A 57,671-nucleotide genomic window follows, 5' to 3' on the forward strand; every position below is an offset into this window, starting at 1 on the left:
ACTTTCAGGCAATGATATGTATACCGGTTACCGGCTGCCTGTCAGGATGGGCCGGTAACCTTCTATTGTATTGCCCGTTGCCTGTCTGCCGGGAGGGATATACCAGGAAGTAAAAATATCTCCTCTCCGCTCCTTCATTCGTAATTCGCCATTCCTCATTCGTAATTCTCCTGCCCAACTTATATTTTCATACAATCTTCTGAGATCCGAACACTTTTCCCCCGGTATTCCTGGGGACCTTTGCAGTACATTAAATCTACCAGCATGAAAATTGTACTTACAGGATCTCTGGGGAATATCAGTAAACCACTCACGGAAATACTGGTGAAGGAAGGCCACGATGTTACCGTTATCAGTACAGATCCTGACAAACAGGGGCGGATACAGGCGATGGGCGCGCAGCCTGCCATTGGCAGCATCAGCGACCTTCCCTTTCTGATTAAAACCTTTACGGGCACGGATGTGGTTTATTGCATGAATCCGATAGACTTCACCGCACGGGACATGCATACCTGGAACCGCAACATGGATAATTTCAGCGAAGCCATCAGGGTAACCGGCGTAAAGCGTGCCATCGTACTCACCGGCTGGATAGCGCACCTGTTACGCTCCATCCATCCGGAGAAAAGATTTCAGGCACTTCCGGATACGGCTGTTACCTTTGTACGGCCAGGACCTTTCTACAGTAATTTCTATCATCTTAAAGACATGATCCGGCAGCAGCGTATGATTGTATCGAATTATGGCGGGGAAGATATGGTGGCTTTTGCAGCTCCTGAGGATATCGCCGCTGCCATTGCAGCTGAAATGAATACTCCCGCAGCAGCTGGCCTGCATGTACGGTATGTGGCCAGCGAAGAACTGACCTGCGCCCAGGCAGCGCAAATCATCGGTGAAGCCATTGGCATACCAGATCTCCGGTGGATAATACTTCCCCCCGGCCAGGTGCAGCAGGCCCTCGAAGCTACCGGCGTATCGCCCGAAGCGGCCGGATTATTGATAGAGATGCAGGAAAACATGCATAACGGAAAAGCCCAGCACGACTACTACCTGAACAGACCCGTATTAGGGAAACGGAAACTGCGGGATTTTGCCAGGGAGTATGCAGACTGGTACCATCAAAACTAAACAGCATGACCGGACACCTTCCCCTGAGAATAAAGAGCATCCAGGAATTCCTGCAGCTGAGAGGCCTGCCAGGCACCAGGCACCCGCTTATCAGCATCATCAATATCGCAGAGCTGAAAGAACAGCCCAGGCAGGTAGATATTCCGGTGACCACCGATTTATATTTCATCGGTATGAGCAGGTTTACACAGGTTTGCCTGAAGATGAAATACGGACAGCAGGAATACGATTTTGATAAAGGAGTGATGAAATTTATAGCCCCGGGGCGGATATTCGGTTTTAACACCGGTCACCCAGAAGAAATAAACCTGTCCGGATGGCTGCTGATACTGCATCCGGACTTCCTCTGGCATCATCCGCTGGCATCGAAGATAAAGCAATACGGCTTCTTTGACTATTCCGTCAATGAAGCCCTGTTCCTGTCTGACAGTGAGGAACAGACGATCTTCAGGTTGTTTGAAAATATAGCGCAGGAATACAATACGCACACAGATACCTTCAGCCAGGAAATTATCCTCTCCCTTATTGCATCCCTGCTGGGATATTCCGCACGCTTCTATCAACGCCAGTTCATTACACGTAAAATCATGCACCATGGCATCCTGCACCAGCTGGAATCCATACTGGAAAAGGCGTTTTCGCCGGAAGCGCTGGAAGCAAACGGCATCCCGACGGTAAAGGAGATATCCGGCCAGCTGAATATTTCTCCCAATTACCTGAGCAGTCTGCTCAAAACACTTACCGGCAACAGCACCCAGCAGCATATTCAGGAGAAGATAATAGAGAAGGCGAAGGAAAAACTTACCATGACAGATTTATCTGTCAGCGAAATCGCTTTCCTGCTGGGATTTGAATACCCCCAGTCTTTTTCCAAACTGTTCAGGTCCAGGACAAAAGTTTCCCCGCTGGAATTCAGAAAAGCCGGCAGATTTTAACCCGGCGTCCAATATATCCGTGCCTGTTATATACCCCTCCATTCCGCCCGCCATCTTATTCTGCAGGAAACATATAATTAATACTGACAGGATAAATTTTAACGGATCTCACGATTTACTCCATAAAAAAGTTGCTAATTTGCACCAGCATTATTTCCTGTTAAACAAACGCACTGTATATTGATTACTTAACCTGCCAGCTTTCATTTATCCGGAGCATACCTGTTGTAGCATCATCTTGCCATTTTAAAATAAATCTGATATCTATGAATTTTCGAGTTAAAAGTCTTTCTTTTCTCCTGTTATTGTTCGTTAGCGCCTTATCTGCCTCCGCCCAGACTTCCGGTACCTTTACCGTAGGCGGGGATCTTGACAAATTTTATCCGGTAATATTCGAAGATGGCGGCTGGAATACCAGCACGGCTTCAGAGTTGGAAATAGGCCGCTCTGCCGTACACCGCGATGCCCAGTGGAGAGGTTCCCTGATTGCTAAATTCCGGTATCATACTACAGCCTGGGGTAATTCATCAGAATTTATTGATGCGGATATCCGGCAATATAACAATGCCAGTGTCAGCCCCTACAGCATTTTTGTTGCAGGCTGGAAAGATGCTACCTATTCCAATAATAACCGTCAGATTATTATCTGGCTGCGTGGCAGTACCAGCTATGATTATACTTCCAGGTATCCTGTTACCCCGTCTATATTTGACGGCGTCAGCAAACCTTTACCCTACGCAGAGCCGGGTGGTCCGCAGCATACCTTTAAAACAGCGGTCGATAGTTACGTGAATGACCAGGGCAAATCTTACGGATCGGCATTCTTTACCAGCTATAAAAGATGGACCAGCAACTCCTGGGGGCAGGCCATTAAACTGAATGCCGGGCAAGCCATGGAATTTGACGCCGGCGCTACCAAATTCGGTATGGGCGCATCTTCCGGCACCATTTTCTATATATTTACCACCGGTGCTGATGATATGAGCCAACCGGCCACCTACCGGCTGACGATGAACCTTAACGGTGAAATGGGCATCGGGGTAACACCGGTAACAGGCGTTAAACTGGCGGTAGACGGCACTGTGGGCGCCCGCAAGGTAAAAGTATCACAAGGCAGCTGGTCCGATTTTGTTTTTCACGATGATTATAAATTACCTTCCCTGCAGGAGGTGGAAAAGTTTATCAAAATCAATAAACATCTCCCCGATATCCCTTCTGAAAAAGAAGTAACAGAAAATGGTCTGGACGTAGGTGAAATCAATAAAAAGCTGTTACAGAAAATAGAAGAACTGACCCTTCACCTGATCCGCATGGAAAAACGGATACAGGAGCTGGAAGCCGCGGGTAAATAATATAGAGCATTTACGGATTTTGGGATTTTGGGATTTTGAGATTTTAAATGCAGCGGAGATATTCGGGGAAATCTCCGCTGCATTTAAAATCTCAAAATCCCAAAATCCCAAAATCCGTAAATCTCTATCTTTGCCTCAATGAATTACCAGATTTTTGAACCGCATAGCGACCTGGCGGCACTCGTAGCATGTTACTGGACACTGGAAAGCCCGAAAGAAAAAACGCCGGAGAAAAACACCATCGTTCCGGATGGCACGATGAAAATGATTTTCCACTATGGCGACCTGTATAAACGATATACGGAGAACGGAGACAGTACCCTCCTGCCAAGATGCTTTGTAATCGGGCAACTGACCGGACCGCTGGAGGTAGAACCCACCGGAGAAACAGGTACCTTCTTCGTCCGGTTTCATCCATACGGCTTCCTGCCGTTTACTACCATTCCCCTGAAAGAAATGGAAAATACGGCTGTACCGCTGGATAAACTGTTCGGTAAAGCCGGAACAGCAATTGCACAAAAGATCTTAGCCGCAGCTTCCTCCGCTGAAAGAATAAAATTAATTGAAACATTTCTGTTAAAACGGCTGGCCCATACCCAGACCATTGACCATATTGTAAAATCAACGGTAGACACCATTCTGACGGCCAACGGACAGCTTTCCGTAGACGAACTTTCCAGGCAGACACATATCAACCGCCGGCAACTGGTACGTAAATTTTCTTCAGCCATCGGTTTAAGTCCGAAGCAACTGTCGAAAACCATCAGGCTGCAGGCCACCCTCAAAATGCTGCTGAACAACAAACCCGGCAGCCTTATTGCGCTGGCTTACGAAGGCGAATATTACGATCAGGCGCATTTTATCAAAGACTTCCGGGAATTTACCGGACTAACGCCCAAAGAATTTTACGGAGAACACCTGAAGATGTCGCTGATCTTCGACCAGGCAGAATAACATTGTCCCATTTTTACAATTTTATGCTTTCCGCACATCCTAACTTTGCTGCCGGACATAAAACATATGACAATGGAAAACATAATTACCTTCTTTGATATTCCTGCCGTAGATTTCAACCGGGCAGTCACTTTCTACAAATCCATCCTGGGCCTGGAAATCAATGAAACCGAAATGTATGGTACCAAAATGGGCTTCTTCCCCAGCGACGGCACCAATGTGTCCGGAGCAATTGTACAGGGCAACGATTACAAGCCTTCCGCCGATGGCGTAGTAGCCTACCTGAACGGCGGCAATGACCTGCAGACCGTATTGGATAAAGTAGCAGCAGGCAACGGGACCGTGATTGTTCCGAAAACACACATCAGCCCGGAAGTAGGATACATCGGCATGTTTATTGACACGGAGGGAAACAAAATGGCCGTTCATTCCATCAACTGATACCCATGAAAATATCCGTGCTGCATTTCCTGAAAGACCTGGAAAACAATAACAACCGGGAATGGTTCAATGACCACAAAAGCCGCTTCACCGATGCCCGTGAGGAGTTAATTCTGTTTGTGGAAGAACTGATAAAAGAGATTAGTGTCTTTGATGAAGAGATCGGCAAAGTAGACCCGGCGAAGTCCATCTTCCGGATATATCGCGACACCAGGTTTTCACAGAACAAAGATCCTTACAAAACCAATTTCGGTGCAAATATCGGCGTTAAAAATGCCGGGTACTACCTGCATATACAACCCGGACAATCCTTCCTGGCAGGTGGCATCTACATGCTGGAAAATGATAAACTGAAAGAACTCCGGAATGAGATTTCCTATAATGCGGACACCTTTCAGCAGATCATGAACGAAACATCCTTCCGCGGGTATTTCGGAGGGTTAAGTGAAGAAGAAAAACTGAAACGTGTTCCATTGGGTTTTGATAAGGAAGATCCGATGGCGGAATACCTGAAACTGAAACATTTTGTGGCTGTCCGCCCGGTTACGGATAAAGAACTGCTGGAAAAAGATGCTCCCGGAAAATTTGCAGCCATGTATAAATCACTGAAGCCGCTCAAGGATTTTCTGAACACGCCTTTCCGCTAAAGTACATGAACACCTGACGAAAGATAGCCTGAAGCCCCTGCTGTATTCACCATACAGCAGGGGCTTTTTCCATTTCCGTTTTTTACATATATTTAGATAACAAAGCCCTGCCAGGCGGTTATAAGTAAGCCCCCGCCAGCCAGGGAAAGAAATTACCTTTAGTCAATACGGCGACGCCATCCGCAACAGCCTGTCAAGTGTAGTGAATCAGCCGTTCATCTATCTTTCTTGTTACCGGCCGTTGTCAGCCGGATAACAAACGAACTTACCAGGACCGTAACAACAGCTAAATAAAAAATATACCGGTTATGAAAATAAAAGCATTTGCCATCATGGAGAAGAACGGGAAAGCGGTGCCGTTTGAGTATGAAAGAAATGTGGGAGCCAACGAGGTAAGGGTGAAAATTATTTACTGCGCTATGGCAAGGGGGGATGTCCAGTTTATCAGTGACCACTGGGGCGACACCAGATTTCCCTTTGTTCCGGGTCACGAAATTGTGGGAATTGTGGAGGAAACCGGCGCCCATGTAACGGCATTAAAGGTGGGCGACCAGGTGGGGGTTGGCTATCAGCTGGAAGCGTGCTTTGAATGCGATTACTGTAAAGCTGGCCTTGAGCAGTTTTGTCCGCAGCAAAAAGTAATCGCCGTACACAGTTACGGTGGCCTTGCCGGGCATATTGTGGTAGATTACCGGTTTGCCTTCCTGCTTCCGCCGGGGCTTCATCCCGTAAATGCAGTCCCGCTGCTGTCTGCCGGCCTTACGGTATATACCGGCATTATGCGGGCCCAGCTACCACCCCATGCAGTTGTCGGGGTACTGGGAGTAGGCGGCCTTGGCCAGCTGGCCATACAGTTCTTACATAAAATGGGGCATGAGGTATATGCCTTTTCCCATTCTCCTGAAAAGCAGGCGCTGATCCGGCAGCTGGGAGCTGAATACATAGCTGGTTCCGGCGCGGATGACAAGGCTGCCGTGAATAAGCCATTCGATTTTATTATCTCTACGCTAAGTGTACCATATGATCCGGATGTGTACCTGAAAATGCTCAGGCCCCAGGGAAAGTTGTGCCTGGTAGCTTCGCCGCAGCAAAAGCAACCGCTTTCGCTGGGCTTACTGTATGACTATGCACAACGGACCATTTATGGAAATTATGTAGGCAGCCGCAGGGACATGACAGCGATGCTTGATTTTGCGGCAACGCATCAGATTGAAAGTATGGTAGAGGTAATGCCCTATTCCCATGCAGATCAGGTGAATGAAGCCATTGATAAAGTAAGCAACGGGAAAGTCAATGTTCGTTTAATACTGGAAAACAAAGCATAACATGAATTCACAGGAAAAAATCTTAGCCTGTTACAACCAGGTGGCGGGCGACTATGCCGCTGACCGGTGGGACGAGTTATCAGGGAAACATTTTGACCGGATGCTGCTGAAGGAATTTGCAGCCGTCAATAAGGACAGGGGGCTGTGCGCCGACTTCGGCTGCGGGCCGGGGCAGACAACCAGGTTCCTGTATGACCATGGTCTTACAGACATCGTCGGGATTGACCTGTCTCCGGAAATGGTCAGCGCTGCCCGCGGGCTTTCGCCCGGAATAAAATTTGAGACCGGGAACCTGCTGGCAATCGCTTACCCGTCAGCAGCGCTCGGCAGCGCAGTTGCCTTTTATGCAATTGTGCATTTCAGCCCTGAACAGGTCAGGCAATGTTTTGCAGAAATAAACCGGGTACTGAAAACAGGAGCGCATTTTTTATTTTCCTTTCATGCAGGAGACGAGGTGGTACATTTTGACAAAGCGCATGACAAAGATGTGGATGTAGACCTGTTCTTCTTCCAGACAGATGATATAGCCGCTTTACTTGATGAAACAGGATTCTTTATCATCGATGCCATAGAAAGACGCCCGTATGAAAACGTGGAATACCCGAGCAGGCGGGGTTACATCTGGGCCGGAAAAAAATAAAAAAGTCTAAAGTACTTGTGGTACGGTCTTTACATAATTAAGGAGCTCCATTTTCCATTGTAAAACCATTTATACTTTACATTGTCAATTCTCCATTCGTCCGCCTTCCGGTGCAGGACAAAAAGGTATTCGGCACTGCATCGGTTGTTTGTCTGAAAATAAACTTCTGCCTTACTTTTCGACTTTATCTCCGCCTTTCCGGTTGTTTCCTGTGTTATCCCGTCATATTTTGGCGGCCATCCGAAAGAAGTTGCCTGCCCTCCGTACACTCTTCTTTTGTCGGTGGTAAATTGCTGAAAAACCGGATCATATGCTTCACGGTATACCGCGAAATGATCAATTTTTCCTTCCTTGTCATTTTGCTGCAAAGTAAAGATGCGGCCTTCTATCTCGTTCATCTGAACGGCAAATGATCTGGCAATCTGTACCAGCTGATGTTCCAGGGCAGTATTAATTTCCGGCTGAGTCATTTCACTATATTATTTTCTGATGCAGACAAAATTAGGTGTAAACCTGTGCCGCTCCAATTTTTCCTTCAGGAAATTAAAAAACAAACTACTATCTAAATACCCTTATATCAGCATTCAGCAAAACATGTAGTCGTTTTGTAGTCGCGTGTTCGGATGTATGTAGTTAGTATGTAGTCGTCTGAAAACCAGATGAATCATGTCGGGTGATTACTTTTGCTGCCGTACCCCCGGCGCTTGTTTTCAGATAACGGCAGCGCCACAAAAAAAATAAAGTATGATCAGAAAGATGAAGCAATCAGCCGGCGTGTTGTTATTATTACTCGCAGCCTCTGCTATGCTCCGGGCACAGTCCTCCCCTTCGCTGCACCTGGTGTATGACGACTATTCCGGGAAAGGCACGGGCCTTACCTACCGTAAAAACGGACAGGTAATGCAGCTGACGGATGGTAAGACGCATGCGGGAGCAACGGCCATTGCCGTATCCGGCGATGATGATTATGTGGCCGGTTACCAATACAATGCGGCGGGAGAACCTGTTGCTACCTACTGGAAAAACGGGAAGGCGGTTGCACTCAGTGACGGGAAAACATATGCCAAGGCAACCGGCATCAGTGTATCCGGAGCGGATGTACATGTGATTGGCAATAATGGAAAGGAAGCTGTATACTGGAAAAACGGGAAGGCAGCTTCCTTCGGGGAAGATACCAGGCTGTCGGCCATTGCCCTCAGCGGAAGCGATGTTTACATTGCCGGTTACCAGGTAAATGATCAGGGAGACTATGTTGCCACCTGCTGGAAGAACGGAAAGGCTCAGGTGCTGACCGCCGGCGACAGGAGTTCTGAAGCGCATGCAGTTGCGTTGTCCGGCGATGATGTATATGTTGCAGGCTTCGCCCTCGATGCCGCAGGCAGAGAAGTTGCTATCTACTGGAAAAACGGTGTGCCTGTCACCCTTCCGGGCGGCTGCCGGGCGGATGCCATTGCTGTTGCCGGGAATGAGGTGTATGTAACCGGTATTGACAGGAATGAAGCAGGCGCCAATATTGTAGTCTGCTGGAAGAACGGTACACCGGTGAGGCTCACCAGCGGGAACGAGGCCGCCGGCGCGGGTGTGAAGGCCATTGCCGTATCGGGCAGTGATGTTTATGTAGCCGGCTACCTGGATGGCATTGCTACCTACTGGAAAAACGGGACGGCGGTAAGTATTCCTGATGTTATCGGAGGCATAACGGGAATGGTTGTACGTTAATCTGTTGCTTATTTATCAGCAGCAAAAAAATTATTTAGGACCATACAATATTAAAATATACAACTACTGATTTGAACCGTCCATTTCGCAGATGCGAAATGGACGTTTTTTTTTCATACATATACTGCTATCGCGCTGCATGCATAACAGGCTTCAATTATGGCTGCCTGCACCTGCAATATTTATAAGTTAAAACAGCTAAATACCTGATTCCCGGTAGTTTGCGGGAACGTTAAAATAATTGTTATAAAAAAAATTTGATTAGAATTAATTAAAAAAAATATTACTTTTGGTAACGCATTTACAAAATGTATTTGCAAATAATCCAGAACCCATTATAAACAGAGAAAATAACCTATTTACATTTTACGAATACCTATTTATTAAATACAAAATAAAAGACACAATCCCATTGATTGATCAGTATTCTATAATATAAGGATTAAAAAATAATCCTTGTACTGTAAGCTGTACCAATAACCATGCATTCGTGCAGCTTTTTTTTGAATCATTGTTTTACCGGAAACGCGCCACCATGGCGCAAAGTATAATTTCGCCGTTATTTCTCGGTTGAGACGGCGTATTGCTTATTCCAGCATATAGTAGTCCCTTTCATTATTTCTGCAGGCGTGCAGCCGTGCTGCTAACGTCTATGCATACACGTAAGTATTCATTTCGTTCGGGAATGTTAATTTCTTGTGCTTATGTAACTTATGCTAAATAATATCGTTTAAATTAAACAGGAAATACTATGCAAGGATCAAACAGAAGAACAATGTTTTTCGTGGCAGAAAAACAACACATGCCAGCAGAAAAATGGGAATTTGAAATTGTTCATGCCAGAGATGTCAATACCCCTGCGGAAGTAGCTACCGCACTGCAAGATTGTCAAAAGAATTACGGACAGCATTTTTTTATTCCGGTACTGACAGATCCCTTTGAGTACAAGGAAAAAGACCAGGTAATACCACTGCAGCCGGAGCAGTTGTTCTTTATGGATTACACCCGGCCGGAAGACATTGACCAGGCGCGTATTCTGGAGATTGGTCTCGGATCAGGCATATTAAGTATGTTCTGTTTACACAAGGGAGCCAGGCATTGTACCGGGCTTGACATTAACCCCAGAGCGAAAATATTCTGCGGCTATAACACCCTGCTCAACAACCTGGACCACTTACTGGAAATTAAAGACGGCAACGTAGCAGATGTATTTGCGCCGGTAGCCGGCAACAGATTCGATTTCATTTATTCCAACCCGCCGTTCGAGCCCACCCCGCCCGGCATGGATTACTATTTCAATTCTGCCGCAGGCATCTACGGACTCACCTTTGTTGATGCATTGCTGAAGGATGTTGACCAGTATCTGTCGGACAATGGTGTTTTTCAAATGGTCACCATGGCTCCCGGAAATGAACAGGATGCCTTCATGTTATATGAACTGATTGAGAAGCATCTGCCCGGATCTGCAGTAGAAGTGATTCTGGATCTGCAACCGATTACCTATGATGCTTTTGTTGACAGGTTCGTATCTATTTTCGGAGAAGATGCACAAAGCATACAGCTGATGAAAGAAGAAGCCGCGAGGAACGGCGTCTCACATCTGCATATGCTGGTGCTGAAATACAGAAAAGGAGTAAAAGGAAATATACAGACAAGCAGAACTCATAAAACTTATGAAACATGGTCATCACCGTTAGGTGTAACCAATACTTTATACAGTTCTCTTGCATTATAAACGGAACTATTCAATGTTATTTGCTTATGCCGCCATGCCATTAATAACCACCAACGGATAAGACGCCCTCCGCCGTCATCATCATACACCAGCCCGCATTTATGAAGCACGTAAAAATGCTGTAACTGTTATCTGCACATTGCTCCTGCAGATAGTAGCCTGCTATTGCCTGCTCTTTAACTGCCGGCGCCAGTGAACAACATCCTGCAAAACAGGTAAGGGAACCGTATGTCCGTTATTTTTTAATAAATCCATATTAGTCATCAATAATCATTGCCAACATGTCATTTAAAATCCTGGGTATTAATGCCGCATACCATGAATCAGCGGCCTCTTTACTGGTAGACGGACAACTCATTGCTTCCATAGAGGAAGAAAGACTGAACCGTGTTAAACATGCCAAGCCGGCACGGATAGACAATCCGGATGAATTACCTCTTGGCGCCATCATGGAGTGCCTGCGTATGGCAGATCTCTCCCTGGCCGACATCGATATTGTGGCTTATTCGTTTGATCCCAAACGCAGAACCGCGCACCATGCCAACATGGAAGATCCCACTACGCCAGGCGACTGGGGTACGCCGGCAGGCGAATACCTTTTCTGCAGCCAGCTGCTGTCTGTCCCTGAAAAGTTCAGGAGGCTGGGCTTCAGAGGCCAGTTTCACTGGGTAGAACATGCCAGGGCGCATGCTGCCTCCGCTTTCTATCCCGCTCCTTTCGAAGAAGCCGCCATCCTCTCCGTTGACGGCATCGGCGAAATCGAATCTGTACTGATGGCCTACGGTAAAAAGGATATGATTACACCGGTGAAGCAAATCGTATATCCGAATTCGTTAGGTTTCCTCTGGGAAAAATTTGCCAAATACCTGGGCCACTCAGAATACGACGCCTGCAAAATCATGAGCCTGGCCTCTTTCGGCAATCCTGCTACTTATGAAAAACAGTTTCAGTCTTTCATACAGACAGGCAAAGACGGCTTCGAAATAGATCCTTTACTGATATGCTTCCGCGTGGAAGATTATGCTCCGCTGGAAAACCTGTTCGGCGTACCCAGAAGGAAAGCCACCGAAGCGCTCCGGCAGGAACATATGGATATAGCTGCAGGCCTGCAACAGATTACCACCACCATCCTGCTGGCACTGACGCGTCATATACACGAGGTAACCGGTTCCTCCAATCTTTGCCTGGCAGGCGGTGTAGCGCTCAATTGTGTAGCCAACAAAATACTCTTTGAAGAAGGCCCTTTTGAACACATCTACATACAACCCGCTGCCAACGATGCCGGCACTTCCCTCGGCGCCGCCCTGTACACCTACTATAATATCTACGGCGGCGAACATTACCGGCCTTTTGAACTGAAACACACCTACCTCGGACCAGGCTATACGGATGAAGAAATCATATATACCCTGAAAGGACTAGATGTGAACTACGAACAGGTGAACGATATCGAAAAAACGGTAGCCGCACTTATCAGCGAAGGCAACGTAGTAGGCTGGTTCCAGGGCAGAATGGAGTTTGGACCGCGCGCACTCGGCAACCGCAGCTTACTCGCTGATCCCAGAAATCCGGAGATGATAAAAAGAATGAACCGCCTCGTGAAACACCGCGAAGATCACCGCCCGTTCTGCCCCAGTGTGCTGGAAGAAGATGCAACATCCTGGTTCGAAATCCGCAAAGACGCCATTGCGTCCAGGTTCATGCTCATGGCCTATCCTGTCAACCCCTCCCGGCAGGACCAGATCCCGGCCGTTGTGCATGTTGACGGTACCTGCCGCATTCAACAGGTGCAATCCGCCACCAATCCAAAATACCACCGCCTCATCAGCGAATTCAAAGCCATCACCGGCGTACCCGTACTGCTCAACACGTCCTTCAACGACCGTGAACCTATTGTGTGCACACCAGAAGATGCAATCAGAACATTCCTGAAAACAAAAATCGATTACCTCGCCATCGGGAACTTCCTGTTGAGAAAAACCGATAACCTGACAGCAGGGAATAAGAAGGAAGCGGTTGCCGCCTACGCCTGAGAGCAGGCATGGTAAATACCAGTAAACATGTTGAATTACGAATTACGAATTATGAATTGCGAATGTTGAGCGAAGACAGGAGCGAAAATGCGAACGCTTCATTCGCTGCTGTCTTCGCTCAACATTCGCAATTCATAATTCGTAATTCGTAATTCTAAAAATTATTAATTATCATCCATGAGTATCCAACAATGTCCTGTAACAGGAAAAAAGCAGGTTTCCGTCGATCTTTTTGATCCTGCATTTGTAAGTAATCCGTATCCCGTTTATGCCAGTCTTCGTAAAGATGCGCCGGTACATCGCATCACGCTGGAAAACGGTTATCCGATATGGCTGGTTACCCGCTATGACGATGTAATGGCTATCCTGAAAGATAACCGCATCACTAAAGTGCCGGGTAAGGCGCAGACCAGCGAAGGCGAACTGCCTGCGCTGCCGTTCGATAATATAGACGCGATGTCTATGCTGAGCAAACATATGCTCATGATGGATCCGCCCGATCATACGCGTATACGCACGCTGGTACATAAAGCATTTACACCGCGCCATACCGAACAGCTCCGGCCGCGTATACAGCAGATAGCCGACGAGCTGATAGACAAGGTAGCCGCCAATGGAAAAATGGATCTGATAGATGATTTCGCCTTTCCGTTACCATTTACCGTGATTGCAGAACTGCTGGGTATTCCGGCAGATGACCATGAGATGTTCCGTAAATGGTCCAACCTGCTCACAGACGGATATACCACGGAAGAAAACCTGCCGCTGGTACAGGAAGCCACACATGGGTTTGTAGATTATCTGCAGGGTATATTTTCACTGCGCCGGAAGCATCCCGGCAATGACCTTATCAGCTCGCTGGTAGCGGTGGAAGAAGCCGGCGACCGCCTGTCTGAACAGGAACTGCTCTCCATGGTTTTCCTGCTGCTGCTGGCAGGCCATGAAACTACCGTTAACCTCATTGGCAATGGTATGCTTGCCCTGCTGCAGCATCCGGAGCAACTGGCATTACTGCAACGCACACCTGCCCTCATTGAGGATGCCGTGGAGGAAATGCTGCGCTACGACGCCTCTGTGGCTACTTCTACCGTGCGCTTTGCACTGGAAGATATCCCTATCGGCGATGTGGTCATACCAAAAGGAGAAGAAGTATTACTGATGACCGGCTCCGCCAACCGCGATGAGAACAGGTTCTCACAGCCGGATACTTTTGATATAACGCGTACGGATAATCGTCATATTTCCTTCGGGCACGGCATACATTTCTGTCTGGGTGCACCACTGGCACGACTGGAAGGCGCTATTGCCGTAGGTACCCTGCTACGCCGCCTGCCCGCCATCCGGCTGGCAGCTCCGCCGGAATCCCTGACCCACCGGCCCAGTATGCTGGTCCGCGGATTACATCACCTGCCGGTAGTTTTTTAAATCATCTCCCTTCCTTTCTCCGGCCCTGCCTGGCATCCTCCCAGGGGGCCGGAGAAAAGAAGCCAACCAACAATATCATCACATGACACATCAGGTTTCATCAGAAAGGCTATCTCTGACACCAGCCCAGCTGGATATTTACTTGCACCAGCAACGCTACCCTGCCGCGCCGTTCTACATAATAGGCGGCTATTACCAGTTAAAGGGCCGTCTGGATCATTCCCTGCTGGAAAAGGTAATACTTGATATTATAAACCATGAACCGGCTTTCCGTACCCGGATAGATAGCAGTGAAAATACGCCTGTACAATATCAGGCAGCAGCCCTGGAAACAGCCATACCCTACAAAGATTTCAGCGAAGCCCCCGAACCGTTGTCCGCTGCCTTGTCCTGGTTAAAAAATGACTTTGGCATTCCCTTCTCCCTGGAAGGTAAATTATATACCATCATGGTAGTAAAATTAGCTGCAGATGATTGCCTTGTATACATTAAAACACATCACCTCATTATGGACGGCTGGGGTTTCTCCCTCTTCATCCGGCGGCTGGCAGCGGCCTATGAAGGCACTGCTCCGGCTACGTCTGCCTTTCATTTCCATGATGCCGTCAGGGAAATCAATACCCCCCAGGATGCTACCGTACTCCGGCAGCAGCAGGAATACTGGCAGCAGAAATTCAGCGTGCTGCCCGCTCCGCTTCTCAGTCCCTTCCAGGATGCAGCGACGGTCAGCAGCAAACGTTATCAGCTGGAAGTACCCTATGCGCAATATCAGCAGCTGGTGCAACTGGCTACAGACAATAAAGCCAGCGTATTTCACGTGCTGCTGGGGTTATTGTACGTATACTTCACCCGCGCCTTCCAGGCCGATGAACTGGTGATTGGTCTGCCGGTGCACAACCGTACCAACGCCCGTTTCAAAAAAGTACTGGGATTGTTTGTCAGCACTACCCCCGCCCGCTTTTCCTTTGGCACGGATCTTACCTTCACGGAATTACTGCATAGCATTAAACAGCATCAGAAGCAGGATCACCGCTACCAGGGGTATGCCCTGGGGCAGATACACCGCGACCTGCAATTGTTCTCCAAAGGACGGGAACAGCTGTTTGACATTTCCTTCTCCTATGAAAAATTCGATTATGATATCACCGCTGCAGGTATCGATAAAATTATTCCTGTCACCTTCACCCATGAACATGATACCCAGCCTTTCAACATTTTTGTAAGAGAATACCAGCAGGGAGAACCTGTATTGTTTGACATACAACTCCATCAAAGTTACTTTACAGCTGCCGCCGGCGAGATGACAACCGCCCGCCTCGCGCACCTGATCCAATATATTCCGCTGCATACGGAAACGCCTATACGTCAGCTGAACTGGCTGCCACTGGCAGAACAACAGCTGCTGCAGCAAATCAACGAACAACCGGTTACCGTTCCGGCAGTTTTTTCCACCTTTATGACAGCGATACAGGCCACCGCCCATCGCTGTGCCGGCAAAACAGCCGTTATTGCCGGCGGAGCTGCTCTGACCTATGCACAGCTGCAGGAGCAGTCGGACCGGTTAGCCCATCAGCTGCTGCAGCTGGGAGCAGGCAGGGATATCCCTGTTGCTGTATGCATGGACCGCAGCGCCGCCATGCTGGTAAGTCTGCTGGCCATATGGAAGGCAGGCAGCCCCTACGTTCCACTTGATCCGGAATATCCGGAGGAAAGGATTACCACCATCATTGACAATGCGGAATGCCTGCTGGTAATTACCGAAAATCATTACCGCCCTAAATTTGCGCAGGCTGCGCTGCAGGTATTTTCCTATGACGAAATAAGTAATGCCGCACCTGTTACCGGTGAGCTGGCAACACCGGCTGCCGGCGACCTGGCGTACATCATCTACACCTCAGGATCTACCGGCACTCCCAAGGGTGTCGCTATTACCCATGGCAGTGTCATCAATTTCCTGGAGGCGATGGCTTCCAGGCCGGGACTAACGGAAACGGATATACTGCTGGCCGTTACCACCGTCAGCTTTGACATTCACGTACTGGAACTTTACCTTCCCCTGCTTACAGGCGGCACGGTAGTCATAGCTGCATCCGGCGAAACCAGAGACGCCTTCCGGTTGCAGGAGCTTATCACCACGCACGGAGTAACCACCATGCAGGCCACTCCCGCCACCTGGAAAATGATGTTCCTCGCCGGCTGGCAGCCAGCCGGTTGCTTCAGGGCGCTCTGCGGAGGGGAAGCACTCCCCCTCTCCCTGCTGCAGTCCTTCCGGCAATACCCGGAGCTGGAATTATGGAATATGTACGGCCCCACCGAAGCAACCGTATGGGCATCAACAGAAAGAATAACACCCGCACAGAAAGATGTTTCCATCGGCACGCCTATACGTAATACCACTTTTCATATACTGGACAGATTTGGCTACCCCAGCGGTTTTGAATTACCCGGCGAATTATACATCGGCGGCAGCTGCCTCGCCAGAGGGTATCATCATCTTCCTGAAAAAACAGCAGAAAGTTTTCTTTCATTGCCCCTGTTAACCGGCCTTACGCCGCTGTATAAAACCGGCGATAACGTAGCGTTGGGCACAGACCTGCGGCTGCGTTTCCAGAGCCGTACAGACGATCAGGTGAAGATCAGGGGATTCAGAATTGAACAGGGAGAGATAGAGGCCGCTGTCATTTTACATCCGGAGGTACAGGACTGCGCCGTAAAGGTATGGCAGAACACGCAGGGCGAAAATTACCTGGCCGCCTATTATGTGACCACGCCCGGCGCCGCTGCAACACCCGAAACGCTGACCGCACACCTCGCCGGGAAGCTGCCCGGATACATGATTCCGGCCGTATGGCAACAGTTGAACGCATTACCGCTGACCCCCAACGGTAAAGTAGATAAAAAGGCGCTTCCCCGTCCGGAGGCAATGCAGGCAACACAGCAGTACATAGCGCCGGAAACAGCTACCGCCATACAGCTGGCCGCTATCTGGGCAACACTCTTCAACCGCACCGCCATCAGCATAACAGATGATTATTTTATGCTGGGCGGAAATTCCATCACCAACATACAACTGGTGAATATGGCCCGCGCTGCCGGGCTGCCACTGGAAACATCCGATATATTCACCATGCCCACCATCCGGGAGCTGGAAGCAGCACTGGATGCCAGAGCGCTTACCGCCACCTTTGATACAGATATTCCGCCCGCGCCGGTAGCTGCCGCCTATCCGGCTACTCCGGCACAGAAAAGGCTTTTTATATTACAGCAGCTGGAAGGCGTAGCTACCACCTATAATATGGCCGGCGCTTTCCTGTTACAGGGGCAGGCAGATATTACCCGCTTACAACAGGCCTTCAGCCAGCTAATCAACAGGCATGAATCCCTGAGAACATCATTCCTACTGGAGAACGGAGAAGTTTATCAGCATGTAAAAGATAACATCGGCTTCCACATAGAGATCATCCATCTGCCTGCCGGAGAAACAGATCTTCATCAGGCATTTGCTGCCTGTGCCACTGCCTTTGTGCGGCCTTTTGACCTGTCATGCGCGCCGCTGCTGCGCTGCGGGCTGGCGCCGTTTACACCAGATAAAAGCCTGCTCGTAATAGATATGCATCATATCATTTCTGACGGGCTTTCAGCAGATATTTTCCTGCAGGAACTGTTACGCCTGTACGAAAATGATACCCTGCCCCCGTTACCGCTGCAGTATAAGGATTATGCCGTATGGCAACAGAAAGGTGTACAGCAGGCCCGCTCCGGGAAAGAAGCCACCTGGTGGCTGCAGCAGTTTGAAGGAGATATCCCCGTGCTGCAATTGCCAACCGACTTTAAAAGACCAGCCGTGCAGTCTTTTGAAGGGGCAGATTATTACTGCACTATCGATGCTGCTACCACACAACGTATCAGGCAACTGGCGACCGACAGAAAGGCAACGCTGTATATGGTTTTGCTGGCCGCGTGGAATATGCTGCTGGCAAAATACAGCGGACAGGAAGATATTGTAACCGGTTCTCCCGTTGCCGGCAGACCACATACCGCACTTCAGCAGCTGATCGGTATGTTTGTGCATACCCTTCCGTTGAGGTGTTATCCGCAGCAAAACAAAACCTTCCCGGCCTTCCTGGCCGAAGTAAAACAGCTGGTGATACAGGCCTTCGGTTACACGGCATTTCCGATGGAAGCGCTGACGGAACAACTCAACATTCCCAGGGATATCAGCCGTAATCCGTTGTTCGATGTGATGTTTGTACTGCAGCCGCAGCCGCTCCCGGTTATCAGCGGCAGCGATTTCAGTCTGCAGCCACTCCCGGCAGCCCACCACACAGCAAAATTTGACCTTACGCTGGAAGCTACTGAAAGCGGAGACGAAATCAGGCTGCGCTTTGAATATGGCGTCCGTCTTTTCAAACCAGCCACCATCCAGCGGATGGCCGGTCACTTCCTCCGCCTGCTACATATCATCACCACGCAGCCCGATATTTTAATCAGCGCAGTGGATATTACCTCGGAAGAAGAAAAAAGAAAGCTGCTCTGTACTTACAATGACACACAAAAGGATTTTCCGGCACAGCAAACCCTCTCGCAGATTTTTGCAGCGCAGGCCGTAAAAACGCCGGACCATACCGCAGTAGCCTTTGCAGATCAACGGCTTTCCTACGCAGCATTAGACCGGCGTGCCAGCCAGCTGGCAAAAGTGTTGCAGGCAAAAGGTGTACAGCGCGGCAGCATCGTAGCCATGCTTACAGACCGCTCCCTGGAAATGCCCACCGGCATACTGGCCATATTAAAGGCAGGCGGCGCGTATCTGCCTGTCAGCCCCGAGTATCCGGCGGACCGCATTCAATATATGCTGGAAGACAGCGGTGCAGGCATACTCCTTACACAAACCGCACATCTTCCTAAAATACAATTCAATGGCAGCTGCATCAACCTGGACGATCCGGCACTTTACGAGGGAGATGCTGCTCACACAGATGCCGCCACAGCCACCGATCCGGCATATGTGATATATACCTCCGGCTCTACCGGCAAGCCCAAAGGAGCCATGATTTCACACCGCTCCGCCGTAAACCGTATCCATTGGATGCAGCGGCAGTATCCGCTCACCCCGCAGGATGTGATACTGCAAAAAACGCCTTATACATTTGACGTTTCCGTATGGGAGCTGTTCTGGTGGTCATTTGCTGGCGCGTCAGTATTTTTCCTGGAGCCGGAAGGCGAAAAGGATCCGCAGGCGATCATGGACACCATCGTGCAGCAGCAGATTACGGTGATGCACTTTGTACCCTCCATGCTGAATGTATCGCTGGAATACCTGCAGGCCCATGCAGGCCGCTGGGACCTCTCTTCTCTCCGCCGTGTATTTGCCAGCGGGGAAGCCCTGCAGGTAAAACAGGTGACCGCATTTCATGAACTGCTGTATAACGTATACGGCACTACGCTTCATAACCTGTACGGACCTACGGAGGCCGCCGTGGATGTATCCTGGTTCGACTGTCATCCGGGTACCATTACTGATACCGTTCCTATCGGGAAGCCTATTGACAATATCCGGCTGTATATACTGGACAGTCAGCAGCAGCTGCAGCCCGAAGGCGTAGCCGGCGAGTTATATATTTCCGGTGTGGGGGTAGGCATCGGCTACCTGAACCGGCCGGATCTTACCAGAGAAAAATTCCTGCCGGACCCGTTCTTTCCCGGAGAAAGAATGTACCGCACCGGCGACCTGGCGCGCTGGATGGCAGATGGTAACATCGAATATATAGGGCGTGCAGATCACCAGGTGAAGATCAGAGGTTTCCGTATAGAGCCGGGCGAAATTGAACAGCGCCTGCTGCAACATCCGTGGGTGAAGGAAGTGCTGGTACTGGCCAAAGAAAACAGCCGCCGCGAAAAATATCTCTGCGCCTACCTTACCGCTACGCAGGCTGTTACCAGCGAAATATTGCAGGAACATATCCTGCAGGAACTGCCGGAATACATGGTGCCCGCACATTTCATCCTGCTGGATAAAATGCCGCTGTCACCCAACGGCAAGGCAGACCGTAAAGCATTGCCGGAACCGGACCTCTCCCATGCGGATAACTCCGTACCATATGAAGCGCCGCAATCTGCCGCAGAAAAACTGCTGGTAAACATATGGGAAGAAGTGCTGCACATAACCCCCATCAGTACCGGTGACTCCTTCTTCAGGCTGGGCGGCGATTCCATCAAAGCAATACAGGTGGCGGCCAAAGTGGCGCAACAGGGAATGCATATCTCCATCAGGGATATATTCAGGTATCCTGCAGTCAGACAACTGGCACTGCACATGCATACGGCAGTAACGCCGGCGGCGCCGCCCACCGTAGCCATACCGATAGCTGATTTTCCGGCAGATGCTGCCCTGCGCCAGGCCATAGATCCGGCATTCAGCATCCGCGCCGCCTACCCGCTGTCTCCCATGCAGGCGGGTATGCTGTTCCACGCCATGACAGATGAAACATCCAATGCCTATCTCGACCAGGTAGTATTTGATTTCGATACTTTGCTGGACAGTGCTTTACTGGAGAAAAGTTTCAACATACTCATTCAGCAACATGATATACTGCGTACCGTATTTGCCACAAAAGGATTGCAGACACCCCGGCAGGTGGTGCTGAAAGAACGTTACCAGCAGATACAGTACAGCGACATATCGCATCTCAGCTTACCCGATCAGCAGGTATGGCTGGAGCAATACCGGCAGGCAGACTGGCAGCAGGGCTATCAGCTGAGCCACGGGCCCTTGCAGCAGCTGTATCTGGTGAAAACCGGTCCTCACTCCTGCCGGGTCATGTTCAGCTTTCATCACATCATCCTGGACGGATGGAGTTTCTCCCTGCTCATGAGCAGTTTGCTGCGCACATATATAACAGTGGCCGCAGGGAAATGTATCCTGGCAGCGCCGGCGCCGCAATTCAGCAGCTACATCAACTGGATCAGCGCACAGGATACGGCAGCAGCCACCGCTTTCTGGGAAACATATCTCGGTGGTTTCAGTACCAAAACATCTCCTGCGCAACACAGGCATACAGGTGCTGCCTACCAGGTGACGGAAGATATTTTCGTACTGCCGGATACGTTATACGCCGGCATTCAGCAGGTAGCCGCACAACATGCCATCACCGTCAATACCGTACTGCAGACGGTATGGGGCATCTTGCTGCAACGGCACAACAACACCGGCGATGTAGTGTTCGGCACTGTTACTTCCGGCCGCCCCCCGCAAATAAAAGATATTGCCAACGTAGCCGGACTGCTGATTAATACCATCCCCGTAAGAGTGAAGTGCACCGGAGATATTTCTTTCGCCGAACTGGCCGGAGAAGTACAGCTCACTGCATTGACGGCAGACAGCTACAGCTATCTGCCACTGGCGGATATACAGCAGTTAAGTGAATTGAAAAATGAACTGATAGATCATATACTGGTATTTGAAAATTTCCCGGTAGACAGTAATCTGCTACAGCAGCAACACGGTGAAGGCGCGTTGCTGAAAATCAGCCGCGTGAAATTTTATGAACAGACTCATTATGATCTGAATGTCATTATAGTGCCGCAGGATAACCTGACCATCCGGTTTAACTATAACAGCACCGTATTTAACCAGGAACAGATCCGGCAGATCATGCAGCAGCTGGAGACTGCACTCACTGCCATTACCGGCAATGCAGCCATACCTGTTAAACATATTCCGCTGCTCTCCGCAGCTGATACAGCACAGCTGGCCGTCTTCCATGACACCGCGTTTCCGCTGCCGCACCTCCAGACCATTCATCAGCTCTTTGCCTCCCGCGCTGCGCAGGCGCCGGAAGCTACCGCCATTGTACATGAAGGGACCGGCATCTCATATGCAGCATTGAATGAACAGGCCAACAGCATAGCCGCCTGGTTATATGGCCATGGTATCCGGAAAGAAGACCGGGTAGCCATTGTTGCCAGCCGCTCCATCCCTATGATAGCAGGCATACTGGGCGCATTAAAGGCTGGAGCCGCCATCGTACCGGTTGATCCGGCCTATCCGGAAGACAGGATCCATTATATGCTGGAAGACAGCGGCACAAAAATAGCGCTGACAGACGACGACTTCACGGCAACACTGCCTGTTACAGCGGTTACGTTCACAACTGCCCTGCAGGCCGCCGGTACGCTTCCCGACCTGCACCTCACAGCAGCCAATCTCCTGTACATCATTTATACTTCCGGCACTACCGGCAAGCCCAAAGGCGTAATGCTGGAACATGGCAACCTGGTAAATCTTATCGCCTGGCAGGAAAAGGAAAACATCGCAGATTTCTCCTGCAGCGTGTTGCAGTTTACCACCCTGTGCTTTGACGTGTGTTACCAGGAAATATTCAGCACCTTGCTCGCAGGCGGATGTTTATACATCATAGATGAAGAAAAGAAAAAAGAACCGGCATATCTGCTCTCCTTCATCAGGGATCATGCCATCAGCACCGTCTTTCTTCCTACCGCCTACCTCAAGTTTTTGTCCGGCCAGGAACTGTTTGTACAGCAGCTGCCCTCTTGCATAAAACATATTATCACCGCAGGCGAGCAGCTGGTAGTATCTCCGCTGCTGCAGGCATACATCCGCAGCACCGGCGTACAGCTGCACAATCATTACGGCCCTTCAGAAACGCATGTGGCCACCGCCTACATCCTGCAGCAGGAAGAACAGATGGAACTACCTCCTATCGGTCAACCCGTAGGTAATAACCGTATCTATATTTTTGACCAGTATGGTCATCAGCAGCCGGTAGGCATCTCCGGCGAAATTTATATTGCAGGCAGGAATGTGGGCAGGGGATATATCGGTAATCAGGCACTGACAGACAGCAGGTTTCTTCCCGATCCGTTTACAGCCGGAGAGCGGATGTACCGCACCGGCGACCTGGGATACCGGCTACCCGACGGCAATATTATCTACACCGGCAGAACAGACCATCAGGTAAAAATACGCGGCTACCGGGTAGAACCGGGAGAAATAGAAAGCAGGCTGTTAAATCATCCGCAGGTACAGCAGGCCGCTGTAATAGTCCATACCACCGCTCAGCAGGAAAAGTATCTCATCGCATACATAGCTGCAGACACGGCTTTATCTGCCGATACAGCCAAAGCATTTCTGGCAGCTACCCTGCCGGCATACATGGTACCGGCATATATCATGGTGCTTGACAAAATACCGCTTACCGTCAACGGTAAGACAGACCGCAAGGCGCTGCCATTACCGGAAAACGATATACAGCAGGCGCATGCCGCACTGTCTACCCCCACAGAAGTAAGGCTGGCTGCGATCTGGGGCAGCATACTGCACATCGCTCATCCGGAGCCGCTGCATGATTTCTTTGAAACCGGTGGTCACTCCCTCAAAGCCGCTTTGCTGGCCACTAACATTCAACGCGAATTCCAGGTGGATATCCCGCTGAAAGAAATATTCCGGCTGCGCCGTCTCCGGCAGCTGGCGGCCAGTATCGATACTGCCGCGAAAATGGCGCAGGAGCCCATTACAACGGTAGCGCCGCACACACACTATGCTTTATCTTCTGCCCAGAAAAGACTGTATATTCTCCAGCAGTTTGAAGACAGCAGCACCACCTATAATATTCCCTTCGTTGCCCGTGTAAACGGGAAGATAGATGCAGACCGGCTGGAACAGGCCCTGCATATGCTCATCCACCGGCATGAAGCATTCAGGACATCATTCACCCTCCTGGACGGAGAGCCTGTGCAGCAGATCTCCGCACAGGCAGATTTCCGCCTGCAACGCCGGACCATTACGGCCGATACCGCGGCAGCCTGTACCACCGCATTTATTCAGCCATTCGATACCGGCAGGGCCCCGCTCTTCCGTGCCGCCCTGCTGCAATACGAAACAACGGAATCACAACTACTGCTGCTGGATATACATCACATTATTGCAGATGGCGTAACACTGGAAATCCTGCTGCAGGAGCTGCTGGCATTGTATGACGGCGCAGCATTACCTGAACCGCTGCTTACCTATAAAGATTATGCCGCCTGGCAGCATACGCAGCGGGACAGTCCGGCACAACGCCGGCATAAAGATTACTGGCTGCAGCAATTCCATGCAGACAATGGCGGCATACCAACCCTGAGCCTGCAGACAGATTTTCCGCGCCCCGCAGTACAGCGCTTCGAAGGCGATGAAATATTCATTGAGCTGGACAACTCTCTGGTAGCGCAGCTGAAGCAAACTGCCATCAGGCACAACGCCACCGCTTTCATGATCACCTTCGCCGCCTACAATATCCTGCTCTCAAAATATGCCGGCCAGGAAGATATTGCAGCAGGCACCCCGGTAGCCGGCAGAACAAAAGCCGGTATTGACCATATCATCGGCTTGTTTGTAAATACGATCGTGTTACGCAATCAGGCAGCCGGAGAAATGTCTTTCACTGATTTCCTCCGGCAGGTAAAAGAGAACCTGCTCGATGGGGTAGCCCACCAGGACTATCAGTTTGAAGAACTGCTGGACAGTCTGCAGCTCAAAAGAGATCTCAGCAGAAACCCGCTCTTCGATACCATGTTCTCCTATCAGCATATCGGTGAGCTACAGTTGAAAACAACTGATTTTGAACTGCTGCCCTATGAGCAGCGGGCAGACAACGCCAAGTTCGACCTGGCCTTCAGCTTCAATGAACATGCCGGCAAAAGCAGACTGGTCATCAATTACAGCACCTGCTTATTCAAACCTGAAACCATCCGGCGGATGGGTGAACATTATCAGCATATTCTCAGGTGCGTACTGGAACAGCCGGATGTACTCCTGAAAAATATCCCGCTGGCAACACCGGCAGAAATAGCGGAGATCAGCGCATGCTTTAATAATACCGCCATGGATTATCCGCGGCAGCAGACCATACATCAGTGTTTTGAGCAGATAGCCGCACAGCAGCCCGACGCCGTTGCCATCGTGAGCCATGGCGCCACCGTTACCTACAGGCAGCTGAATGAACAAGCCAACCGGCTGGCGGGTATCCTGCGGGAAAAAGGCGCTGGTCCCGATCACATCATCGGGTTGATGATGGAAAGGTCTGCCGGCATGATTATAACGCTCATGGCTATACTGAAATCCGGCGCCGCTTATCTGCCGCTGGTTCCGGAGCTGCCGGATGACCGCCTGCTGGCTATGCTTACGGACGCAGGTGTAAACCTGGTGCTGACAACCACAGCAGCCTCAGAAGGACATGATACCAGCTATCTCGCCGGCAACGGCGCAAGGACATTCCTGCTCCCGGAATCCATGACAGAGATACTTCAGCGGCAAAGTCCGGATAACACGGGCATAGCTGTTTCATCGCCGCACCACCTGGCCTATGTTATTTATACCTCCGGCTCCACCGGTATGCCCAAAGGTGTGATGATTGAGCATAAAGGCGTCGTTAACCTCGCCACCTGGTTTAACCGGCAACATGACCTGCAAACTAACCGGCGGGTATTACAGATGACCGGCATCGGCTTTGATGTTTCCGTAGAAGAAATCATCGTACCGCTGCTCAGTGGCGCAGGTGTCTACATCATACCCACTGAAGATAAAATGGATAAGGCCAGGTTCACCGCATTTATTAAAGCGCATCAGATAAATGTCGCGGAGATAGTGCCCACCCTCCTGCAGGATTATATCGTAGACAACGAACCGCTGGAAAGCCTGCGGGTTATCATCACAGGGGCAGAAAAACTGGACGAAACGCTGAAAGACAGCGTACTGGATAAAGGATACACGCTGTATAACATCTACGGACCTACGGAGACAACCGTTAATGCTACTGCCAAAAAATGCTGCAAGGGAGATGATACCATCGGTACGCCCATGGCCAATACCAGTATCTATATCCTGGACAGGTGGAATCAGCTGATGCCTGCAGGCATACCGGGAGAACTGTGTGTAGCCGGAGACGCACTGGCCAGAGGCTATCTCAACAGCCCGGAACTGAACAGTCAGAAATTTACTGCTCACCCGTTTCTGCCGGGAGAAAAAATATACCGTACCGGAGATCTCGCCTGCTGGACTGCTGAAGGGGAGATTAAATTCCTGGGCAGAATAGATCAGCAGATAAAAATAAGAGGATATCGCATAGAACCCGGAGAAATAGCTGTAGTCATGAGCCGGCTGCCGCATATGAAAGATACCTGTGTGATCGCAAGAACAGACCAGCAGGGAGAGAAATATCTATGCGCCTATTATACCGCCGCACAACCATACACCGCGGCAGGATTGAGAAGCCTGCTGGCGGCGCAGCTGCCGGACTACATGATCCCGTCGTATTTCATTCAGCTTCCTGCCATGCCGGTTACGCCCAACGGCAAAACCGACACGAAAGCACTGCCCGAACCTGACAGAACCCTGCACAGCAGCACTCCTTATGCAGCGCCTTCAGGAACCACCGAAACGCAGCTGGTAGCCATCTGGCAGGAAGTACTGGGCACAGACAACATCGGCGTCATGGATAATTTCTTTGAAATCGGCGGCCATTCCCTGAAAGCCGTAGCTGTAGCCGGCCGCATTAATCAGTATTTTAATACACAGGTTGTACTCACGGATCTGTTCAGGGCGCAGACCATCCGGGCGCTGAGCTCACTGATTGAAGACAGGCAGGCCGGTACTGCCACGCAGCACATAACCCTGCTCTCTCCTGAAAGAGAACAACACCTGTTCCTCTTCCCTCCCGCTATGGGACAGGGACTGGCGTACAGCAGGCTTTCTCCGGCGGTCACCTCGCATTCGCTTTACAGCTTTAATTACATTCATGATGATGACCGGATCAACATATACACCACACTCATCGAACAGGTACAGCCACAGGGGCCTTACCTCCTGCTGGGATATTCTGCCGGCGGCAACCTGGCATTTGAAGTAGCCAAAGCGCTGATCAAAAAAGGACATACCGTATCCGATATCATCATGATTGATGTGATCCGCAGGGTAGAAAAAATGGGAAGCCTGGGTGAAAGCAAGGCTACCATTAAAGCCTCTCTGCTCGATGCCCTCTCTCAGAACCACCTCGCCAGCGATAATGAAACATATATAGATAAGCTGGTAGAAGACACCTACCTTTTTACTGCTTATGTAGATGAACTCATTAACGAAGGCACTGTTTCTTCCAATGTCCATCTCATCAAGGCTGCAGAAGAAAAAGAATACCACTGGGAAGATGCCGTTACCGGCACTCTTACGGTTCACCAGGGCAAAGGCGAACACATTGCCATGCTGGGCCCGGAGGAGAACCTGGTGTATAATGCGGGGATTATAGCAGACATTTTGGGGAAAATTTAAAAAAATTTTCAATTACGAATTGCGAATTACGAATTACGAATGAAGAGCGAAGATCAAAACGAAGATTTAAGGAGATAACTATTAGATATCTCTTTTAATCTTCGTTTTGATCTTCGCTCTTCATTCGCAATTCGTAATTCGTAATTCGTAATTAAAAATTCTCATTTTTTATCCGCTATCCCCTGTATATCCACCTTATGTTCCTCTTTAAAATAGCGGATAATAATATCGCATTTCTTTCTGATAAGGCCGTTTGGATCTTTTGCGGGAGATAAGAGTGTGGTAGCCAGTATACGGGATGGTGTGCTGAGGATGGTTTCCAGGTAAATTTCAAAATCTTCGTATTTGCCGGGTGCTGTGAATTGCTGGTTATTATCCATGCCGAGCAGGAGAAATCCGTACTGGTATTTGTCTGCATTCGTTATCCCTTTCCGGTTGTAGGGGCTCACTTCAAAGAATGCGGCGGGGGGAGTTATTTTGCCGGGAGTAAAGTCAGAGCTTCCAAAAAAAAGCGAATGAAGGAAAGTGATGTTGAGTGCTGTTTTCAGCAGCTGCCGTTGAGCGGAGGTCATGGTTGCGAAGGCGCTGTCGACATGTGGGATGATAATATAATCAAGCCCCGCCATGGGGTAGGTGATCCGTACAGTGGTAGTATCAAAGCCGTCGTCGGACCGGAACATTTGTCCTGCCAGCAGTATTTTGAATGGCAGAAATTTCCGGAGAAAGTCATCCGTATAAAAATCAAACCAGTAATTTTTCAGGAAGCTGACAGCGGCGGGCATGGAGCATGTATCAGCAGTTTTGCATAGCATGGCCTGCGGATAGAAACCGGTGATGCCGTATTTGAATTCCTTCTCTGTAAATCTGTACAGCACATAGGTATTGTACTGGTGATACCAGTTTACAATCTGCTGATCGAAGGCCGCATGGCCCTGTGGCAGCTGGTAGTAGGTATCTGCTTTTTTAGACGGGGGAGTGTTGTTGTCATTCTTTTTACAGGCCTGTAACAGGCCGATAAACAAGGTGCAGCAGGATAGTATTTTCAGTGAATGCATGCAGTAATTTTTTTCATCAGGGATTAGGTTCCAGCAACGGATTATTTATCAGTGCCATCTCTGGTATGGGCAGTACGTAGCGGTTGCTTTTTCCCGGCAGCTGGTAGGCCACTGGTTTTCTTTTCCCGTCGGTGTAATAAAAATGCGTGATGGCCGGCATTCCCAAGCGGCGGAGATCAAACCAGCGTTGCTCCTCGAAACACAGCTCCCGCCGGCGTTCCGCCAGGCATAACTGCAGCAGGTGCTGCGGATGATGGTAATATGCCGTTACGGTTTCGGGAACAAAGGTTTTGCTGGAGAAGCGGTACTGACGGAGGCGGTTGAGATCTTCCACTGCGCTTTGCAGCAGCGTTCCGTTTGCCTGCAGCATATACTTTCTGACAGATGCTTCTGCGCGGTTGAGATAGGCTTCCGGTAAGCGGAAAGATTTACCCAGGTGCGCCTTGTAATTTACTTTTGAAAATTCGCCGGTCGTTTCCCAGGCATTCAGGTACACTTCCGCGCGGAAGTCACCTTTTTCATAAGCTGCGTTCAGCGCGTCCGAAGCGCAATAGCGCGGAGTAGTGCTGAACCGCCCCAGTCCGAGCAAACTATATTCGTCTATACAACCATACAGAAAAAGTATTTCCTTGTTAGACGGATTGATGTAACATTCCTGCGATTTATCTGCCGGGTCCCGGTTGGATATGGAAGCCCAGAAGCGCATATTCTCCAGCTGGCTCCGTGCAGCCAGCAGCTTGTCATTATACAGGATAACCTTATCCCAGTCTTCCATATACAGGAAAATACGGCCGGCCAGCAGCCAGCCAGCATGTTTGTTCATCCGGAATACATTGTATTTTCCGTCTGTTTCTTCCAGCAGCAGGCACCCTCTGGTGATATCACTCACTACCTGGTTGTATACCTGCAATACGGTATTCCGGTGCAGGCTGGCATCTGCTACCTTGCCGGACAACACCAGCGGTACACCGGGTGTTTTAGCGGGTACATGAAGGGAATCGTTAAACGGCCATGCATACAGGTTTATCAGCATAAAATAGTAATAGGCCCGCAGTGCCAGCGCCTCTCCTTCCAGCTGGTCCTTCTCTGCCTGCCGGCCCTGTACCAGCTGCACATTATCCAGTACTACATTGCAGCCTTTGATGCGCTGATAGTATTTGCCGTAGGTATCGGGGTCATTATCGCCGTTCTGCCGCATTTCACTATACATTTTCTTACTCCAGGTAAATGCGGGACGCCCCTGTTTCCAGTTGCCGGAACCTTCATCAGGACCGATGCATTTGATATCATCATCCAGCAGGCTCATATAGGGATGAAATGACCGGCTGGCAACCGGATACCCTTCATACATCAGTATCTTCCGGAGATCAGCCACGGTAGAAGGCTTAAATTCATCCGGCGATGGCTGCTCCAGGAATTTGGTGCAGCTGCCGGAAAAAAGCAGCGCGGCCAACATGATGCAGCGGATATATCTGTCATGTTTTCTCATATCTTCCTTTATATTTTTTTGTATGGCAAAAATTTGCAGCAGGCTGTCAGTCCTACAACCGCAGGTTAATACTCAGCACATAACTCCGGTAACGGGGCAGTGCGGCTGTATTCTCTGTGGCTGACATACTTTGTATCTCAGGGTCCTGTCCTTTCAGTCTTTTATCCGTTATTACAAAAGCATTATTCACGCTGAGCGAAATCAGGGCGCTGGTGATTCCCTTCAGCCATCCGGCATTTTTATCTGCCAGCTGATATCCTACGGATATATGGTTACACCGCAGGTTGCCGGCATTTACGGCTACCAGGTCGCTGTAATTGTAGAGATCATAGCGGTATAATGAACGGCCATCCTTACTCAGGGAGAGATCTCCGAAATATTTACCGATAGAATATACTACGGGATAATACTCGAAAGAGTAGATGGAAGGGATGTTGGTCAGCTTTTCATCACCAGGTTGCTGCCATCGTCCGGTCAGGTCTTTGGCGATATTCCTGTCGGGGGCAGGCGGACGGCAATAACCGCCGGATCCGGCCTGCATCAGGGGATTGAGGCGCACCGTATATCCCAGCTGCACGCTGAAACTGGCAGACAATGAAAAGCGGCTGTAACGCCAGGTGGATTGCAGTCCGCCGGAAAACACAGGCTCACTGCTGCCACTATATACCAGGTAGTCTGCCGGGTTGCCATGCAGTAAACGCTCCGCATCCTTATCTGTATCCAGGTACCTGAATAATGGCTGCCCGTCTTTCGGAGAAAGGCCGGCATAAGGGAAAGACCACAGGCTGCCTACGGGCCTGCCGTTGACGATGCCATTGCCGTTGACCAGCGATACCAGCCGCGCATTGGAGCGTGTATTTAACACCTGGTTATTGTTTTTCCCTGCCATCAACTGTAGTTCCCAACCCAGCTTTTTAGTACCGGCATTGGTCCAGTATAAAGCCAGCTCCCATCCTTTATTATGTATTTCCCCACCGTTGATAAACGAATCCGAAACGCCGTATTCTTCCGGTACGCGTTGTTTCACGATGACATCGGCCGTTATCTTGTAGTAATAATCCCATGCTATCCGCAGCCGGTTACGGAAGAATGCCAGGTCGATGCCGGTGTTCACACTCCGCGTTCTTTCCCACCGGAGATCCGTATACGGCAGGTTCCTGATGCCCAGGTAATGCTGTCCGGTATAGGGATCAAAGGACGGATTTACATTGCCGGCCAGCAGGTAGGGAGAAATAGATTCCACGGTATTTCCCTGGTAGCCGAAAGAAGCCCGCAGCGCCAGGTTATCTGCCCAGGAAACTTTATCCAGCCACTTTTCCTGCTTTATATTCCAGCGGAGCCCTGCAGACCAGACCGGGTTAAAGCGGTGATGAGATCCTGCGGCAAATCTGTTGGAAGCATCTGTGCGGGTATTAAAACTGAAGATGTATTTCTGCCGGTATGCATAGGAAGCGCTCCCGTAAAAAGACAGAAAATTAAATACAGAGTTGACAGCAACGGGGCGGTTGCTGGTATCGCCGCCGGGTATGGCAGTACGCTGCGATTGGCCGCTGTAGCTATTTCTGCGCACCTCCATACCGGCCATAGCGCTGATGGTATGTTGCTGCCGCTTGCCGGTGGTATGATTAAAATGCAGCGTATTGCGCCAGGTGACACTCTTTTTATCGATATCGTCTGTATGGAGAATATACACATCCCTGCCGGCAGCAGCGTTATAATCGGCCTTACGGAGCAGCGCTGCTGCAAACGAGCGCTCATCCGCCCAGCGCCGGTTACCGGTAGCATCATACCCGAACGCATATACGGACTCCCAACGGAATTTACGCGCAAACCGTACGTCCAGGTCAGCGGCTACGTTGACAGACCTGGTAGTGCTGGTGTTACCGGAATGGGCCAGCTCCTGCAGAAAATTGAAATGCAGCAATGGTTTATCATACAGGAAATCTGCCGGTGCATATGCCGCTCCCATACTGGCGTAATAATGTTCTTCAGGCGCAAGCACCCGGTTGGTATTCAGCGCATATTCAAACGGGTTCAGGCCATCGAAAAAGCCTTTGGTACGATAGCTGGTACTGCTGAAATGAATGCCGGCATCGGCGAACTTCAGGAGTTTCATGTCTGCCTTGAAGAGCGTACTGATCCGGGTCATTTCATTACCCAGGGCATTCCCCTTTTCACCTGAGCGGCCTACCGAGCCGAAGTAGGTAATCCGGTCATTGCCGCCGCTCATACTTAAATAGGAGTTCACAGAAACCGCATGGCGGAACAGTACGTTGAACCAGTCTGTATTCTGCTGTTCCAGCCGGGCGGTTTCGCGGTTGAAGTCTTCCTGCCGTATTTCCTTGTTCAGCAGGCGGAAGAGCAGCCCTTCATAGCCTACACGCGGCAGTACATCATCCGGATAGATAATGCCCCTGTCAAAGATTTCTTTGGAGAGGGCTATTCGCTCCGTGGCATTCATCCGGTTCATATGCCTGTAATCCGGTTTATCCGTTACCGTTATATCTGTGCGGAAGTTGAGCTGCGGTGGTCCGGCCCTGCCTTTCCTGGTAGTGACAACAATCACCCCGTTGGCCGCCCTGGATCCGTAGATAGCAGTTGCGGCGGCATCTTTCAGTACTACCAGTTCTGCTATATCATCGGGGTTGAGGCCGGAGATGCAATTGCCGAATATGCTCAGGCCAGCCTGTACAGCAGCTCTGTCGGTGATGGTCATCAGCTCTGCCTGATTTTCTGTTTTATACGGATAGGGCGATTCCCTGACAATACCATCTACCACCCAGATAGGTTCCCGGTTGCCCAGCACGGTGGAAGTGCCGCGGATACGTATCCTGGGAGCGGCGCCTACGCCGCCGGAAGGGGTGATAACGCTGGCGCCGGGAATACGTCCCTGCAACACCTGATCTACCCTGTTAATACCGGGGATATGCAGGTTTTCCATTTTGGTTTTAAAAACGGCGCCTGTCATCTCCCATCCTTTTACCTGCTGATAGCCGGTAATGATCACTTCATTCATGGCCTGCATCGATGGTTTCAGCTGCAGGGGCAGCAGGGTATCCGAGGTGACCCGTATCCTCCTGCATTCGAAGCCCAGGCAGGAAAACAGCAGCGTGGCGCCCGGAGGCGCCTCCAGGTTATAGTTACCCTGTTCATCTGTCAGACTCCCTTTGCCGGTGTTCACATCCACTACGCTGACGCGGCTCAGCGGCTGATGATCTTCTCCGGTAATCATTCCTGATATGCGAACAGGGATTACGCCGGCGGCTATACGGTTATCAGGACGTGGGCGGAGGATGATGATATTTTTATCTACCAGGTATTCCCAGTTGTAGGGCGCCGTCATCTTATCCAGTACCATTGTTAAAGAAACCTGTTTCAGCTCCAGCGTCAGCGGCCCCGGCAGCCTGGCAGCGCCGCTGGTATAAAAGAACTGAAAGGCGGCCTGCTTTCGCAGGAGCTGTATCAGCTCATCGAAGGAAGCATTTTTCACGGTTACCGTTACCAGCGGAAATGTGGTGGCATGGCTCTCCTGCGCCCATACAAGGTGGCCGTTCGATAACCACAGGAACCATACAAATACGGCACGCAGCCATAACCTGCCCCATAACGGAACAGACATATGTTTACTGCCTGGGCTGTATGTCACTGTGATACCGGATTTCTTTCTGTATAACGGGTCAACGGTCAAGATGTCGGTTTTCTCTCCTTTATGTCAAAGGAAATACGGTAATGACTATACTAAATCTGTAAGCTGTCTGTATAACAGTATAGGCTGGTTGTTACCTGTAACATGTTATACCTGTTAAAACGCAAGGATCGTAATATTTATGCTTGCCCCTGAATTGCGTGTTATAACGGGTTTCTACCCGGAGTTAGCATCATCTAATTTATCAATGATTGGTTATTTATCCAAATCCGGAATTATCCTGTACTTATTTAATACTGACCGGTCACTGCTGCAGCAGGAGTGTATTACCATCCCTGGTGACACGGATATTCAGTGCCTTTGACAGCAAAGTATCCAGGGAAGCCATATCCGGCGCATCTATTTCGGCGCTGACGCGGTAAGATGACAGTTCCGGGTTTTTAAGCACTACCTTGCAGCCGTAGTAATCTTCTATTGCGCGGGCTACTTCCTCCAGCGTGTTATTGGTAAAAACGAAACGCCGCTGCTGCCAGGAGGCAAAGCGCAGCGTATCTACCTGTTGCTGCCGCAACGTTTCCGGATGCCTGCCGTATTCCAGCATATCGCCGGGCTGCAGCTGCCTGTTGCCCTCCCGGCCGTCTTTAAACTGTATGGTCACCCTACCATGGTGCAGCACCACGCGGGTGAGCTGCCGGCGGGCATATACGTTGAATGCGGTGCCTGTTACCAGCACATCCAGCTCAGGACTATGTACTATAAAGGGTTGTGGCTTCCCTCCGGCATCGGTATGCTGCACTGTGAAGAAGGCCTCTCCTTCTATCCACAGTTCTCTATTATTGCCGGCGCCGAAATCCGGGGCATACTTTAAGCGGGAGTTGGCGTTGAGAATGACTTCAGAATGATCCGGCAGCAGTACACGCGCTGTTTCTCCGCCAGCGGTATTTTTATAAATGAAAGCATTTTTTCTCCATTGCCAGAACCCCAGCGTAATGACCAGTATGAGGCAGGCGGCTGCCAGCAATTTTTTGTAGGGGAAAGAGATACGACGGATATTATTCTCCGGCGTATGTTTATCTATATTCTCCCAGATGCGCCTGATACGCGTTTCATCGGGTGTATGGGTTTTGAACCGGAGCTGGCTCAGCAAACCCGCGGCCTCTTCTATGGGGCCTCTCTTTTCAGGATGCAGTTCCTGCAGGCGCATCCAGAATGCATCCGCTTCCGGGCGCCTGTATTTTACCCATTCCTGGAAATATTCATCTGCCAGGAAATCATCCGTATTATAGGCCAGGTATCCATCAACCGTTTGGTGTTGCTTCATACACGTTAATTCAGGAAAAACAAGCGAAAGAAAAACCAGGTAATCAGGGTAACAAGCACTTCACGCAGGTAACTCAATGCCCTGAAAACATTTTTATAACAGGCCTTTACCGAAGTTCCCATAATCTCTGCAATCTCTTCATAAGATGCATTTTCATAGAACTTCAGATAAATAGCTTCCTTCTGACGACCGGGCAGCTGCTGCAGGGCGCTTTCCAGCCGCTGATCCCTGATGAGCTGCTGTTCTGCATTGATATGATTTGTTTCTGCAGAAAGTTCCACATCAAAAAAAACATATTCCGATTTGTACTTCTCTTTTCGTTGTGAGACTGTCATTTTTCTGAAAAGCAGGTTACGGAATGCCCTGAATAAATAATTCCTGACAGAAGCGGGCATTGACAGATTTTTCCGGGTTGTCCACAAACGTATAAAGAGATCCTGTATGGTATCATCAATCATATCTTCATCTCTTGTAAACTTCAAACCATAATTATACAGGCTTCCAACGAATGTATTGAAGAAATATGCCAGTGCTTCCTTATCGCCCGTCTGAAAAGCAAGCCAACGCACCTGATCTTCGCTGTTTCCATTGTTCTCCATTAATTATAAGGTGATTCTTCTTCAAGATACAATCAAAATATTTAATAATAAATTAAAAAAGGAGATACATAGTGCTGAAAAAACTCCCGGATTTTCTCCGGGAGTTGATCCTGGGTGGTTTTTGAAAATTACGAATTGCGAATTACGAATTACGAATGTTAAGCGAAGACATAAGCGAATAATTAAATCTTCGCTTATGCATTCGTAATTCGCAATTCGTAATTCGTAATTAACTCAAAAATTGTAGGTAAAAGACAGATTTGCTCCGCTGTACGCCGGCACCATTCTACAAATGCCGCCCACGCACAATAATCCTGCACGCTGTCTGCCATAGCTCAATGACACGCGTGCTGCTTTGTAATTACAGGCTCCTCCAAAACTGAAATAGTGTATTTTTTTTGACTGATAGTTGAACATATCGCTGGCAAAAAAAGACCAGCGGGGCGCATAGCTGTATTCCAGCAATGCGGCGGCCCAGTTTTTTTCATCGTCCACTGTCCACATATGCTGTGCTTCCACGCGTAAGGCGTGTTTTCTGTTAAAATTCAGCAATACATCCGCCATGGCAATATCTGCATGTACCATACCGAATCCCGGCCCCTGGATATACCCCTGGTTGTAATGAAGGTTCATGTAGGAAAAGATAGTTTTCACCAGTGGCGACCATCTTCTTTCCATGCTGACATTTACATCCCGGTATAATTCGGTGGGACCGAACTTCCAGAATGCCGCACTGAATCCTTCCTTTGATTTTAACCTGACGGTATCCAGGTTACGATACAGGGAGGCCGTGAGCGACAGCTTGGTGCCGTAATGCCCGCCCAGTGCGCTTCCTCTTTTAAGGTGATAGTAGATATCTGCCTTCCCGCCTATTTCGCCCATGGTTTGCGTGGCATAGGGATAAATATTGGGCAGGGAATAGGTATATAGCTTTGTTAAGGCAGGCAGATAATTTACCATTGCAATATTATCCTTCTGCGTTCTGTCTGTCCTGAAATCCATGCTTTCCACCCGGCGGAAAGCTATATCCATGCTCAGATTTTTATTGGTGGTGATCGTCTGGTTGATATACAGCACGGAACCTTTCTTCAGGATATTTTTGTTAAGCTCCGTCGGGTCAGCGCTTTTGTTTACATATTCAATGTTCAGATTGTAATGGGCATGTGTTAAACCGAGCCTGGCAGAATAGGCATTTACTTCCGGCGGAAATGTTTCATCCGGGCCGGTATACTTCTGATAACGATTCACGACGCTACCACCGATGGTGAGCCCCCAGGCCTGCCTTACCTTCAGCAGGTCCAGCAGATCCAGTTCCAGGTCAGCGCCGCGCACAATGCCGTCTCCGTTCTCCATCAGCACACGCTGCAGACCATACAGGGCTTTGAAGCGGATACTCTTCAGCGGCGTGAAGCGGACATTCACCCCATCCATGATATTGTCTATTCCCAGCTGCCTTTCTTCATAGGAACGGAAGATAAGTCCGTTGCCAAACTGTTCATAAAAATGTCCGGCCGTAATATCAATTTTATCGTTCCGGTATCCTGCAAAGCGGTGCGTGAGTTTCGTACCCTTCAGTCCTTCCGGATACCCCATCAGTACCGGCAGATAAGATTCCAGCTGAATACCGGCATAAAAATTCTTCAGCGTATAGTTTAAGGTAAAGTAACTGTTCGTGCCTATTTTATCACGGGGCGCCTGTGCCTTGGTTGCTTTATCATCCACATAAAACTGATTGTTTGATTCCAGTCCGCCGCTGAGCTTTCCGGGTATTTCCTGCGCTGATAACATGTTACCGGTCCCCGTTGCGATGAGGACAACCAATATCCATTTCTTCATAATCCTGCTAATTTTTTCACAGCTTCCAGCAAATGATATTCATCTCCCGGATTGTATCCGGCATGTCTTTCTGCCACGGTACCGTCTCCGTTGAGTATAACAGTATAAGGTACATTGGCAATGCCCAGTGACCGGTACAGGTCCTTGTTATAATCATTGTATACTTCGTACTGCCATCCCCGTGAGGAAACGACAGATTTTATACCTGCGCTGGTTCTGGCATCGTCAATGGAAACAGCGATCAGTTTTACACCGGATACTTTCTTCCAGTTATCATAATCATCTGCGATAGATTCCAGTTCGGAAATACATGGCTTGCACCAGGTAGCCCAGAAACTGATGATGATTGGTTTGCCGTTATTGGAAAAGGTATTGACGGATACCATCTTTCCTTCCAGATCCTTTACCTGTACGTTGGGTAGTTTCTGCTGGCTTTTATTCTCCTGTGCAACAGCGATGGTACAGCAGAAGAGCGCTGCCGCCATCATATAAACTGATACTGTTTTTTTTCCCATGTTGTCTGTTTTAGTATTAATACTCCGGCAACCATACTACCAGGCTGATTTACGGCTCATGGCTACCGGAGTATATGCGAGTGTTATATTGGCAATACAGCTATTAATCAAACTTCTGTGTTTGTCCGGCTGCCACTACCTGTGAATTATAGTTCTCCACCAGCTTGCCTTCATCATCCTGACCGTATACCAGAGCAATAATCTGGCAGTTGGCAGCTTTGTACTTACTGATATCGATGCTGTAATCTTTTGAATACACAGCGCCTTTGATTTTATGCGTAGCGGGGATTTCATCGCCCCTGGCATCAGTCAGCACTTTGCGGATAACATGGTTATAGGTATATCCGGTAATGTCGTGCGGCAGTTTGGTCAGCGGGCCGAGGTCCGGATCATTCTTATAATCATCTATCACCCTGGGGTCAGAATAGTAGTTGGTTTGTTTCGGGCCTTTCAGATCGCTTTCCAGGATGTACACCATAATTTTAGCTTTCGCTATGTTCAGCGCCTGTCCCATACCCACTTTAACGGTTATATTAAGCGTGCTGCCATTAACAGTGCTGATGATACCCAGGCCCAGTACAGCTTTCTTCTTAATGAAGGAGTTTACAACCGAGTCTGCCTGACCATAATTAATATTGTTGTTTTTATCGTACCAGTCGAGATCTGTGACTCTTTCCAGTTTGCTGGTAGGATATCCCTGTACGCCCAGTTTATCTTCAATGGTAGATCTTATATCTTTACCGATATCGAAGGTATCGCTGCCATGGAAGGCCGTTACAATGAGGTTAGGATATTTTTTATGGAGTTTTTCGAGCAGTACAGGCATACGCGGACACCAGCCGCACCAGGTGCCTGTAAATTCTTCCACCAGCACTTTTTTGGTATAGGTTTCCGGTGCACCTGTTTCTATACCACCGGGTTTAGTGGTATCTCCCCCACCGCCGGGGCTGGTACTGTCTTTTTTGGAGCACGATGTCATGAGCATGAAGCCTGACAGCAGGGCAATGCCTGCCAGGCGCAGAATGGATTTTGATTGCATAAAGTACTTTTTTGATTTAAATTCCTGGGTTTTAATTGGATTTATTTTGATGCAGCGTTCTGTTCTACCGGGCAAATAATCTCTTCCTGCATGCCTGTGGCTGCAGTATGGTAATATCTTCTGTGTGGTCTTCAATAAGTATATACCGCGGCTGGTTATTTTTACCCTCCGGAATGAAACTTTTTTTTATTTTTTTTCGGGAAAGACACAAAAACGAAGACTGTATTGCATTTCGCCATGACTTATATTTAGTACCTTACCAGGAATCATGTATGGCTGAAAATATTTTATGAATACAGATAATATTGCTGATAAAATCATTGACCTGAAAAATCAGGATGAACAACTCAGAGATGAACTTATCCGGAAAGGAAAACTCTCTGACGGATATGATCCGTCAATGGAAGCACTGCACAACAGGAATGCAGAGATCTTAAATGACATCATCGATGTAATTGGCTACCCGACCATTGACAAGGTAGGTAAAGCAGCCAGCGAAGCTGCCTGGCTGATTATTCAGCACGCTATCGGGCAGCCCGGCTTCCTGAAAAAATGCAGGCATCTGCTGGAAAATGCCGTCAGTGAAAACAAGGCAGACCCTGTCAGCTTAGCTTATCTGACGGACCGTATAGCTGTACTGGAAGGCGCGCCGCAGCTCTTCGGCACTCAATTTGACTGGGATGAAAACGGAGCGTTATCTCCTAACCATTTTGATGATGTAACGCGGGTCAATGAAAGACGGAAACGTATAGGACTTAACACCCTTGAAGAGCAGACAGCACTTATCAGACAACGGGTTGCATCTGAAAACCAAACGCCTCCGGCAGATGCAGACAAAAGAAAACATGACATGAACCAATGGAGGAAAAAAACAGGCTGGATAAAATAATACGGAAGCAGCGCCTGATAACAGGCGCTGCTTCTGTAAACTGCTATATGCTGTTCAGGTGTTTTCTGCAGCTTTCCGCTTCTCCATATTCCGCCGCAGAACGGGGCCGGATAAGAGGCCATATACCGCAAAAGAGCAGGTAACTATGGCCACGAAGCCCCACAGGCCCCAGCGCAGAACAGCCAGATTGGAAACCTGTATCCCTGTAAAGTAAACCGAGAGGGTAATCAGGCTGATCGCCGATGCCACCGTTCCCTTTGTCAGATGGCTTTCCATTAAGGCAAACCGCATCAGCACCCCACAGGACATGCCTTGTCCGAGTGTAAAGCAGGTCATGGCTGCAATGAGATACGTGCGTTGTCCGTACCAGGCTGCCGCCCATAGCAACACTACGCCCACTGCTAAAACAGGTAAAGCCGCTATCACCGACCTGCCCAGCGGCCAGGCCCGTGTTTTCCAGGCCAGAATTACATTTCCTGCAATCAGGCCGAGAAAGACGGGAATCTGAATCAGCGCATAATTCAATGATGACACGCCCTGATCCACCATGATGAGTTTGGGCGCCATGGCACTCCATGCAAAAACCGGCAGCATCAGCGCGGGCACTGCAAACGTATTCTGCAAAAAAGAAGAATAGCGGAAAAGCTCCCGGTAGTCTGCGGCCAGTTTTGAAAAAGACAAGCCGGTGCTACGGCGTATTACAGGCAGTGTTTCAGGCATAAACCGGTAAAGTCCGCAGAGTGAAATACCGGAGAGGATAATGATGACCCCAAAGACCCACCGCCAATGAGCAAACTCCATCAGAAAAGCGCCTGAAACCGGCCCTACCACCGGCGACAGCAATGCCACATTGGTCATCAGCGCAATCACGGTAACGGCTCTCTTTTCCGGGAAGGCTTCCTGTACTGCCACATAGCCTACTGCTGCAATCAGGCACATACCCGACCCTTGCAAAACACGCAGGAGCGCAAAGATCCGGATGTCGGCAACCCAGAGTGCCGCTATGCAGGCCGCCAGGAAAAGGCAGCCGCCTCCTATCATGACCGGCCGCCTGCCAAAACGATCTGTCAGCTGACCATAAAAAACCTGAAATAAAGCAGCTCCCAGCAGGAAGGCACTGGCCGAAGAGGCCAGCCACGCTTCAGGCGCGTGAAACTCTGTGACAATGCGGAGCATGCAGGGCTGCACCATAGAATTACTGATATACACTGAAAACTCGAACAACACCAGCGCCACCAGAAAAAATAATGTTCTCCGGGATAGCGGCCTATAGGCAGGAATAGCTTTCCGTGCAACAGGGTTCATTAAAGTTGTCATAAATACAAATACGGTGTGAAGTGGATAAATAAACCGCAGGCGCCGGCCTGCCGGTCAGGGTAAGGCTATGAAGCCCATGAACGTTTTCCCAGGAGCTTCTCGCCCAGGATCGTCAGCCGCGCAGTTTCCTGCCGGTCCCGCTCCCAATGACGGGGATCTCCGTAAAAGGAATATCCTTTGGGGGCCTCCCGGTTTTCCCAGGCATGAATACGCCACTCCCGCAGCTCCGCATTTTCTTCCTGCGCGGGAGACATGGAAATATACTGAGCGATACGCGCCTTGTTGAGCGAAACATTCTGACGGATGCCATGGCAAAGGCGGCTGTTAAAAATCAGCAGATCTCCTTTCCCTAAACCAACGGCGGTCTGTTCCAGGTCCGATACATCAGGGCGGTACCAGTTCCAGTCTTCCGGCTGACGCGCTTTCCACTGCAGGAAATCTTCTTTCCGGAAGATAGACGGATAGCAGGTAAAGCCGCCAACGGAAAGATCTGTCTGGTCCGACAGGGAAAGTACACCCTGCACATTATCAGAACTGTTCTCCGGATCATAATCCCAGTGTTTGACCATATCAAAGGAAAGCCCCGGATATGGCGGTAAATTTAAGTTCACGCGGTCAATGGTTACCCAGAGATCTTCCTGCCCCCAAACGTCCGCAAAAGCATTATAAACACGGGGATGCTGCCGGTTATCCCAGAGCGCCTGGTGATGATAGAGTTCTACCATCCCGCTGTTAAAACTTTTATATTCTTTTTTCAGCGCAACTTTCTCTCCGGGATACCAGGTGTGCGGATCGGCAGCATCCAGCTCTTCAAAATCCCAGATAGCCTGCGCTGTTTTATCCGCCTGTTCAGGAGAAATGGCCGCTTTCACTACCACATATCCGTACTGTATCCAGCACTGCCAATCTTCTTCTGACAATACTTTCAGCACCGGCTGCTTAACACGGTCATTCAGCCTGGAGGAAAAAACTACATTCGTAGACGGATTACGTTCCGCCGGGGTATTGGTACCCACAGCATTCTCATTTCTTTGAGCCTGCATCATATTTTTACATTTAAGGAAGGTTAGAAAATGGGCTTACAATCCGGACGCTTTCAGGTCCAGGGTTAAAAACAGCAAGCGGTCAAAAAATAACGGGTAAAGGTGATCTGATCCACCCTGGCAGACGAATCCCAGATGCTGGTACAGCCGTGACGCCGGGTTGTTTTCCCAGACGGTAAGCGTAAGCCGCCGGCATTGCCGTTGCCGGGCTGTCTGCAGCATATGTTGCAGCATGGCATGAAAATAGCCCTGCCCCTGGAAGCGCGGGTCAATAATAACGGAATGAATGGCACAATCGCCTTCCTGCTGATGCAGGCGGAGAAAGCGGAGATAATTTTCTTCCACCTCCCGCATTTCATCCCGGTAATGAAAGTCGCCCTTGATGCTGACTTCATTACTTTCCTGTGCTGACAGCACTTCCGGCCGGAAGGCGCCGATCCATTCTCCGTCTGCATTATAGCATAGTTCAAACTGAGGGAGAAAAGGTTCTACATTCTGTTTGCGGTACAGTGTTTCAAAATTGTATCCCGGCTTATTCCGGTAAGAATAATAGTCGATGTAATAGCCGGTGCTGTAGAGCAGCTTACCGAGGCGTATCTGATCGTCTTCTGCTGCACGGTTGCCTTTTATCCAGAAAACCTGCTGTGCCTTCTTTCTGCGCGAGGCATTTCTTCCTTCCACAGGAACGTCTTCCTGCGGATACCAGAAATTACCCTGACGGATCTGTGCGGTATTCCGTGCAATCATATACCGGGCGAACAGGTTGTTGACTTTGTCCAGCTGCGGATCTTTTGAATTGACGGAATAATAGTTAAACAGGTCATCCGTATTGCGCAGCTGGGTGAAGTAAACCACACGGAGTCTTTCTTCATGATGCAGCAGGGAAATATGTTTCTCCAGGTCAAGCGCATTCGGCAATGACCAGCCGGTTTGTTCCAGGCGCTGTATCACGGTATCATAATGCGCCTGTTCACCGGCTGTCAGCGGCACCAGCTGATTGCCAAGGCGGGCTTCAAACAGCACGCGCATACCGAATATCCCGATGGGCAGTTCTTCCCGCTCCATCGGTCCTAAAATGGAATAACGATCAAAGAAGGTACTGTAATCCAGTATCCTCCTGGTTAAAGCGGTACTCCATATTTCGTAAAAGCTGTTGAAGAAATTCCGTTCTACCGTTTCCCGATGGGCAGCATCCTGCAGCATTTCCTTTTCAATACCTGCCACATGCGCTTCGAGATGCTTACGCATATCGCGCATAAACGGGTCGCCCGGCGATGCGAGGATAAAACCGTCTTCATCCCGGAAGGAGTTCAGGCAGCTGAGCGTTGTATCTGCAGGCACCTCCGGGAAACGCAGCATGAGGGCGGTATACCTGTGGGGGATGGTATCTGCATCAATATAAATACCTCCTTCTTTCTCCAGGATAAAAAAACGGGTGTAATCAGACAGGTTCACATAATACCCTCCTGCATACAGGAGTTGTAAACGTTCCCATAAATGCGGCCTTTCTCTTTTGAGGATGACGGATAAGGAACGTACCCATAGTTTCACTGGCCCGAAGCAATAGGCTCCCACAACGGCATCGCGGGGGAAAGCGGTACTGTCTGCAATAAAATGAGGGCTGTTCAGCAGCTGTTCTTCATCCCATACCCAGAGGTATGACTGCATACTTTTCTGATGCTGCTGCCGCAGATGCTGATTCAGCAACTCCCACTGGTAGATGGCTTGTCTGCATGAATCAGACAGATCTCCGCCAAGCCAGATACGGTGCAGGTTCAGGTCTTCAATTCTGGTAGTGCTGATAGCGAAGATGGACGAAATCTCATCCAGATCAAATTCGCGCCGGTACGTTTTTATCTGGGAACGGATCTGCTGAAATCCTTTCTCCCATTGAAAATTCAATTCCTGGGAAAGCAGCGGATCTCCCTGGATACGGGCCTGTTCCCGTTCGTCAGCGTTCCTTTTGAGGTCTGCCAACAATGTCTCACATTCTGATAACGGAGTTTCTACACCGGCCGACGGGAATGTCCGGCCATTGTTCTGTAGCTGGTAGGATACACCTTGCATGGTTAAATTGATTTTTAATGTCAATAGATGATTGCAACGCCAGGCACACAGCTTTGTAAGCTGTCCTGACATTATAGATAAGTGACTGTATGTCGGGTTTCCGTGTTTATACCATATACAATGGCGCAGCACTATAAGTACTGGTAACTATCCGGATTAACAAGTGGTGTATGACTGGGAAATTCACATCATTTCTGACATATACGGGTAATGGATTAACACCCTGAAGTGGCTGTCCTCATCATAAATAAAACATGGTTAATTATTAAACAATAGTGTAATGATGGCAATGTGTCCTTTAATGGGTTTTCCGAAAAAACATAAAAGTGGGTTTTGCTTATATATTGACATGGTCCCCGCACTTTCTGCGCACAAAACTACAGATGCTCACAGCAATGCAGCTGCAGTAATTTAAAATGACGGATATGCCCCGCTGGTAATGAAACCTGAAAAACACGCAATGAAGGCCGTTCCTGGCTCATTCCGATATTTACCCGCTCCCTCTTTCGGCTACAACTTAGTGGCTTTTGGCTACAGCTGTTGTATCGCTTATGCAGAATTTTGTATCAACAAAAAATACAACAATATGAATATCGTACTTACAGGTTCGCTCGGCAACATTGGTCAGCCACTCACTGCCATGCTGGTGAACAACGGCCATAGCGTCACGGTCATCACCAGCAGCAAGGATCGTCAGCAAGCTATTGAAAACCTCGGCGCCAAAGCGGCTGTTGGCAGGTTACAGGATGCGGGCTTCCTGGCAGAAACCTTCAGGGGCGCAGATATCGTTTACCTGATGGAAACAATGGAGGCCGTGGGTGATATGTTTGATAAATCAGTAGATTTTATCGGCGACATTACTAAAATCGGAGAAAATTACAAAGCGGCGGTAATACGCTCCGGTGTAAAACAGGTGATACATCTCAGCAGTATCGGTGCGCACACGAACAAGGGAACAGGCATCATCCGTTTTCACCACAATGTTGAAAGCATTCTCCGGCAACTGCCGGATGATATTGCCATCAAGTTCATCCGTCCGGTCAGCTTCTATATCAACATGTTCTCCTTTATGCATCATATCAGGTCCCAGGGATCCATCATTTCCAATTACGGTGGTGATGTAAAAGAGCCCTGGGTTTCGCCGAAAGATATTGCTGCCGTCATTGCCGAGGAGGTAGACCAACCCTTTGCCGGTAAAACCATCCGCTACGTGGCCAGCGATGAAGTTTCTCCGAATGATATTGCGAAGACGCTGGGAGAAGCGATTGGCCAGCCCGATCTGAAATGGCTGGTGGTTCCGGGTCAGCAGCTGCTGGATAACTGGCTGAGCATCGGATTTAACGAACAGGTGGCAAGAGGTTTTATAGAACTGCAGGAAAGTCAGGGCAGCGGAGCGCTTTATGAAGATTACCATCAGCATAAACCGGTGCTGGGCAAGGTGAAACTGAAAGACTTTGCGAAAGAATTTGCAGCGGTGTATAAGGGTCAATAAAACAGCAGTCTGTACAGCCGGGCCCCTGGCAGGAATATCCTGTCAGGGGCCCGGCTGTATATACATATTTAATAATAGCCATCTCCGCAGGCCGGCCATCACGCCGTTGACTGGTACCGCAAACTTACCTACCTTTAACATACGGCTGAACCGATAAAGATTATGCCATTCAAGTACTTTAATCCGGATATTACCCTAAGCGCCTACATTCAATGTTACTGGGAGCTTACAGGGGCAGATGCTGCCTTTGACACCCTGCATCCCGATGGCTGCATTGACGTGATCGTGAATACCGGAGATCCGTTTACCGTACATCAGAAAAATATAACGCTGGAAGCAGGCGGCATTTATCTGGGTGGAGCGCTGACAGCGGCTATTCATGAAGCCGTGCCGCCGGGAGTACGCTTACTGGGAATCCGTTTTATCCCCGGCTGCTTCGGCTATTTTTATCCGCCCTCCTCCCTGGGAGATATACGCGACAATTGTATTCCGGTGGATGACAGCTATGTTCCCGGTCTGAACCTCCTGAAACAATCGCCGGTAGCAGCACTCGACGCTTTTTACAAAAAGAGATTAAGAACATTTGATAATCCGGCCCTGAAATCCCTCTCCTCCATTATAGCCTGCGGCGGCAACACCACCCTGAAAGAAATAGCAGCGGCATGCAACAGATCCAAACGGCAGACAGAACGTACGTTTAAAAAACTGGTAGGGCTTTCTCCCAAACAATTCTGTCATGTGGCAAAATATATCCGCACACAACAGCTCCTGAAAGGGAAATCCGATGGAGAAACGCTGCTGGGCATCGCGCTGGAGGCAGGTTACTACGACCATGCCCATCTTACCAAATCGTTTAAAAAAATAGCCCTGCGCACACCGGGCGGAAAATAAAATGTCGCTTTTTTACAAACACAGGCAACCATCCGGGCAATAGCTTTGCAGTAAAAAGCGATATGATCAGACTGTACAAGGCTTTGATAGTCCTTATTTTCATGTATGCCTCCGGCCATATGGGCTATACTTTTTTTAATAAAGATGCCGTCACCCCGGAGGAAAAAATGTGGTTCTTTTCAGGAGGCCTTGCCCTGTTGTTAATGGGTTTTATAAATATCCTCCACTTCATCCTCCGTATTCCGCTTACCAGGAATATTTGTTTCATCACCAACCTGGCTATGCTGTTGTTCATGATCATCCTTTGCTTCATTATACCCGAACCACAGGTAATTGTACTGGATTTCATCCTGGCAACGATACTCATAACAGCCTGGAAACATGCCGTAACCGTAAATAAAAGAAGCAGCTATGAAGTTAATTTACCGGGATTACAGTTATAGGGCCGTTGCTGTTTCCGTTCTTATCTGGGGAGTACTCACAGGCGTTACAGCTGCCTGTTTAAGTCCGGACCCAGTACTTTCTTCGCTGTATGCAGCCAGGTTTTCTGCCAGAACCTCCTTTATCATACTATGCATTATCCTGACAGGAACAGGCATTAAAGGTATCAGGAATATCCTTTCGAACGCAGTATGGAAAAGGTTTTTCCGGATACTGGTGTTTACATTCTCTATCAATCATTTTATTCACCTGGCATATATAGGTATACATCATTATTATGCGGACCGTATACTATTACAGCCTGAAAATATACCGGGAACAATTGTTTATGCCCTGATTGCCATATTGCCGCTAACAGTACATAAAACAGCCGGCTTTCTGAAGCAGGCTGTTTTCTCCTATCTCCCCCTGTTGTTAACAGCCATGGTATTCATTCTTACCTATCAGCGCCGGCTCACTTCTCCCACGCGGAATTTGTCGCCCTCCAGGCTGTATACCACCTTCCTGGTGATAGCTGTACTATTAATAATTCTGAATGTATACCGGATGATAAGAGAATATTCCGCAGGCCGTGATTGAAGCCATGCATCCCTTTTTCAGCATTTTTATAACATAGGATATGAATAAGACTATAAAGATCAGTTTCCTCATAGCAGCATCCATCCTGCTTACTTGCGGAGTAATGCATGTACATGGCATCTTTTTTTCGCAGGACCTTTACCCTGAAAACAGGGAGCTGATGACATTAATGCAATCATCCACCATTCAGATGAGCCCGGCCGGTATTGTCTGGGACCTATGGATAGGCTTTCATGCCATGTTTGGCATGAGCCTCGTTTTTACAGGCGCTCTCCTGCTTTATCTTGCTGTAAGGCAGTTTCCTTTTTTATGCCGCCAGCATTACATCATATGCCTTTATATTATCACTATCGGTTTTTTCCTCTGGACGGGAAACAGGTATCTCATTCCACCTTTTGTTATCAGCATGGCAGTACCACTGGTTTTACTGATTACAGGCTATCTGATTATTTTAACTACCCGGCCGGAGAGGTAAACAAATGAGCGCAAAAGGCAAGGTACGGTTGGCCGTACCTTGTCTTTTGCAATGATAACAATTTACAATGCCTGCAGCTGCACCATTAACATGTCTCACAGCCGGACAATGTTTCAAAGCACTGAAAACACATGCTGATACAGCGGCTGCAGGTTTCATATGTCAGCGAACCCTTTCCGCCGCTGATGTTATCCGGCCATTTAATTTCAGCAACTATCAGTTTTTTTAATGTTAACTTTTTCTCCGGAGGGAAATTTTTCTTTTTCATAGATAAAAGTATTACAGGTTAAGATGTGTCCGTTATCTCAGGCCAGGCTGGAGGAATCGCCAGTGTTTTGCTATATAAAAGATACTGAAATTGCCGCATATCAGTAAACACCTCAACGCGGCAGTTGACTAAGTCAGACCTGGTGATTACATTTGTAAAAATGTTTCGTTGCATGCAGGTGAAATGTACGGTGTGCAATTCCCATCAGCAAAACCAAAATCTATTTACCCGACAAAGTATACTTATGCGCCACCTTATTCTCATGCTGTTACTGCTTATCAGCAACACCGCATCATCACAATCCGTTCCACCGGGAATGAACGGTGTACAGGCATGGTTCTCTGCCTGGGATCTGGTTTGCCGTAACAGGTTCGGCCCGTCCGACACCGTTCCGGCCATCTTTCTGTATGACGACTCCTCCTATTATTCCACCATTCCACGTTCGGCAACCGACGCGCGTTTCACTGCGCCCGGCCCCGGAGGAAAGGAAATGCAGTGGTATACCGGCGCCCACAACGGCACGTTGCGCATCCCTGACGGGCAATCAGTTCCGCTGGGCCTCATGTCTTTTGCAGCAGCTGATTCGGCAGGAAATCCCTTCTTCGTAATGGCTACGCCCCGCTTCTGGAAAAACACGGGCGTGGAAAGCAGGGAACTTGGGCTGGATAAACTTGTTACCGCCGTATTCCTCCACGAATTTGCGCACACCCGCCAGCAACAGGGTATGGGCGCAACTGTAACTGCCATCGAGCAAAAACATCCGTTCCACGATCCGCCTCTTTCCGACGATATTGTGCAGCACCTTTTTTCAAAAGACAGTGTGTATACGGCAAAGTGGAAAGAAGAAACCAACCTTTTTTACCAGGCTGCGTTTCATCCGGATCAGCGCACCACAAAAAAACTGACCTGCGATGCATTGCGGATGCTGCGCCAGCGGCAGACCAGCTACTTCACCGCCGGCAAAGAGATCTTACGGGAGCTGGACGATATCTTCCTGACAATGGAGGGGTTGGGGCAGTTTTCGGGTTTATACTGGTTGCAGCTTCCGTCCGGCGGAGGATTTACATACGCCACCGCTGTAGAGGGCATGCGGCGGAAGCGGAACCAATGGTCACAGGAAGAAGGACTTGCCATGTTCCTCATCCTCGACAAAACGGGTCTTAAAAACTGGGAACCCGATGTATTCTCCGCCCATCCGAAAACAATTGTGCAACAGTTACATACTGCCTGCGGCTGCCGGTAAAACTGTACAGCTGAAATATATTCCGGTCTTCTGCAGACTAAATGAAGCAATAAATGAAGAGAACAATCACTTTAATTTTAATTCCTGTAATTACCATTGCCGCCATCTCTGCACTGGTTAAATATATTGCAATGGATCGCCTATCGTTTGCGTGGGCGTTGAATTTCCTGCTGATGCTATGTGTGCTTGCCTTTACGGAAGCCCTGAAGAGCCAGCTTACTTCTTCTTACTATCATGAAAAAGGATGGGAACAGAAAGGGAAGATATACGAATACCTTGGAATAAATATTTTCAGAAAATTGCTGCTCTGGACCGGTTGGGAAAAACTCAATAAAAAAGCCAATCCCGTGGAGAAAGGTACCGGAGCTTTGATGCATCTGCATTACCAGACAAAAAAGAATGAACTGGGGCATGTCATTATCTTCTTCATCGTTCTGGGGTTTAATATTTTCGTAGCATTCAGATATGGCATTGTCAAATCCTTCGGGCTGCTGGTATTAAATGTTCTCTTAAATGTTTATCCGGTTTTACTGCAACGGTATAACCGTCCGCGGATAGCAAGAGTCCTTGCTTTAAGTAAACGGAGATAAGGATATTGGTACAAAAACAGCTTTGCACTATCGTATACTGAAAGGCTTCCGTACAAACTTGTGCCGAATCCTTTCAGTATAATATACTCTATCGGCCAGTAACTGCCGTGGTATGTTTATTCAACCAGGATCAATCGGATTTCAACACATTGCCATTCACCGGCCCCATCACACTTCACGCCCTCAATAACTGTGCCGACTACACGTAGACAAGCAATCCATTCTTTTACTATGCTGATACGGCATTTCATTCCGTAGTTGTCATCAGCAGCTTAATGTCCTTGCCACGTCTCAATTGAGGAAGTAATGATCCTTGGGCAAATATCCATTCAAGCGGCTACACGTCTCACTATCATCAGCATACTTCAACAAAACGGCATATTAATTCATCTGAACAGCGTACCGAAAATTATAGGATACCTCATAGATGATTCCTATCTTTATTGAAAGGAGAGAGATAATGAGCAGCGCGTTAATAATCTTACCAGTTGCCAACTATCACTTAACAGACTCATTGATATTACGCATAATAAATCTATAGTGGCGAATACCTTTCAGAAAGGTATTTATAACTATACAGCATAAAGTATGTTTATGAAAATATTTCAACTTCCGCAACCGAGGTCTCAGCATTCAGAAATGGGGAATGAACCTTTTGTCCGATATAAGAAATATACAGATACTATATGCTAAAATATGATATCACGAAGCGATGGCTATACCTTCCAGTGTTTTGTTAAACAAAACAATTTCATCCAATCGGTAATATGCAGCAAATACACTGGAATATCTCAATAAGTTACAGCAAAAGAATCTTCAGCTGACAACAATCCTGAAAGCGTTGATATTGTCTAAAAAAACAAGTTGTTATTTCAGGGAATAAGGTTGCTATTGCTGCAGCTGAATTAAAAACATAACTGACCGTATAGCTTTCCAACCCAGAGGTTACCGGTTATCACAGCCTTTATCTGCCGGCCGTACAGCCATCGGGATAACGGCCGCTCACCTGCTCTTCAGATTTGCTCACAGTAAAATGGATTGAAAGCATACTATATCAGTTGGCCAACGTTTTCAGTAATTTCCAGAGACATATCCCGGAATAAATTTGGTCAATTATTATCTTTTTATTAAACCCGGCTTCAAGGAGGAAATATCATAACCCAGAAGGCTATAAGAAAAAAAGCACTGACACAGCAGAAGATAACTTCGTTAAATCAATACAAATAAATTCTTTGGAGAAAACGTTTTTTCTTCAACACCTGTATTAACGTAAATTATCATCGTCTGGTCTTTTTCACTTTTTGCTGTAGCCTGGATAATTATCTCATTCAAGTATTGAATATCCTTAACTCACAAATAACTGAGGTGAGCAGGCAACCTATGTTCCTAACCATCCGGCCCGATTATTACTAACCCTTAAAATAAGTCAGTATGAGAGATCCGAAGAAAAAATGCACTTCACCTTACATAAAGCGGTCATTGGTAGCAGATGGTTTTATAATTAACATTCTTGACATCAAAACCGATGAAAAAACAACATTTTGCTGTCAGCATGATAATGCCGGATTTATTATCAGCTTTTTTATCCCGACTTTTTGTAACGCTGTTTCCTTATTACCAAACAAAGCCAATGTCTCCGGCGAGTATTCCGTTCAGCATATAGAACCAGGTACATTCCATCAGCAGATTCCTGCCGGAACCCGGCATCTGTTCCAGCTGGCCATATCCGCAGAGCAATTAATATCTACAGACTATTATTTCAAGGTATCCCCCCTCCTGTTTCTCAACTCAAAGGAGTTACATCCGAACGGGATGCCGGTCAGTTATAAAATAGGAGCTAAACTAAACAATTGCTTACAGGATATTATTGACAGTCAGCTAAGAGGAAAAAATCTGGAATACTATCTGGTCATAAAAACTTATGAATTACTGTTTAATTATTACGAACAACAATTAAACAGGTATAGTCATCAGGGAAATCTGAAGTTAGCAGGTGATGAAAAATTATTCTACGACATTATTTTTTTTATCGAAAATAATTTAAAAATGCCATTGCGGTTAAATACAATTACCGAAAAATTCCTGATCAGTGAATACAGGGCAAAACAGGTTTTCAGTAAGATCAATAAATCATTCAGCGAATATGTAACAGAAGCAAGAATGAGCAAAGCTTTGAAAATGCTTAAAACCAGCCAGAGTAAGGTATCTGTAATAGCCAGGGAAGTTGGGTATAAATGTGCGTCGAAGTTCAGTCATGCTTTCTTCAAGTACTACGGGGAATTACCGCAACGTATCCGCAGACCTCAAAAAGAGACATTAGAGAAAAATCAAATGATGTATTAAATATTGAATCATTTCAAAAACAATCAAATGTCTGATAAAATACCTGTCATTTCATTGTCCGGAACTCCCAGAAACATGGGCTTATCCTTTGGTGAAAGCTATCGCAGGGAGATACAGGAATTCGCTTTACTCAGGTTAAACCGGTTAAAAATGTTTCTTATGGAGTATAGCAATATTGCTGTTGACAATAAATCAATACTAAATACAGTGCAGGAAGTAGTTCCATGGCATCGCGCCTACAATTACGATATCTGGAATGAATTCCGGGGAATAGCCACCGGCGCAGGCATCTCAGATGAGCTGCTCCTTGTATCAATGGCATATACTGATCTGAGGGATTATTTCATCAGGCGCTATCATCCGTTACTGAATACTGGTATTGATCCGGGTGGATGCAGTGCATTTATTGTTCCGCGAAAACTAGCCGCAAATGGTGTGCTGATAGGCCAGACCTGGGACATGTCACCTGAAGCAATCCGATACCTCGTACTGGTAAGAAGAAAGCCTGTAAATGCACCTGAAACGCTTTATCTGACTACAGCCGGATGTCTGGCACTAATTGGCATCAACAGCCACGGCGTTGCAATAGGCAATACCAACCTGATGACTTCAGACCATATATCCGGCGTAAACTATTTATTTACCATATCTGCTGCACTTCAGGCAGATACAGCCTTAACAGCAGCAGGGACCATCATTAATACGCCGCGGTTATCGGGTCATAATTTCTTTGCAGCAGATCAGGACGCCGCTTTTAATATAGAAGCCAGTTCCTTACAGTCAAAAAACACGCCGGTAACCGACGAGATACATATTCATACCAATCACTGTCTGGATCCGGAAATGAAAAAACTGGAGCTACCCAGGCATGTACGCTGGCAGGAAAGTTCAACATACCGCTATCAAAGGATGAAGCAACTTTTTACAAAAACGGCGCTCCCGTTAAATATTCATCAGTGCTGGGAGATATTGGGCGACAGAAAATCCAATAGCAGCCGATTTGCTATTTGCATGGATGATGTTGATCAAAACAACAGTGACGTGGCTACTGTTGCTACCTGTATATTATCTCCTGCCGAACGAAAAATACATGTTTGTGCGGGTGGAGCAGACAATGAAAAAATGCAGGAAATATCTCTGTAAAACCCTTACAGCATATCCTTCCCGGGTTTCAACAACTCGTTCGCTATCCAAATACTTTATTTCATTGACATCTTAAATTTATGAAAACATGTCCGACAAATTAAAATCATTAACGACACCTCAGAAAAACATATGGTACGAATGCCTTAAATACGATCACAATTTTTATGAATACACGTATGTATTTGAAATTCTGGGTAACCTGGATGTATCCAGGCTGGACAATGCCATTTTAACCGTTATCAGAAACCATGACATCTTCAGAACAACTATTATTGAACAGGAATGGGAGCCATACTTAAAAACAGATAATATCCGGAAAAATCAGGCATTAAAGGTTATCGATTTTAATAAAGAAGACCTGGACGAAATACTCATAACGGGGAGGCATGACCTTCTGAAAGTAAGTTATAGCGATCCCTGTAAATTTGTACTGGTTCCATTTTCTGCCGGTAAATACTACTTCTTCTTTTCCTATCATCATATAATGCTGGATGGGAACTCATTGAAGATAATTTTTTCAGAAATCAGTGCTGTATATAACAGGATCATTGACAATCTATCTTTCATAGCGCCATTAAAGGAAACCAGTTTACTCGCTGAATGGGAATCAACACAATCTGCTGACGCCATCAAAGCAAGTCAGGAATACTGGGAAGGTTATATTGGATCCAGCCTATTCCATATTGAGCTGCCGCATGTGAAGTATCCACAACCTCCGGTAAATACAGGGAATGCGATTACCACCAGTCTGTCTCCGTTATTATCACAACAGATCAGAGAACTTGCCAGGAGTAACGGCACCACCGTTTTCAAGGTATTGTTCTCTGCATTCAGTATTTTATTATACAGGGTTACCGGATTGAATGATTTTATCACAGGATATTATGCCGATCTGAGGCCGCCTGTACTAAAACAGGTAACAGGTTACTTTGTAGGGCTTGAGCCATATCGGCATCAGATAAAAGACAGTGATTCCTTTATTTCTCTTATGATGAAAATGGAACAGGTCATGAGTCAGCATAAAAATGCCGCTGTTCTTCCATATTCACTTTACGGAAATACCCGGAAACCTGTGCCACGCAGTAATGTAACTTTTGCAAAAACCGTATCAGGCAGGCATTTCCTTCAATTGCAGGGAACCAGCATCAATTCATCCAGCCATAGAGGCACCTCCCGTGAATTCGATTTCTTCCTGTCATATGATGAAGGCGATCAGGAAATTCAATTGTATGCGGAGCATAGTATCTCCCGGCAGCATGAGGTGGTAGCAGCATTTTTCTCTCAATATATCACCCTGCTTTCTTCCATCGTCGAAAATCCTCATGAAACAATCGGGTTACTGCCAATGTTATCGAAATCAGAAAGAAATCAAATTCTGACATCATGGGCTGCTGCTGAAACTGTGAACAATTATGAAGAAAGTACTATCAGTCGCTTTGAAAAACAGGCACAGGACCACCCGGATCATATTGCAGTTGTTTTCAGTGATACAGTGCTGACTTACAGCGAACTGGATAAAAAGGCAAATCAGGCTGCACATTACCTTCAGCAGCAGGGGATAACAGCGGGAGCACATGTCGCGTTTTACTTCGGACAATCTGCCGACCGAATCATTACTATGCTTGGCATATGGAAACTGGGAGCTATCTATGTTGCATTAGACCCCATTTATCCTGCCTTCCGTTCTCTTTTCATTCTGGAAGACGCCGCGGTCAATTATCTCATTACCCAGGTACATCTGAGTAATATCTTCTCCGATTTCAAAGGGATGATCATATGTATAGACCAGGAGCACACGGCAAAAAATATTTCCGCCCAACCTACATCCCCACCATGGCGTTCTCCGGAAAATAATGTTGCCGCTTATATTAACTATACCTCCGGCAGCACAGGCCTCCCCAAAGGCATAATCATAAGTCACCGGGGGCTGAGTAACATGACAGGAGCATATACAGCTGATGATATGCTTGCCTATACAACCTCCAGCAGAGTCCTGCAGTTTGCTTCCATCTGTTTTGATGCCTCTGTATTTGAAATCTGGGGAGCATTAAGTAAAGGCGCTCACCTTTTTTTATATCCTGATAACCGCGTAACAGGTATTGAACTCCATAATTATATAATTAAGTATGGTATTACAAACCTGATGCTTACACCAACGGTATTAGCTACACTGCCAGCTCCGGCCGAGACTGAAACGTCCCTGAAAACCGTAGTGTTAATTGGTGAAGCATTTCCTCAAAAGCTGATGCTTAACTGGTACCGGCATGTAAGATTATTCAATGGCTATGGCCCTACGGAAACAACCATTTGCGTAAACAAATATATAATCACGGGTAACCATCCGAGTAGTACGCTCGGCAGACCGATTTCCAATGTCTTCCTGTATGTACTCGACGATTTCATGCAACCAGTACCACCGTTGGTCAACGGAGAACTCTACATTGGTGGAATCCAGCTGGGATTAGCGTATTTGAACAGACCAGATCTCACAAGCAAATCCTTTCTTCCAGATCCCTTCGCCGTTACAAAAGATGAGCAACCGGAGAAACCACGTATGTATAAGTCAGGAGATCTCGTCAGGTACCTGCCAGATGGAAATATAGAATACATGGGTCGCAAAGACAGGCAGGTAAAAATCCGTGGATTCCGTATTGAACTGAAGGAGATAGAATATACCGCAACCCTGTTTGATGATATTTTTCAGGCGGTGGCCAACATACGGACTGTTGATAATGAAAAGAGTATTGTGTTATATCTCGTCCATAAAGATAAGCGGCCCCTGGGAATATTATCCAATGCTACAATAAACAGGTTACGGGAATTTCTGAAAACGAGACTGCCCATGTATATGATCCCTAAAGAATTCATATGGATAGATTTCATTCCACTCACCCCCAACGGAAAAACAGACTGGCAGTCATTACCTGTTCCCTCAACCATATTTATCCCTGCCACCTCTCCGTTTAACGAAACATTGAATGAATACGAGATAACGATAACAGACATATGGAAGAAAGTATTGAATAAGGAAGATATCGGATTGAAAGATAGCTTCTTTGATATAGGGGGGCATTCCCTGCTGCTGACAGAAGTTTATAAAAAACTACCGGATTCATTCAGAAACCGCCTGAGATTACCTGATCTCTTCAGGTATCACACGGTCGATTTACTGGCGAAGCATCTCCAGGGTAGTTAATGACACTCATCACATTTAAATACATTCAATAATATGAAGTTACATGACAGAATACAGGAAAAGATAGCAATAATAGGAATCTCCTTACGATTTCCGGGAGCCGATAACAAGGAGGAGTTCTGGGAAAACCTCCTGTCAGGAAAAGAAACGATTACTCATTATACTGAAGAAGAATTGCTTGATACAGGGATACCGGTTAACCTCCTTCATAACCCCGGTTACATTAAAGCGAAAGGCGCATTGAAAGATGTGAAGGGATTTGATGCCGCCTTTTTCGGTATCTCTCCCAAAGAGGCATCAATTATGGACCCTCAGCACAGGTTACTGCTCGAATGTGCATGGGAAGGGCTGGAAGATGCCGGATATGCCCCTCGTTCAACCTGCAGCGATATTGGCATTTTCGCCGGAATGGGTATTTCAAGTTATCTGTCTGAAACCAATGCCTCTGCAGAAACAGACCCTGCTGAAAAGTATCAGATAATAATAGGTAGCGGAACAGATTTTTTATGCACCAGAATTGCCTATAAATTAAACAT

The 57,671-nt window shown here is 48.1% G+C and carries 38 protein-coding genes (1 of these 38 only partly in view); 25 read left to right on the forward strand and 13 right to left on the reverse strand.

Going from position 1 to position 57,671, the window contains the following annotated elements; all coding sequences use genetic code 11:
• Positions 1-264 precede the first annotated feature (264 nt).
• The 8 genes from GWG06_RS25115 (at position 265) to GWG06_RS25150 (ending at position 7,422) form a co-directional block, all read left to right on the forward strand.
• Complete coding sequence (locus GWG06_RS25115) at positions 265-1,128, forward strand: NAD(P)H-binding protein (RefSeq protein WP_160716878.1); 864 nt, start codon at positions 265-267, stop codon at positions 1,126-1,128.
• 5 nt (positions 1,129-1,133) lie between these two features.
• Entirely contained in the window at positions 1,134-2,063 is a 930-nt protein-coding gene (locus GWG06_RS25120) for a helix-turn-helix domain-containing protein (protein ID WP_160716880.1), read from the forward strand.
• Positions 2,064-2,329: 266 nt separating this feature from the next.
• Positions 2,330-3,415: a hypothetical protein gene (locus GWG06_RS25125; RefSeq protein ID WP_160716882.1), complete on the forward strand. Its 1,086-nt coding sequence runs from the start codon at positions 2,330-2,332 to the stop codon at positions 3,413-3,415.
• A 138-nt stretch (positions 3,416-3,553) separates the two neighbouring features.
• Positions 3,554-4,369: a helix-turn-helix domain-containing protein gene (locus tag GWG06_RS25130; protein ID WP_160716884.1), complete on the forward strand. Its 816-nt coding sequence runs from the start codon at positions 3,554-3,556 to the stop codon at positions 4,367-4,369.
• Between the two features lie 72 nt (positions 4,370-4,441).
• Positions 4,442-4,810, forward strand: coding sequence for a VOC family protein (locus tag GWG06_RS25135; RefSeq protein ID WP_127033653.1), 369 nt, complete (start codon positions 4,442-4,444; stop codon positions 4,808-4,810).
• Positions 4,811-4,815: 5 nt separating this feature from the next.
• A complete protein-coding gene (locus GWG06_RS25140) occupies positions 4,816-5,457 on the forward strand; it encodes a DUF2461 domain-containing protein (protein ID WP_160716886.1) in 642 nt (213 codons plus the stop codon).
• A 308-nt stretch (positions 5,458-5,765) separates the two neighbouring features.
• A complete protein-coding gene (locus GWG06_RS25145; RefSeq protein WP_160716888.1) occupies positions 5,766-6,782 on the forward strand; it encodes an NAD(P)-dependent alcohol dehydrogenase in 1,017 nt (338 codons plus the stop codon).
• A gap of 1 nt (position 6,783) precedes the next feature.
• On the forward strand, positions 6,784-7,422 hold the full coding sequence (locus GWG06_RS25150) for a class I SAM-dependent methyltransferase (RefSeq protein ID WP_160716890.1): 639 nt from the start codon (positions 6,784-6,786) through the stop codon (positions 7,420-7,422).
• A 29-nt stretch (positions 7,423-7,451) separates the two neighbouring features.
• On the opposite strand, the gene GWG06_RS25155 is transcribed toward GWG06_RS25150, so the two are convergent.
• Complete coding sequence (locus GWG06_RS25155) at positions 7,452-7,892, reverse strand: NTF2 fold immunity protein (protein ID WP_160716892.1); 441 nt, start codon at positions 7,890-7,892, stop codon at positions 7,452-7,454.
• 274 nt (positions 7,893-8,166) lie between these two features.
• Here GWG06_RS25155 and GWG06_RS25160 point away from each other — a divergent pair, with 274 nt between their 5' ends.
• The 5 genes from GWG06_RS25160 to GWG06_RS25180 all read left to right on the forward strand — a co-directional run bounded on the left by GWG06_RS25160 (position 8,167) and on the right by GWG06_RS25180 (position 27,655).
• Complete coding sequence (locus GWG06_RS25160; protein WP_160716894.1) at positions 8,167-9,141, forward strand: hypothetical protein; 975 nt, start codon at positions 8,167-8,169, stop codon at positions 9,139-9,141.
• 751 nt (positions 9,142-9,892) lie between these two features.
• Positions 9,893-10,876 carry a methyltransferase gene (locus tag GWG06_RS25165; RefSeq protein WP_160716896.1) on the forward strand — a complete coding sequence of 328 codons (984 nt, stop codon included), beginning with the start codon at positions 9,893-9,895 and terminating at the stop codon, positions 10,874-10,876.
• A gap of 281 nt (positions 10,877-11,157) precedes the next feature.
• Positions 11,158-12,909, forward strand: a complete 1,752-nt coding sequence (locus GWG06_RS25170) for a carbamoyltransferase family protein (RefSeq protein WP_160716898.1) — start codon at positions 11,158-11,160, stop codon at positions 12,907-12,909.
• Positions 12,910-13,086: 177 nt separating this feature from the next.
• Positions 13,087-14,334, forward strand: a complete 1,248-nt coding sequence (locus tag GWG06_RS25175) for a cytochrome P450 family protein (protein WP_160716900.1) — start codon at positions 13,087-13,089, stop codon at positions 14,332-14,334.
• An 82-nt stretch (positions 14,335-14,416) separates the two neighbouring features.
• On the forward strand, positions 14,417-27,655 hold the full coding sequence (locus GWG06_RS25180; protein WP_160716902.1) for a non-ribosomal peptide synthetase: 13,239 nt from the start codon (positions 14,417-14,419) through the stop codon (positions 27,653-27,655).
• Between the two features lie 161 nt (positions 27,656-27,816).
• Here the strand turns inward: GWG06_RS25180 and GWG06_RS25185 are convergent, their stop codons facing one another.
• The 8 genes from GWG06_RS25185 to GWG06_RS25220 form a co-directional block, all read right to left on the reverse strand.
• Positions 27,817-28,710, reverse strand: coding sequence for a hypothetical protein (locus GWG06_RS25185; RefSeq protein WP_160716904.1), 894 nt, complete (start codon positions 28,708-28,710; stop codon positions 27,817-27,819).
• Between the two features lie 16 nt (positions 28,711-28,726).
• A complete protein-coding gene (locus tag GWG06_RS25190; RefSeq protein ID WP_160716906.1) occupies positions 28,727-30,199 on the reverse strand; it encodes a RagB/SusD family nutrient uptake outer membrane protein in 1,473 nt (490 codons plus the stop codon).
• A gap of 52 nt (positions 30,200-30,251) precedes the next feature.
• Complete coding sequence (locus tag GWG06_RS25195; protein ID WP_160716908.1) at positions 30,252-33,845, reverse strand: SusC/RagA family TonB-linked outer membrane protein; 3,594 nt, start codon at positions 33,843-33,845, stop codon at positions 30,252-30,254.
• A gap of 304 nt (positions 33,846-34,149) precedes the next feature.
• Positions 34,150-35,166, reverse strand: coding sequence for a FecR family protein (locus GWG06_RS25200; protein WP_160716910.1), 1,017 nt, complete (start codon positions 35,164-35,166; stop codon positions 34,150-34,152).
• A 5-nt stretch (positions 35,167-35,171) separates the two neighbouring features.
• Complete coding sequence (locus tag GWG06_RS25205) at positions 35,172-35,765, reverse strand: RNA polymerase sigma factor (RefSeq protein WP_160716912.1); 594 nt, start codon at positions 35,763-35,765, stop codon at positions 35,172-35,174.
• Positions 35,766-35,999: 234 nt separating this feature from the next.
• Positions 36,000-37,601 (reverse strand): DUF6029 family protein, encoded by a 1,602-nt coding sequence (locus tag GWG06_RS25210; RefSeq protein ID WP_160716914.1) that lies wholly within the window; start codon positions 37,599-37,601, stop codon positions 36,000-36,002.
• Positions 37,598-38,116, reverse strand: coding sequence for a TlpA family protein disulfide reductase (locus GWG06_RS25215; RefSeq protein WP_202183114.1), 519 nt, complete (start codon positions 38,114-38,116; stop codon positions 37,598-37,600). Before GWG06_RS25215 ends, GWG06_RS25210 begins: the two co-directional genes overlap by 4 nt.
• A gap of 103 nt (positions 38,117-38,219) precedes the next feature.
• A complete protein-coding gene (locus GWG06_RS25220) occupies positions 38,220-39,155 on the reverse strand; it encodes an Omp28-related outer membrane protein (RefSeq protein ID WP_160716916.1) in 936 nt (311 codons plus the stop codon).
• 289 nt (positions 39,156-39,444) lie between these two features.
• On the opposite strand from GWG06_RS25220, the gene GWG06_RS25225 reads away from it, so the two are divergent.
• A complete protein-coding gene (locus GWG06_RS25225; protein ID WP_160716918.1) occupies positions 39,445-40,044 on the forward strand; it encodes a DUF6624 domain-containing protein in 600 nt (199 codons plus the stop codon).
• A 54-nt stretch (positions 40,045-40,098) separates the two neighbouring features.
• Here the strand turns inward: GWG06_RS25225 and GWG06_RS25230 are convergent, their stop codons facing one another.
• The 3 genes from GWG06_RS25230 to GWG06_RS25240 form a co-directional block, all read right to left on the reverse strand.
• Positions 40,099-41,361 (reverse strand): MFS transporter, encoded by a 1,263-nt coding sequence (locus tag GWG06_RS25230; RefSeq protein WP_160716920.1) that lies wholly within the window; start codon positions 41,359-41,361, stop codon positions 40,099-40,101.
• Positions 41,362-41,426: 65 nt separating this feature from the next.
• Positions 41,427-42,407, reverse strand: a complete 981-nt coding sequence (locus GWG06_RS25235; protein ID WP_127033596.1) for a phytanoyl-CoA dioxygenase family protein — start codon at positions 42,405-42,407, stop codon at positions 41,427-41,429.
• Positions 42,408-42,440: 33 nt separating this feature from the next.
• Positions 42,441-44,471 carry a GNAT family N-acetyltransferase gene (locus GWG06_RS25240; RefSeq protein WP_160716922.1) on the reverse strand — a complete coding sequence of 677 codons (2,031 nt, stop codon included), beginning with the start codon at positions 44,469-44,471 and terminating at the stop codon, positions 42,441-42,443.
• A 586-nt stretch (positions 44,472-45,057) separates the two neighbouring features.
• Between GWG06_RS25240 and GWG06_RS25245 the strand changes: the two genes are divergently transcribed.
• From GWG06_RS25245 to GWG06_RS25265, 5 genes are all read left to right on the forward strand, one after another.
• The gene (locus GWG06_RS25245; RefSeq protein WP_160716924.1) at positions 45,058-45,963 is read left to right on the forward strand and encodes an NmrA family NAD(P)-binding protein; all 906 of its coding nucleotides are present in this window, start codon (positions 45,058-45,060) and stop codon (positions 45,961-45,963) included.
• 162 nt (positions 45,964-46,125) lie between these two features.
• On the forward strand, positions 46,126-46,854 hold the full coding sequence (locus GWG06_RS25250) for a helix-turn-helix domain-containing protein (protein WP_160716926.1): 729 nt from the start codon (positions 46,126-46,128) through the stop codon (positions 46,852-46,854).
• Positions 46,855-46,916: 62 nt separating this feature from the next.
• Positions 46,917-47,297, forward strand: coding sequence for a hypothetical protein (locus GWG06_RS25255; RefSeq protein ID WP_160716928.1), 381 nt, complete (start codon positions 46,917-46,919; stop codon positions 47,295-47,297).
• Complete coding sequence (locus GWG06_RS25260) at positions 47,266-47,874, forward strand: hypothetical protein (protein ID WP_160716930.1); 609 nt, start codon at positions 47,266-47,268, stop codon at positions 47,872-47,874. Before GWG06_RS25255 ends, GWG06_RS25260 begins: the two co-directional genes overlap by 32 nt.
• 40 nt (positions 47,875-47,914) lie before the next feature.
• Positions 47,915-48,349, forward strand: a complete 435-nt coding sequence (locus tag GWG06_RS25265; RefSeq protein WP_160716932.1) for an LIC_13387 family protein — start codon at positions 47,915-47,917, stop codon at positions 48,347-48,349.
• Positions 48,350-48,434: 85 nt separating this feature from the next.
• Here the strand turns inward: GWG06_RS25265 and GWG06_RS25270 are convergent, their stop codons facing one another.
• Positions 48,435-48,617: a hypothetical protein gene (locus GWG06_RS25270; protein ID WP_160716934.1), complete on the reverse strand. Its 183-nt coding sequence runs from the start codon at positions 48,615-48,617 to the stop codon at positions 48,435-48,437.
• A gap of 244 nt (positions 48,618-48,861) precedes the next feature.
• Between GWG06_RS25270 and GWG06_RS25275 the strand changes: the two genes are divergently transcribed.
• The 6 genes from GWG06_RS25275 to GWG06_RS25300 form a co-directional block, all read left to right on the forward strand.
• Complete coding sequence (locus GWG06_RS25275; RefSeq protein ID WP_160716936.1) at positions 48,862-49,860, forward strand: hypothetical protein; 999 nt, start codon at positions 48,862-48,864, stop codon at positions 49,858-49,860.
• Positions 49,861-49,991: 131 nt separating this feature from the next.
• Positions 49,992-50,450: a glycosyl-4,4'-diaponeurosporenoate acyltransferase CrtO family protein gene (locus GWG06_RS25280; RefSeq protein ID WP_235938521.1), complete on the forward strand. Its 459-nt coding sequence runs from the start codon at positions 49,992-49,994 to the stop codon at positions 50,448-50,450.
• A gap of 1,431 nt (positions 50,451-51,881) precedes the next feature.
• Positions 51,882-52,793: a helix-turn-helix transcriptional regulator gene (locus GWG06_RS25285; RefSeq protein WP_160716940.1), complete on the forward strand. Its 912-nt coding sequence runs from the start codon at positions 51,882-51,884 to the stop codon at positions 52,791-52,793.
• A gap of 27 nt (positions 52,794-52,820) precedes the next feature.
• Complete coding sequence (locus GWG06_RS25290) at positions 52,821-53,936, forward strand: C45 family autoproteolytic acyltransferase/hydrolase (RefSeq protein ID WP_262888731.1); 1,116 nt, start codon at positions 52,821-52,823, stop codon at positions 53,934-53,936.
• An 88-nt stretch (positions 53,937-54,024) separates the two neighbouring features.
• Positions 54,025-57,135: a non-ribosomal peptide synthetase gene (locus GWG06_RS25295; protein WP_160716943.1), complete on the forward strand. Its 3,111-nt coding sequence runs from the start codon at positions 54,025-54,027 to the stop codon at positions 57,133-57,135.
• 33 nt (positions 57,136-57,168) lie between these two features.
• Positions 57,169-57,671 carry the 5' end (the start) of a type I polyketide synthase gene (locus GWG06_RS25300; RefSeq protein ID WP_160716945.1) on the forward strand. The gene runs 2,905 nt beyond the window's last position, so the window shows 503 of its 3,408 coding nt (coding positions 1-503); the start codon lies at positions 57,169-57,171; its stop codon lies beyond the right edge, outside the window.

This window comes from Chitinophaga solisilvae (assembly GCF_009928525.1).
In the GTDB taxonomy this organism is placed as follows: Bacteria; Bacteroidota; Bacteroidia; order Chitinophagales; family Chitinophagaceae; genus Chitinophaga; species Chitinophaga solisilvae.

Coding starts and splice junctions, on each gene's coding strand:
- GWG06_RS25155 (WP_160716892.1), bottom strand. CDS start 7,892: ATGACTCAGCCGGAAATTAATACTGCCCTGGAACATCAGCTGGTACAG.
- GWG06_RS25235 (WP_127033596.1), bottom strand. CDS start 42,407: ATGATGCAGGCTCAAAGAAATGAGAATGCTGTGGGTACCAATACCCCG.
- GWG06_RS25220 (WP_160716916.1), bottom strand. CDS start 39,155: ATGCAATCAAAATCCATTCTGCGCCTGGCAGGCATTGCCCTGCTGTCA.
- GWG06_RS25280 (WP_235938521.1), top strand. CDS start 49,992: ATGGATCGCCTATCGTTTGCGTGGGCGTTGAATTTCCTGCTGATGCTA.
- GWG06_RS25205 (WP_160716912.1), bottom strand. CDS start 35,765: ATGGAGAACAATGGAAACAGCGAAGATCAGGTGCGTTGGCTTGCTTTT.
- GWG06_RS25115 (WP_160716878.1), top strand. CDS start 265: ATGAAAATTGTACTTACAGGATCTCTGGGGAATATCAGTAAACCACTC.
- GWG06_RS25260 (WP_160716930.1), top strand. CDS start 47,266: ATGAAGTTAATTTACCGGGATTACAGTTATAGGGCCGTTGCTGTTTCC.
- GWG06_RS25140 (WP_160716886.1), top strand. CDS start 4,816: ATGAAAATATCCGTGCTGCATTTCCTGAAAGACCTGGAAAACAATAAC.
- GWG06_RS25170 (WP_160716898.1), top strand. CDS start 11,158: ATGTCATTTAAAATCCTGGGTATTAATGCCGCATACCATGAATCAGCG.
- GWG06_RS25265 (WP_160716932.1), top strand. CDS start 47,915: ATGAATAAGACTATAAAGATCAGTTTCCTCATAGCAGCATCCATCCTG.
- GWG06_RS25240 (WP_160716922.1), bottom strand. CDS start 44,471: ATGCAAGGTGTATCCTACCAGCTACAGAACAATGGCCGGACATTCCCG.
- GWG06_RS25145 (WP_160716888.1), top strand. CDS start 5,766: ATGAAAATAAAAGCATTTGCCATCATGGAGAAGAACGGGAAAGCGGTG.
- GWG06_RS25180 (WP_160716902.1), top strand. CDS start 14,417: ATGACACATCAGGTTTCATCAGAAAGGCTATCTCTGACACCAGCCCAG.
- GWG06_RS25270 (WP_160716934.1), bottom strand. CDS start 48,617: ATGAAAAAGAAAAATTTCCCTCCGGAGAAAAAGTTAACATTAAAAAAA.
- GWG06_RS25190 (WP_160716906.1), bottom strand. CDS start 30,199: ATGAGAAAACATGACAGATATATCCGCTGCATCATGTTGGCCGCGCTG.
- GWG06_RS25185 (WP_160716904.1), bottom strand. CDS start 28,710: ATGCATTCACTGAAAATACTATCCTGCTGCACCTTGTTTATCGGCCTG.
- GWG06_RS25160 (WP_160716894.1), top strand. CDS start 8,167: ATGATCAGAAAGATGAAGCAATCAGCCGGCGTGTTGTTATTATTACTC.
- GWG06_RS25120 (WP_160716880.1), top strand. CDS start 1,134: ATGACCGGACACCTTCCCCTGAGAATAAAGAGCATCCAGGAATTCCTG.
- GWG06_RS25130 (WP_160716884.1), top strand. CDS start 3,554: ATGAATTACCAGATTTTTGAACCGCATAGCGACCTGGCGGCACTCGTA.
- GWG06_RS25125 (WP_160716882.1), top strand. CDS start 2,330: ATGAATTTTCGAGTTAAAAGTCTTTCTTTTCTCCTGTTATTGTTCGTT.
- GWG06_RS25135 (WP_127033653.1), top strand. CDS start 4,442: ATGGAAAACATAATTACCTTCTTTGATATTCCTGCCGTAGATTTCAAC.
- GWG06_RS25250 (WP_160716926.1), top strand. CDS start 46,126: ATGCCATTCAAGTACTTTAATCCGGATATTACCCTAAGCGCCTACATT.
- GWG06_RS25165 (WP_160716896.1), top strand. CDS start 9,893: ATGCAAGGATCAAACAGAAGAACAATGTTTTTCGTGGCAGAAAAACAA.
- GWG06_RS25200 (WP_160716910.1), bottom strand. CDS start 35,166: ATGAAGCAACACCAAACGGTTGATGGATACCTGGCCTATAATACGGAT.
- GWG06_RS25230 (WP_160716920.1), bottom strand. CDS start 41,361: ATGACAACTTTAATGAACCCTGTTGCACGGAAAGCTATTCCTGCCTAT.
- GWG06_RS25175 (WP_160716900.1), top strand. CDS start 13,087: ATGAGTATCCAACAATGTCCTGTAACAGGAAAAAAGCAGGTTTCCGTC.
- GWG06_RS25275 (WP_160716936.1), top strand. CDS start 48,862: ATGCGCCACCTTATTCTCATGCTGTTACTGCTTATCAGCAACACCGCA.
- GWG06_RS25225 (WP_160716918.1), top strand. CDS start 39,445: ATGAATACAGATAATATTGCTGATAAAATCATTGACCTGAAAAATCAG.
- GWG06_RS25215 (WP_202183114.1), bottom strand. CDS start 38,116: ATGGGAAAAAAAACAGTATCAGTTTATATGATGGCGGCAGCGCTCTTC.
- GWG06_RS25295 (WP_160716943.1), top strand. CDS start 54,025: ATGTCCGACAAATTAAAATCATTAACGACACCTCAGAAAAACATATGG.
- GWG06_RS25290 (WP_262888731.1), top strand. CDS start 52,821: ATGTCTGATAAAATACCTGTCATTTCATTGTCCGGAACTCCCAGAAAC.
- GWG06_RS25255 (WP_160716928.1), top strand. CDS start 46,917: ATGATCAGACTGTACAAGGCTTTGATAGTCCTTATTTTCATGTATGCC.
- GWG06_RS25150 (WP_160716890.1), top strand. CDS start 6,784: ATGAATTCACAGGAAAAAATCTTAGCCTGTTACAACCAGGTGGCGGGC.
- GWG06_RS25210 (WP_160716914.1), bottom strand. CDS start 37,601: ATGAAGAAATGGATATTGGTTGTCCTCATCGCAACGGGGACCGGTAAC.
- GWG06_RS25245 (WP_160716924.1), top strand. CDS start 45,058: ATGAATATCGTACTTACAGGTTCGCTCGGCAACATTGGTCAGCCACTC.
- GWG06_RS25285 (WP_160716940.1), top strand. CDS start 51,882: ATGAGAGATCCGAAGAAAAAATGCACTTCACCTTACATAAAGCGGTCA.